The sequence below is a fragment of the Candidatus Hydrogenedentota bacterium genome (assembly GCA_013359265.1).
Classification (GTDB): Bacteria; Hydrogenedentota; Hydrogenedentia; order Hydrogenedentales; family SLHB01; genus JABWCD01.
The window spans coordinates 1-57,671 of the sequence record JABWCD010000029.1; the positions used below are offsets into that span (position 1 = coordinate 1).

General features: G+C 61.0%; 44 protein-coding genes (1 of these 44 running past the window's edge). 25 read left to right on the forward strand and 19 right to left on the reverse strand.

Annotated features, from left to right (window positions below; genetic code table 11):
- The first annotated feature begins 239 nt into the window (after window positions 1-239).
- The 5 genes from HUU46_21135 (at window position 240) to HUU46_21155 (ending at window position 7,557) form a co-directional block, all read left to right on the forward strand.
- On the forward strand, window positions 240-1,244 hold the full coding sequence (locus HUU46_21135) for an aspartate-semialdehyde dehydrogenase (GenBank protein NUM56152.1): 1,005 nt from the start codon (window positions 240-242) through the stop codon (window positions 1,242-1,244).
- A gap of 243 nt (window positions 1,245-1,487) precedes the next feature.
- Window positions 1,488-3,428: a TolC family protein gene (locus tag HUU46_21140; GenBank protein ID NUM56153.1), complete on the forward strand. Its 1,941-nt coding sequence runs from the start codon at window positions 1,488-1,490 to the stop codon at window positions 3,426-3,428.
- Window positions 3,406-5,511, forward strand: coding sequence for an HlyD family efflux transporter periplasmic adaptor subunit (locus HUU46_21145; GenBank protein NUM56154.1), 2,106 nt, complete (start codon window positions 3,406-3,408; stop codon window positions 5,509-5,511). Before HUU46_21140 ends, HUU46_21145 begins: the two co-directional genes overlap by 23 nt.
- A 56-nt stretch (window positions 5,512-5,567) precedes the next feature.
- Window positions 5,568-6,212, forward strand: a complete 645-nt coding sequence (locus HUU46_21150; GenBank protein ID NUM56155.1) for an ABC transporter ATP-binding protein — start codon at window positions 5,568-5,570, stop codon at window positions 6,210-6,212.
- Window positions 6,196-7,557 carry an ABC transporter permease gene (locus tag HUU46_21155; GenBank protein NUM56156.1) on the forward strand — a complete coding sequence of 454 codons (1,362 nt, stop codon included), beginning with the start codon at window positions 6,196-6,198 and terminating at the stop codon, window positions 7,555-7,557. Before HUU46_21150 ends, HUU46_21155 begins: the two co-directional genes overlap by 17 nt.
- 36 nt (window positions 7,558-7,593) lie before the next feature.
- On the opposite strand, the gene HUU46_21160 is transcribed toward HUU46_21155, so the two are convergent.
- The 5 genes from HUU46_21160 to HUU46_21180 form a co-directional block, all read right to left on the reverse strand.
- Entirely contained in the window at window positions 7,594-8,142 is a 549-nt protein-coding gene (locus HUU46_21160; protein NUM56157.1) for a GNAT family N-acetyltransferase, read from the reverse strand.
- Window positions 8,143-8,626: 484 nt separating this feature from the next.
- Window positions 8,627-9,211, reverse strand: a complete 585-nt coding sequence (locus HUU46_21165; protein ID NUM56158.1) for a hypothetical protein — start codon at window positions 9,209-9,211, stop codon at window positions 8,627-8,629.
- 36 nt (window positions 9,212-9,247) lie between these two features.
- Window positions 9,248-9,661, reverse strand: coding sequence for a cupin domain-containing protein (locus HUU46_21170; protein NUM56159.1), 414 nt, complete (start codon window positions 9,659-9,661; stop codon window positions 9,248-9,250).
- A gap of 71 nt (window positions 9,662-9,732) precedes the next feature.
- Entirely contained in the window at window positions 9,733-10,959 is a 1,227-nt protein-coding gene (locus tag HUU46_21175; protein NUM56160.1) for a Tm-1-like ATP-binding domain-containing protein, read from the reverse strand.
- A gap of 3 nt (window positions 10,960-10,962) precedes the next feature.
- A complete protein-coding gene (locus tag HUU46_21180) occupies window positions 10,963-11,727 on the reverse strand; it encodes a crotonase/enoyl-CoA hydratase family protein (protein NUM56161.1) in 765 nt (254 codons plus the stop codon).
- A 248-nt stretch (window positions 11,728-11,975) separates the two neighbouring features.
- Between HUU46_21180 and HUU46_21185 the strand changes: the two genes are divergently transcribed.
- Complete coding sequence (locus HUU46_21185; GenBank protein NUM56162.1) at window positions 11,976-13,529, forward strand: MFS transporter; 1,554 nt, start codon at window positions 11,976-11,978, stop codon at window positions 13,527-13,529.
- 66 nt (window positions 13,530-13,595) lie between these two features.
- Here the strand turns inward: HUU46_21185 and HUU46_21190 are convergent, their stop codons facing one another.
- The 4 genes from HUU46_21190 to HUU46_21205 all read right to left on the reverse strand — a co-directional run bounded on the left by HUU46_21190 (window position 13,596) and on the right by HUU46_21205 (window position 19,064).
- Window positions 13,596-15,578, reverse strand: coding sequence for a hypothetical protein (locus HUU46_21190; protein NUM56163.1), 1,983 nt, complete (start codon window positions 15,576-15,578; stop codon window positions 13,596-13,598).
- Window positions 15,579-15,690: 112 nt separating this feature from the next.
- The gene (locus tag HUU46_21195) at window positions 15,691-16,686 is read right to left on the reverse strand and encodes a cobalamin-independent methionine synthase II family protein (protein ID NUM56164.1); all 996 of its coding nucleotides are present in this window, start codon (window positions 16,684-16,686) and stop codon (window positions 15,691-15,693) included.
- A gap of 426 nt (window positions 16,687-17,112) precedes the next feature.
- Window positions 17,113-18,588: a hypothetical protein gene (locus HUU46_21200; protein ID NUM56165.1), complete on the reverse strand. Its 1,476-nt coding sequence runs from the start codon at window positions 18,586-18,588 to the stop codon at window positions 17,113-17,115.
- Entirely contained in the window at window positions 18,585-19,064 is a 480-nt protein-coding gene (locus HUU46_21205) for a CYTH domain-containing protein (protein ID NUM56166.1), read from the reverse strand. Before HUU46_21205 ends, HUU46_21200 begins: the two co-directional genes overlap by 4 nt.
- A gap of 284 nt (window positions 19,065-19,348) precedes the next feature.
- Between HUU46_21205 and HUU46_21210 the strand changes: the two genes are divergently transcribed.
- Window positions 19,349-19,546, forward strand: a complete 198-nt coding sequence (locus HUU46_21210; protein ID NUM56167.1) for a hypothetical protein — start codon at window positions 19,349-19,351, stop codon at window positions 19,544-19,546.
- A 60-nt stretch (window positions 19,547-19,606) separates the two neighbouring features.
- Here HUU46_21210 and HUU46_21215 read toward each other — a convergent pair whose 3' ends face one another.
- On the reverse strand, window positions 19,607-20,410 hold the full coding sequence (locus HUU46_21215) for a DUF1499 domain-containing protein (protein NUM56168.1): 804 nt from the start codon (window positions 20,408-20,410) through the stop codon (window positions 19,607-19,609).
- A gap of 21 nt (window positions 20,411-20,431) precedes the next feature.
- Complete coding sequence (locus HUU46_21220) at window positions 20,432-21,409, reverse strand: DNA-processing protein DprA (protein NUM56169.1); 978 nt, start codon at window positions 21,407-21,409, stop codon at window positions 20,432-20,434.
- A gap of 293 nt (window positions 21,410-21,702) precedes the next feature.
- Here HUU46_21220 and murQ point away from each other — a divergent pair, with 293 nt between their 5' ends.
- The 6 genes from murQ to HUU46_21250 all read left to right on the forward strand — a co-directional run bounded on the left by murQ (window position 21,703) and on the right by HUU46_21250 (window position 29,175).
- Window positions 21,703-23,568, forward strand: coding sequence for an N-acetylmuramic acid 6-phosphate etherase (gene murQ, locus HUU46_21225; protein ID NUM56170.1), 1,866 nt, complete (start codon window positions 21,703-21,705; stop codon window positions 23,566-23,568).
- A 242-nt stretch (window positions 23,569-23,810) separates the two neighbouring features.
- Window positions 23,811-25,214 (forward strand): SpoIID/LytB domain-containing protein, encoded by a 1,404-nt coding sequence (locus HUU46_21230; protein NUM56171.1) that lies wholly within the window; start codon window positions 23,811-23,813, stop codon window positions 25,212-25,214.
- A gap of 36 nt (window positions 25,215-25,250) precedes the next feature.
- A complete protein-coding gene (locus HUU46_21235) occupies window positions 25,251-26,411 on the forward strand; it encodes an anhydro-N-acetylmuramic acid kinase (GenBank protein ID NUM56172.1) in 1,161 nt (386 codons plus the stop codon).
- A 152-nt stretch (window positions 26,412-26,563) separates the two neighbouring features.
- Window positions 26,564-27,490 carry a site-specific DNA-methyltransferase gene (locus tag HUU46_21240; protein NUM56173.1) on the forward strand — a complete coding sequence of 309 codons (927 nt, stop codon included), beginning with the start codon at window positions 26,564-26,566 and terminating at the stop codon, window positions 27,488-27,490.
- Window positions 27,487-28,164, forward strand: a complete 678-nt coding sequence (locus HUU46_21245; protein ID NUM56174.1) for a hypothetical protein — start codon at window positions 27,487-27,489, stop codon at window positions 28,162-28,164. The genes HUU46_21240 and HUU46_21245 overlap by 4 nt, the downstream gene beginning before the upstream one ends.
- 48 nt (window positions 28,165-28,212) lie before the next feature.
- On the forward strand, window positions 28,213-29,175 hold the full coding sequence (locus HUU46_21250) for a GDP-mannose 4,6-dehydratase (GenBank protein NUM56175.1): 963 nt from the start codon (window positions 28,213-28,215) through the stop codon (window positions 29,173-29,175).
- Here HUU46_21250 and HUU46_21255 read toward each other — a convergent pair.
- Complete coding sequence (locus HUU46_21255; GenBank protein NUM56176.1) at window positions 29,135-29,857, reverse strand: hypothetical protein; 723 nt, start codon at window positions 29,855-29,857, stop codon at window positions 29,135-29,137. The two genes, HUU46_21250 and HUU46_21255, sit on opposite strands and share 41 nt — an antisense overlap.
- A 200-nt stretch (window positions 29,858-30,057) precedes the next feature.
- Between HUU46_21255 and HUU46_21260 the strand changes: the two genes are divergently transcribed.
- From HUU46_21260 to HUU46_21305, 10 genes are all read left to right on the forward strand, one after another.
- Window positions 30,058-31,650, forward strand: coding sequence for a hypothetical protein (locus HUU46_21260; GenBank protein NUM56177.1), 1,593 nt, complete (start codon window positions 30,058-30,060; stop codon window positions 31,648-31,650).
- A 244-nt stretch (window positions 31,651-31,894) separates the two neighbouring features.
- Window positions 31,895-34,828, forward strand: coding sequence for a VWA domain-containing protein (locus HUU46_21265; GenBank protein ID NUM56178.1), 2,934 nt, complete (start codon window positions 31,895-31,897; stop codon window positions 34,826-34,828).
- Between the two features lie 21 nt (window positions 34,829-34,849).
- Window positions 34,850-35,845, forward strand: coding sequence for an AAA family ATPase (locus HUU46_21270; protein NUM56179.1), 996 nt, complete (start codon window positions 34,850-34,852; stop codon window positions 35,843-35,845).
- 121 nt (window positions 35,846-35,966) lie between these two features.
- On the forward strand, window positions 35,967-36,353 hold the full coding sequence (locus tag HUU46_21275; GenBank protein ID NUM56180.1) for a four helix bundle protein: 387 nt from the start codon (window positions 35,967-35,969) through the stop codon (window positions 36,351-36,353).
- Window positions 36,354-36,417: 64 nt separating this feature from the next.
- Window positions 36,418-37,311: a DUF58 domain-containing protein gene (locus tag HUU46_21280; GenBank protein NUM56181.1), complete on the forward strand. Its 894-nt coding sequence runs from the start codon at window positions 36,418-36,420 to the stop codon at window positions 37,309-37,311.
- Entirely contained in the window at window positions 37,308-39,266 is a 1,959-nt protein-coding gene (locus HUU46_21285) for a BatA domain-containing protein (GenBank protein NUM56182.1), read from the forward strand. The genes HUU46_21280 and HUU46_21285 overlap by 4 nt, the downstream gene beginning before the upstream one ends.
- On the forward strand, window positions 39,263-41,845 hold the full coding sequence (locus tag HUU46_21290; GenBank protein NUM56183.1) for a hypothetical protein: 2,583 nt from the start codon (window positions 39,263-39,265) through the stop codon (window positions 41,843-41,845). Before HUU46_21285 ends, HUU46_21290 begins: the two co-directional genes overlap by 4 nt.
- Entirely contained in the window at window positions 41,839-42,762 is a 924-nt protein-coding gene (locus HUU46_21295; GenBank protein NUM56184.1) for an ABC transporter ATP-binding protein, read from the forward strand. Before HUU46_21290 ends, HUU46_21295 begins: the two co-directional genes overlap by 7 nt.
- 50 nt (window positions 42,763-42,812) lie before the next feature.
- Window positions 42,813-44,630 carry a hypothetical protein gene (locus HUU46_21300; GenBank protein NUM56185.1) on the forward strand — a complete coding sequence of 606 codons (1,818 nt, stop codon included), beginning with the start codon at window positions 42,813-42,815 and terminating at the stop codon, window positions 44,628-44,630.
- Between the two features lie 2 nt (window positions 44,631-44,632).
- Window positions 44,633-46,375: an ABC transporter permease gene (locus HUU46_21305; GenBank protein NUM56186.1), complete on the forward strand. Its 1,743-nt coding sequence runs from the start codon at window positions 44,633-44,635 to the stop codon at window positions 46,373-46,375.
- 76 nt (window positions 46,376-46,451) lie between these two features.
- On the opposite strand, the gene HUU46_21310 is transcribed toward HUU46_21305, so the two are convergent.
- Window positions 46,452-46,973, reverse strand: a complete 522-nt coding sequence (locus HUU46_21310; GenBank protein ID NUM56187.1) for a ferritin — start codon at window positions 46,971-46,973, stop codon at window positions 46,452-46,454.
- Window positions 46,974-47,139: 166 nt separating this feature from the next.
- Between HUU46_21310 and HUU46_21315 the strand changes: the two genes are divergently transcribed.
- Window positions 47,140-49,917: a hypothetical protein gene (locus HUU46_21315; protein NUM56188.1), complete on the forward strand. Its 2,778-nt coding sequence runs from the start codon at window positions 47,140-47,142 to the stop codon at window positions 49,915-49,917.
- A 27-nt stretch (window positions 49,918-49,944) separates the two neighbouring features.
- Here HUU46_21315 and HUU46_21320 read toward each other — a convergent pair whose 3' ends face one another.
- Complete coding sequence (locus tag HUU46_21320) at window positions 49,945-51,240, reverse strand: Glu/Leu/Phe/Val dehydrogenase (protein NUM56189.1); 1,296 nt, start codon at window positions 51,238-51,240, stop codon at window positions 49,945-49,947.
- Between the two features lie 113 nt (window positions 51,241-51,353).
- On the opposite strand from HUU46_21320, the gene HUU46_21325 reads away from it, so the two are divergent.
- Window positions 51,354-53,885, forward strand: coding sequence for a serine hydrolase (locus HUU46_21325; protein NUM56190.1), 2,532 nt, complete (start codon window positions 51,354-51,356; stop codon window positions 53,883-53,885).
- 44 nt (window positions 53,886-53,929) lie between these two features.
- On the opposite strand, the gene HUU46_21330 is transcribed toward HUU46_21325, so the two are convergent.
- From HUU46_21330 to HUU46_21350, 5 genes are all read right to left on the reverse strand, one after another.
- Entirely contained in the window at window positions 53,930-54,757 is an 828-nt protein-coding gene (locus tag HUU46_21330) for a hypothetical protein (protein NUM56191.1), read from the reverse strand.
- An 85-nt stretch (window positions 54,758-54,842) separates the two neighbouring features.
- The gene (locus HUU46_21335) at window positions 54,843-55,550 is read right to left on the reverse strand and encodes a lysoplasmalogenase (protein NUM56192.1); all 708 of its coding nucleotides are present in this window, start codon (window positions 55,548-55,550) and stop codon (window positions 54,843-54,845) included.
- A gap of 3 nt (window positions 55,551-55,553) precedes the next feature.
- Entirely contained in the window at window positions 55,554-56,381 is an 828-nt protein-coding gene (locus tag HUU46_21340; GenBank protein ID NUM56193.1) for a lysophospholipase, read from the reverse strand.
- Window positions 56,378-56,773: a DoxX family membrane protein gene (locus tag HUU46_21345; GenBank protein NUM56194.1), complete on the reverse strand. Its 396-nt coding sequence runs from the start codon at window positions 56,771-56,773 to the stop codon at window positions 56,378-56,380. The genes HUU46_21340 and HUU46_21345 overlap by 4 nt, the downstream gene beginning before the upstream one ends.
- Window positions 56,774-56,861: 88 nt before the next feature.
- On the reverse strand, window positions 56,862-57,671 hold the 3' portion of the coding sequence (locus tag HUU46_21350) for a hypothetical protein (protein ID NUM56195.1). The gene runs 462 nt beyond the window's last position; only the last 810 of its 1,272 coding nucleotides appear in the window; the start codon falls outside the window, past its right edge — the gene reads right to left on this strand; the stop codon is at window positions 56,862-56,864.

Genomic DNA, 57,671 nt, shown 5'->3' on the forward strand with positions numbered 1-57,671 from the left:
ATGGAAGCAAGGCGAAACGGATACGGACCCAACAAGGAAGACCGCCACGCCGGTCAAGGTTGATTTACCTTCTCATGGAAGCACGAGCACGAGCACGAGCACGAGCACGAGCACGAGCACGAGCACGAGCACGAGTTGGGCTAGGCGAAGTGCTGTGCGCATAGGGATGTGGATTTTTGGGGGCGCGGGGTGCGCCCCTACACTTTGTTGACAAACCAAACCATAGGACGATTCGAACGATGACCCCGAAGACCGTGGCAGTAGCCGGTGCGACCGGCCTCGTTGGGCGCGAGATGATGCGCGTGCTCGAGGAGCGCAATTTCCCCGTGAAGTCGATCAAGCTGTTGGCGTCGGCGCGCTCGAAGGGGACGAAGCTCACGTTCAAGGGCGAGGAACTGCCGGTCGAGGAATTGACGGAGACGTCGTTCAAAGGGGTCGAGATCGCGCTGTTCAGCGCGGGTGGCGGCACGAGCAAGAAGTTTTCGCCGTTCGCTGCGAAGGACGGCTGCGTGGTCGTCGATAATTCCAGTGCGTGGCGCATGGACGAGAAGGTGCCGCTGGTGGTACCGGAGGTGAACCCCGGCGACATCAAGTGGCACCAGGGGATCATCGCGAACCCGAACTGCTCGACGATTCAGATGGTGGTGGTGTTGAAACCTTTGCACGACGCGGCGAAGGTCGAGCGCGTTATCGTGTCGACGTACCAGGCGGTGTCCGGCGCGGGCATCAAGGCGCTGGACGAATTGATGGATCAGACGCGCGCGGTGATCGAGGGACGCAAGCCGGAAGCGAAGTTGTTCCCCCACCAGATTGCGTTCAACTGCATTCCGCAGATTCCTCAGAGTGACGCGTTCGGCGCCAATGGGTACACGTCCGAAGAAATGAAGATGGTCAACGAGACCAAGAAGATCATGGGCGATCCGAGCATCCGCGTGTGCGCGACGACGGTGCGCGTGCCGGTGTATACCGGGCACAGCGAATCGGTGAACATCGAGACGCAGAAGAAGCTGACGCCGGCGGAGGCGAGCGCAATCCTCGAGAAGGCCGAGGGCGTGGTCGTACAGGACGAGCCGTCCAAACAGGTGTACCCCCTCGCGTGCAATGCGGCGGGGCGCGGCGAGACGTTCGTGGGCCGTATCCGAGAGGACCTGTCGCACCCGAATGGATTGGCGATGTGGATTGTGTCGGACAACCTGCTCAAGGGCGCCGCGCTGAACGCGGTGCAGATCGCGGAGCGGTTGTAGGCTGCAACGATTTCCGGTTTTTGGTGTTTCACGCTTGGCCGCGGTTTGAGTCCGCGGCCAAGTGTTTTTTTGTGCCGAATCTGCTACTATAGGACTGCGTTGTGCCCCGAGTAGCGCAGCGCATGGGTTAAGCTCTTTCGGGGGAACGGCTTAACGACGCATCGATCATAGCATGATCGTCAACCCGCGGAAGCGGTCATACGTAGTATGGGTAGTAGAGGGTATGGCCGCGACGCCTTCGCCATGAAGTACGTATTCCCAACATATCGGGCACTCGCCGCGGCACTTGCCGCCCTGGCCGGACTTGGCTGCACCACCACGCAATACAAGAACCGGGCGGACAAAGAGGTTTATTCGATCATCGAGGCGAAGTCGCCGCAGGTGCCCGGCCTTCCCGGGAACTTTACCATCGATCAGGACGAAACGGACCCCCTTGAGGGGCTTGGCGCGGATTCAGCCTCACCTGAGTTCCTCGCCGACGCGGGAAAGGCGGAGGCGGGGGCGCAGGTCATTTCTCTGGAGGATGCGCTACGCATCGCGGTGACGCACAGCCGCACCTACCAGAACCAGAAGGAACTGCTTTATCTCCAGGCGCTGGCGCTCACGCTGGATCGCCACCAGTTCGCGCCGATATTTGCCGCGGGCGGTTCCGCGCAATACAACCGGACGACGCGCGACGTGCAGAAGCTGAACGGCGTGGGGGAGACGGCGCAGGCCATACCGGGGCTGATTGCTCAGGCGGGGAACAACGCGTCGTTGGCGTTGTCCGCGGCGCCCATCGCGTCGGGCATACTTCAGGAGCTTGGGCTTCCCACGAATACGCAGACGATCGCGGCGCTGGAAGCGGTTGGCGCGCTTTCGGGAACGCCGGCGCAACTGTTGAACGATTACGCGAATCTCGTGAACGAGGCATTCACCGTTTCGGGCCTGAACCAACCGGAAAACGAAATCCGCGACGAGCGCAGCGTATCGGGGGATGCGAGCCTTGGCGTGAGCCTGCTGCTGAAAGGGGGCGCGCGGATAGCCGTCGGGATTACGTCGAACTTTCTCCGGTTTCTTACCGGCGATCCGAACGTGCAGACGTCGTCTGCGTTGGTCGCCAGCATCACGCAGCCGCTGCTGCGCGGGCGCGGGCGCGACGTGAACGCGGAATTCCTGACGCAGGCCGAGCGGGACGTGCTGTATCAACTTCGATCGTTTCAGCGGTTCCGTCAGGAGTTCGCGGTCCAGGTCGCGTCGGGATATTACAACGTGCTTCAGGCGCGGGACGCCGCGCGGAACAACTATCAGGGTTATCTGGCGTTCCAGCGGTCCGTCGACCGCGAGCGGGCGTTGTTCGAGGCGGACCGTACAACGACATCCGCGTTGGGCCGCATCGAGCAGTCGCTATTGAACGCCGAGAATTCGTGGGTGGATTCGATTCGCAACTACAGGCAGGCGCTCGACCAGTACAAGATTCTGCTGGGGTTGTCGACGGACGCGAACGTTATTCTCGACGATTTGGAATTGACGGATTTGAACGAGAGAGGTCTGGTCCATCCGGCGCTGGCCTCGGAAGATGCGGTAGCGGTTGCGTTGGCGGCGCGGCTTGATCTGTACAACACGCGCGACGAGAAGGACGATTCAGAGCGGCGGATCAAGGTTGCCTCGAACGCATTGCTGCCGGACTTGGACCTCGTGGTAACGGGTTCGGCGGACAGCGTGCCTGGCGACGACACGTTCAACGAACTCGATTTCCAACGCGCGCGGTGGAGCGCGGGGTTTGACGTGGATTTGGGTCTCGACCGCAAAGCGGAGCGCAACGCGTACCGGTCCACGCTGATCGGTTATGACCGGGCGGTGCGCGAGCTGAGCCTGGCGGAGGACAGCGTGAAGCTCGACGTGCGCGCGGCGTGGCGAAACCTTGACCAGGCGAAACGGAATTACGAGAACCGGAAGCTGGCGCTCGAGCTTTCCGCGCGCCGAGTCGAGGAACAAACGCTTCGCGCGGACATCGGCCGCGCGATCGCAATCGATCAGGTGGACGCACAGAACGACTACATCAGCGCGCAGAACGAACTCACGGACGCGATCGTGCGCCACACGATTGCGCGGCTCGAATTCTGGCGCGACATGGGAATTCTCTATATAAAAGAGAACGGACAGTGGGAGGAAGTAAACGATGTCCCAGCCACACCCCAATAGGCGCCCGCGCCTGGCCCGAATGCTGCGGACGCGGTGGGCCAAGGTACTCATCGCGCTGCTGGTTGTGCTTGTCCTGTACACGCTGACGCGGGGCGGGACTGAAGAAGCCTCGACGGGCACGCTGTTTACAGCGGCGCGCGGCGATCTGAAGATCACGGTCACCGAGGGCGGGAACGTCGAGGCGCGCGAGTCGCAAACCATCAAGTCGAAGATTCGGGGCGAGACAAAAATCCTGAGCATCATTGACGACGGCTATTTGGTTACGCCCGAGGACGTGGCGAACAAGAAAGTGCTGGTCACGTTGGACAACTCCGAGCTGCTCGAGAAGATGACGCAGGAGATGATCCAGTACGAAAGCGCGCGCGCGGACTATGCCGAATCGAACGCGCAGTACGAGATCACGGTCAAGCAGAACGAAAGCGATATCAAGAAGGCGGAGCTTGACGCGAAGTTTGCGCTGATGGACCTGCAACGCTACCTCAGCGCGGACATTGCCAACGAGATTCTCAAGCAGCGCGGACTCAGCAGCGACGTGGCGAAAATCAGCGACGACTTGCGCAAGGCCGTCGAGGCGAGTTTCGTGATCAACGAGCCGGTCAGCGTGGAGCCGAAGGAAGTACCCGAAATCTCGAACGAGGAACTGCCGGCAGCGCCGTCGCCCGCGAACGAAGAGCGCCGTGAAGGCGGACGCCGCCGTCGAGCGGAAGGCGAGGGCGGCCAGCGCGACGAACGCTCCACAACTCGGAATGCGCAGGCGGCCTCGGAGCAAAGCGGCGATGCGAAGGCCGAAAAAAAGGAAACGGCCGAAGTGAAAACGGAGGCCAAGTCTGCCGCCGCGACGAACGCCGACACCGAATCCAGCACGGAGGGCGGCGATTTGCCGGCCGAACTGGAAATCGCCGCGACGCAAACGGCCAAGGCGGCCATGGCGTCGATCGCGATCTCCGAACGGCGTCCGGACATCGATTTCACGAAGTTCGCGAAACCGGACGCGTTGGGCGACGGGGAGGCGCAGCAAAAACTGCGCAAGCTCGAGAGCGACCGGCTTCTGGCCGAAGGCGACTTATTATTGTCGGAAACGAAACTGACGGGAACGCGCAAACTTGCCGAGAAGAATTTCGTGACGAAGCAGGAACTCGACAACGATGAGATGAGCGTCAAGAAGCAGACCGTGAACCGCGATTCGGCGGAGACGGCGCGGGACCTGTTCGTGAAGTACGAATTCCCGAAGGAAGCGGAGAAGCTGCTTTCCGCATACGAGGAGGCTATTCGTGCGATGGAGCGCACGATGAAGCAGGCCGTGGCCAAGCAGGCGCAGTCCGAGGCGCGCAAGAAATCGAGCGAGGCCAGCTTCGCACTGCGTACGGAACGGAAGAAGGAGCTTGAGGACCAGCTTGCGGCGTGCACCGTGGTCGCAGAACGCCCGGGCCTCGTGGTGTACGGCGGCAGTGACGAACCCTGGCGCAACCGCGAGCCGATCGAAGAAGGCGCGACGGTGTACGAGCGGCAGGAGATTATCACGATTCCGGACATGACGCAGATGGCCGTGCGCGTGAAAGTGCACGAGTCGAACATCGACAAAATCAAGGTTGGGCAGAAGGCGAAGATCAAGCTCGAATCGTTCCGGGACGAGGAATTGGTCGGCGAGGTCGTGAAGATTTCGGTAATCCCCGATTCAAGTTCGCGTTGGATGAACCCGGACATGAAGCTGTATCCGGCGACCGTGGCAATCAGCGGGACCTATGAACGGCTCAAGCCGAGCATGACCGCGGACGTGGAAATTATGGTCGATGAACTCAAGAACGTCGTGTACGTGCCGATCAACGCGGTGCACCCGAAGGGAAGCAAACGGGTGGTCTACGTTGCGGACGCGCTGGGCCGGGAGGTAGAGCGCGAAGTCGAGACGGGCCAGTTCAACAACGCGTTCATCGAGATTAAGAACGGCATCGAGGAAGGCGATCGCGTGTACCTGCGCGCGCCCACGTCGCAGGTAGAAAGATCGGATAGCGGCGAAGAAGACGAGGAAGAAGAGCGGCAGGAAGCGCCACAACCCAGCGAGGGCGGCGCGCCATCCGCCGCGTAACGGACCGAATCGTGGGCGACATCATCGCACAGATCGTCGACGTCCGTAAGCGGTATATGATGGGCCTGGTGGAGGTCGAGGCGCTGCGCGGCGTATCGCTTGATTTTCGTCAGGGCGAATACATCACGATCATGGGGCCGTCGGGCTGCGGGAAGTCGACGCTGCTCAATCTGCTTGGCTGTCTCGATCGGCCCAGCAACGGACAGTACATCCTCGGCGGGGAGGACGTTTCGACGCTCGACGACGACGCGCTGTCGTCCATTCGCGGGATGCGGATCGGGTTCGTGTTTCAATCGTACAACCTGATTCAGCAACTCAACGTACTCGAAAACATTGAAGTGCCGCTGTATTACCAGGGGCGGCCGGACGACGAGAGCCGCGCGATTGCCACCGAACTGGCCACGCGGGTCGGCTTGGGCGATCGGCTCGAGCACCGGCCATACGAGTTGTCCGGCGGGCAACAGCAGCGCGTGGCAGTAGCGCGCGCGCTCGCGAACGATCCGCTGATCATCCTCGCGGACGAACCGACGGGCAACCTCGATTCGACGTCGGGCTCCGATATCCTCAATGTGTTCGACGACCTGCACAAACAGGGCAAGACCCTGATCATGGTCACGCACTCCGATGAAGTGTCGGCCCGCGCGCAGCGGGTAATTCGGCTGCGGGACGGCGTGGTGGAACGCGATGAACGCCGCAACTAACTCGTGGATTCGCGCGCTGCTCGGCGTGACGACGGCGCAGCGCCTGGTGCGTACGACGCAGTTGGGCGTGAAGAGCTTGTGGCTGCGCAAGCTGCGATCGCTGCTTACGGTGCTCGGCATCGTGTTCGGCGTGTGCTCGGTGATTGCGATGTTGGCGATTGGCGAAGGCCTGAGCTTCGAAGCGCAGGAGCAAATTCGGCGGTTGGGCAGCAACAATATTATCGTGCGCAGCGTAAAACCGCCCGAGGAGCGGCGCACGACCACGGAGCGCACGTATGTTGTCGAGTACGGGCTGACATACGACGATATCGACCGCATCAAGATGACGATACCGAGCGTGGAGATTCTCGTGCCGAGCCGGAACATCCGGAAGGACGTGTGGAACGGCGTGCAACGCGTGGACTGCGATATCGTCGGCACGGTGCCGTGGTACCAGGAGATGCGGAACCACCACATCGCGCGCGGGCGCTTCTTCACGGACGAGGAAATCGACGACAGCATCAACGTGTGCGTATTGGGCGATGGCCTGCCTGACGCGCTTTTCCCGATAGACGATCCGATGGGGCGCACGGTCCGCATCGATGGCGACTACTACACCGTGATCGGCGTAATGGAACCGAAAGCGCGCCAAGCGGCGGGGACTACGGGCGGGTTAGGCGAATTACCCAACCAGGATGCAGCAAAGGCGAACAGCGGTTCCGGCGCGCCGTTCGAGATGTACATCCCGCTGAGCGCGGCGAAGGACCGCTTCGGCGAAACGCTGGTGCAGCGATCGAGCGGGTCGTTTTCGGCGGAGCGCGTTGAACTGCACGAGGCGACCGTCAAGGTGAAGAATATCGAGGACGTGGTCGAAACGTGGCACATCATCGCGGAACTGATGGAACGCAACCACAAGAAGAAGGACTACGACATTATTGTGCCGCTCGATTTGTTGCGGCAGGCGGAACGTACGAAGCGTATTTTTAATATCGTGCTCGGCGCCATCGCGGCGATATCGCTGCTCGTGGGTGGCATCGGGATCATGAACATCATGCTCGCAACGGTCACCGAACGCACGCGCGAAATCGGCATCCGCCGCGCGCTCGGCGCGAAGAAGCGCGATATTGTGATGCAGTTCCTGGTGGAGACGGTCCTGCTCTCGGCGATTGGCGGGGTGATCGGCGTCGCGCTGGGGCTGGCGATTCCGTTCGTGATTACGTACTTCGCGGAACTGAAGACGATCGTGACGTTCTGGTCGCCGTTCGTCGCCTTTACGATCTCCGCGCTCGTCGGCGTCGTCTTCGGCATCTACCCCGCCATGCGCGCCGCGAACATGGACCCCGTCGAGGCCCTGCGGCACGAGTAGCGCGCCGCAGGCGGAAACGGCGGCACTGAATCTTGGCTATAGATGCAGCGCCATGACCTGGAACGCGGAAACGCGTTTGGACGGAACCGGTTCAAAGTTCAGCGCGTGCAGGACGCGCATCATCGCGACGTTGGATTTCGGCGGGCGGCAGCACAGCGCTGTTCCGCCCATGGCGCGCGCGATTTCCAGTATGGCGAGAAATGCCGCGGTACCGACGCCTTTGCCTTGATGCGCGGGAAAGACCGCCCCGAATGGCATGAAGATGCCGCCCGCCGGGAACTCGTCTCCACCGCGCCCGAAGCCGATCCGCAAGGCGCGCGCCAGCAGCCGAAGGAGTCCCGTGGCGCCGATGCGGCAGTCGAGGCGAAGCACATCCGGAACGGCGTCGACCAGTGGGCCGAGTCCGTCCACCGGCACCATGCAGACGCCGCCTGCTGGGACGCCGTCCATGCTGCCGATGTGGAAATGCTTCCACGAGTACAGGGTCGTCTCCGCGCGGCACAGGTGGGAGAGCGCGTCGCGGGTGGATAGGTTGTCGCGCAAGCCGCCGAAGCAGCGATCAAGGGCCTCACCGGCGGCCAGCATGCAGATTTCCACGCAGAGCGGCACGTCCTCGGGGCCGGCCGACCTGTGACTGAAGCCCTGCACGGGAATCGTGCCGGAGGTTACTTACCCGGATTTCCGGTGCCGAAGATTTCGCTGACGAGGTTCCGGACAATGCTCGCGATGCCGAGTAAAGTGCGGATTTTCCCCCAGAAGGTATCCGTAGGCAAAGCCATAGAGTTAACCTCCTCCCACACGTTTCCGTGTGAATTCTCGAAGAACGGGTATCCAACAGCCCTGCACGGATCAAACTAACACGAGTGCGTGACGGCGTCAATGGTTTTTTCGGCAGGGCAATCGCGCCACGTCCTGCGGTGAATCACGAAAAAGCGTCAAGTCATCGGCGCTTATCTTTGGCTCAATGCAATTTGCCTGAGATTTATTTGCGGTTTCTCCAGTTGTACCGCTGTGCAGCCCGAAACCGGTTGTCTCCGTCACAATCCAACGATGGTAAGCTTTTCCAGTATTACCAATAGTAGGCGACTTGGTACGCGAACCCTTCGGACTCACTGAAGAATATCGTGGCGCTGGCGCCACTTTGCCAGAAAGGGCCATCGTATGCGACCAGATCGGACGGAACTTGCCAACCCAATTCGCGGGCTCGTTCGACCCACCATTCCGGTCCCAATTCGCGGTGTTCGTTCTTTGACGCGCGGGGCTTGATCGACTGTTTACCGCGCGTTGCCCACTGCTGGTCAAGCCACGCCTCGACTTGAGGCTTGCTGATAACAAACTTTGCCACGTGTCTGTTAATTTGCTGGTCAACCGTAATATCGGTCGCGGTTTCCGGAAGGAATATTCTTGCGAAGTCGCATCGGACGTCGTGATAGTCTTGGTGCACGAAGACACCCAATTGATAGGGGTCGGTAAACTTCTGCACGACGATGCAGCACGGAATGAATACAACAATCGCGATGAAGGCGCCGAAGGCGAATACTCTCGTCCCCTTGCGGCGCTTCCGTTGAGCAACGATTGTTGCCGTCAAGACAATGCCTGCAAGTATTGCGAGCGTAATCTTCGCGGGCAACATGCTTGGCCAAAAGATGAACATTGGCTGCTTGCTTCCTGGCTAGGCCATGTGTCGCAACTACCTTTGCGGCGGTTCGATGCTTACACCTTCCATCTGGCGCAGTAGCGCTTCGGGGCCGGGGGGCGAGTAGATGGCGATAAGTTTCATGGGGCCGTCGCCGGTGTTGACGGTGGAGTGGTAGATGTCCGGGGGGATGTGGACGAGGACGCCGGGGGTGACTTCCTGTTCGACCGGTTTGCCGTCGACTTCGACCATCTGGATGCCTTTACCTTCGATGACGTAGAGGATTTCTTCAACGCCGGGGTGGTTGTGGCGGACGTGGCCCATGCCGGGGTTGAGCACGACGAGGCCGGCGCTAAAGCGATCGGTGCCGGTGACGCGCGGTTCGGAGAGCCAGGAGAGGCGGCCCCAGTCGAAGACCTGGGTTTCCACGTCGGCGGGTTCGATGAAGGTGCGGACGGTGTTGGGCATGGTGAGGATTCCTTCTTCGGCGATACAAAGGACCAAACGGACCTAAACGACCTAAACGAGCGAATTAGAGTCTACGGCTTCTGCCCGATCAGTTGAAGCAACAGTTCAACGGACTTATTCGAAAACGCGGCGTCATTGATATTTGCGTCGATTTCGATTACCGGAATTTCGGAGCGGACATTCTTACGAATCGCGTCGAAGCAGGCGGCGTCGGCAGCGCGATCGCAGAAGGGTTGGTTGTCGCCGTCAAGGATGGAGACGCCGCGCAGAGGCAGCAGGAAGGCGACCGGGCCTTTTGCAGCGTTGGCTTTTTCGGCGAAGACACGGCCGATGGCGGCGTTTTCTTCGGCATTCGTGCGCATCAGCGTGACGGACGGGTTCCATTCGTAGAAGCGGCGGTGATCGTCGCGGTACTTTTGCGGCACCGTACCCATTGGGCCGAAGTTCACCATGTCGACGCAGCCGGGGACGATTAGGTGCGGGATGCCAACTTCACCGGGCGCGCTGAGGCGGTCCGGACCTGCGCTGAACACGCCGCCGCACAGTTCGTCGGCCCATTCGGTTGTCGTGATATCGAGCACGGCCTCGACGAGACCGTCGCGCACGAGCGATTCCATCGTGCGGCCACCGGTACCGATCGCGTGGAAGACGAGGACTTCGTAGCCCTTTTCGCTGAGCGCGGCGCTGCACGCGTTCACGCATTCGGTCGTGTTGCCGAACATGCTCGCAGCGATAATCGGTTTGCTGTCCTTCGCGGGCGGTGGCCAGACCTCGGTCATGCCGCAGATGGCGCCCGCGGCGCGCGAGATAATCACGCGGGAAATTCGGTTCAAGCCGGCGACGTCGACTATGGACGGGAACAATACGATGTCCGACGTGCCGACGTAGGCAGACACGTCGGCGCCCGCGGCGGTGGAGATGCAGACTTTTGGGACGCCGATTGGCAGCGCGCGCATGGCGGCGGTAATCACTGACGTCCCGCCGGTACCGCCCATGCCGATGACGCCGTCGAACTTTTTCGCGTCGAAATATTGTCGCAAAATGACCGGCGCACCCGCGGCCATAACTTTCATCGCCTCGCCGCGATCGTTTTTCTTCCGCAACGTATCGATGTCGCTGCCGCCCGCCTGCGCGACAAGGCCTGCCTCGATGTCCACGGGGAACTTGTCCGTCGTGCCGAGCACGCCGACGTTCATCGTCAACACGGGGAAACCACGCCCGAGCACGCGCTGCCGCAGGAAGGCGAATTCCTCGCCCTTTGTGTCGAACGCGCCGATGATGAGGATGGTCTTGCTCATGCGTTAGCCCGAAAACGATCCGTGCCGTCCTGCGCCGGACGCGAACTTCTGCGCGCCGGCGAGCGAATCGGCTTCCAGAGAGCGCAGCCCGTGGCGAAATTCGTTTGCCAAGGCTTGGGGCAATGTGAGATCGAATTGCTGATACGCGGAGAGGCGGTCGCCGCGCATGCACACCTGTGGGAACTGCGCGAGGTCGTGCGCGAGCGTTTCGGCGGCGTCTCGCGCGTGACCCGCGGGCGCGACGCGGTTGACGAGGCCCATTACCAACGCTTCCTGCGCGGACACGCCGCGTCCGGTGAGGATGAGATCGAGCGCATGACCAAGGCCGACGAGGCGCGGCAGGCGCACGGTGCCGCCGTCGATGAGCGGCACGCCCCAACGGCGGCAGTATACGCCGAGCACGGCGGTCTCGCTGGCGACGCGCAGGTCGCACCATAGCGCGAGTTCGAGCCCGCCGGCGACGGCGTGGCCTTCGATTGCCGCGATGACGGGCTTAGAGAGCAGCGTGCGCGAGGGGCCCATCGGGCCGTCCCCGTCTTCGCTCAGATTATTTGGATTGCCCGCGGCGATTGCCTTCAAGTCCGCTCCCGCGCAGAACTGGCCGTGATCGCCGTAGAGCACGCCGACAGAGGCGCCGGGATCGGAGTCGAACGCGGCGAACGCGTCCGACAGCGCCTGTGCGGTTTCCCGGTCGACAGCGTTGCGGCGTTCGGGCCGCGAGAGGATAACCGTGGTGACCGGGCCATTTTTCTCGATGGTGACGGACATGGCGTGATACCTACCGTTAATGCCAAAGACTATAGCACGCGCAGATCGGCGAATGTTTGTTTGGGCAAGACAGTTCAAGAATTGCTACACTACGGCAAGTTTGTGCGCGCTGAAGCCACATCCCCCTGAATCCCCCTTCAAAGGGGGACTTAAGAAGTCAATGCGACGTCATTCGCTTCGTATTAAGTCCCCCTTTGAAGGGGGATTCAGGGGGATGTGAATTGAAGGGGGATTCAGGGGGATGTGAATTGAAGGTACTTTCGCATCCGAACGCAATCCGCGCTGATGCAGGACGCTCACCACTCGACATGACGTACTTTCATCCAAAAGAATCGCTATCCGAAGACGACATCCGGCTCGGCATGCGCATGATGCTGTATGACGCGGCGTTTGTGACGGTGTTGGCGATCCTGACGACGGGGGCGTTCCTTGTGGGGTTTGCGCTGGCGCTCGGCGCGTCAAACGCAGTCGTGGGCGTAATCGCCGCGGCGGGCCCGCTCGCGCAGATTCTGCAACTGCCGTCTATCGTGCTCATCGAACGATACCGCAAGCGCAAACTGCTGACGCTGTACGCGGCGGCGGTAAGCCGGATGACGTGGTTTTTCATCGCGCTGGCGCCGTGGGTTGTGCCGCGCGAATATTGGATTCCGTCGTTCCTCGTGTTGCTGTTCGTGCATTTCGCGACGGGTAACTTGACGAACTGCGCGTGGAATTCGTGGGTGCGCGACTTGGTGCCGACGCCCGTGTTCGGGACGTTCTTCGCCAAGCGGATGGCACTGGCCACGTTCATTGGCGCGGTGCTCAGCGTTGCCGGCGCGATCGCGGTTGACATGGGCAAACAGCATTACGGGTCGCCGATTGGCGCGTACACGGGGATATTCGTGATCGCGGCGGTGTCCGCGGTGGTAAGCCTTTTCTTCATCGCACGGATGCCCGAGCCGGAAATGCCGGTGCAGTCCGGCGCGACCGTGCGCGAAATACTGAGGCAGCCACTGCGGGATGCGACATTCCGCTCGGTGCTGATCTTTCTTGCGTGGTGGAACTTCGCGGTGAATTTCGCAGCGCCGTTCTTCGCGGTGTATATGATCCGCAAACTCGAGATGAGCATGGTGTGGGTGATCGGGCTGTCGGTGTTAAGTCAGATGGTGAATGTGCTCTTCTTTCGCGTGTGGGGACGTCTCGCGGACCGGTATTCGAACAAGTCGGTGTTGACGGTTTCGGGCCCGCTGTTCATCGTGACGTTTCTGGTGTGGCCGTTTACGACGATGCCCGACGCGTACTTCCTGACGATTCCGTTGCTCATCGCGATACACGTGCTCGCCGGGATTTCGACGGCGGGGGTGACGCTGTGCACGAGCAATCTCGCGTTCAAAGCGGCGCCGTACGGCAAGGCGACGGCGTATCTCGCCGTGAACGCGCTAATTTCCGGTGTGATGGCGACGATCGCGCCGGTTGCGGCGGGGCTGGTCGGCGATTACTGCGAGCGGTTCGAGTTGCAAATCATGCTGCGCGGAATCGATACCGTGACGGGTGCGGCGCGGTTCGACGTGCCAACCGTCGATTTGCAGGGCCTCGACTACGTGTTCCTGCTCGCGGCGGTGTTTGGCGCGATAGCGATCCATCGCCTGCTTGCTGTGCGGGAAGAGGGCGAAGTCGAGGAAGCGGTCGTGCGGCAGGAGTTGATGCTGCAAATGCGGCGCATGGCGCGGCAGGTGTCTACCGTCGCGGGTATGCGCCAGGTGATCAATTTTCCGTTCGGCACGCTGAAGCAATGGAGGCAGCGGAGGCGAGAGACGGAGTAGCTTCAGAGTCGATAATAGGGGCTATGACAGCACCGTGAACAATGGGACAAATAGGACGTATGGGTCCTATTCGGACTTAGCGAATGACTTCAGATCGCTCAAATCGTACGTCCGCAATGCGCCGTGGACGCTCGTGATGAATTGGCCCTGACCTTCCGGCGTGCGGACCGCAGTGTCCCACGATTCGGGCGCATTGACTAATTCAAGGGACCGAATGGTCTTGTCCGAATCGAGCGCGACAGCGTGCAGCGCGGCGGGGCCGGTCGTCCCAACGGCAATGAGATCGACCAGACTGTCGTCGCTTTCGGGCAGGCCGCGCAGGAAACGCGCGCACGTTTGGATGTTTTCCGCCCACATGGTCAGGATCGGCCGGTCAAGTTGGTAGGCAAGCATGACGGCTTTGTAGCTTGGCCCGAAGAACTTCTCCCATTCGTCGCCGTGCGACCAGCTTGATTTGGTTTCGCCCGTGTCGGGCAAATCGATCGCGAGTACGAGCGCGCCTTGCCTCGCGAGCGCTTCGCATTGCGGCGCAACCGATGCCTTTCCCTCCTGCGCAACGTAGAGCACCGCCTTCACCGGCGCGCCGTCCGGGACGTACAGGATCGCGGGAATTACGAGGCCGGGCTCGGGAATCAATTCGTAGCTTTCGACCGCGTAACCCTGCTGCCGCGCTGTCGCGACGGTCTTGGATTGGGGCGCTGCGAGGACAGAGAGCGGGCGAATACCGGTAATCTCACGCACCTTCGCCAGCAAGGACTCTTCCGATTCGGTCGCGCGCGCGGCTATGCGTTGCTCGGCGAGCTGATCGGCGAGGTCGCTGTTGATGTCCCACACGGAACGCGCGCCGGCGATTTTGAGCACCTGGCCTTCGGTGGTTACCTGCGCTTCGTCGTCGGCGAGTATCGTCACGTCCGGTTCGGTGACAGTGTCGTCGACGCTGAGGAGCCATCGCTTCATCCAGCGGACCATCGCCTGGCGCAGTAGCGGCGTGTAGCCGTGTTCCTCGTCGGCCTCGGCGATTTCGAGGCGTTCGGGATAGCCGAGCCGCGTGTAGAACCGTTTCGTCACGCGGTACGTGTCCCACACGCCGTTGATCGGGAAGAAATCGCGCGTGGCGCAGAGCACCATCGTGGGTTTCGGCGCGCGCGCCATGAGGTAGTCGCCGTGGTCCATGCCGAACGCGAGTTGGCCTGCGATGCACTGCTCGCCGTCGTGCGGGCCGTCCTTGAGGATGAGGTCTTTTAGTGACGTGATGTAACAGCTCGGCGCGGCGCAGTAGACGCGGTCGTCGAGCGCGGAGATGTACGTTGTCAAGGTGCCGCCGCCGGAGTTGCCGGTGCAGCCAATTTTGTCCTTGATGATGTCGTCGCGGCTTTGCAGATAGTCGATGCCGCGGATACCGTCCCAGATGCGGAACGCGGCGACGTTTGTGCCGAGCGGAATGCACGAGACGGTGACGAGCGTGTGCTCGATGGTCGAGTTGTATTTCTGCTTGCCGTTTTCGTCGAGCAACTGCGAACGTTCGGCTTGCCCGATCGGGTCGTAGCAGAGGACGGCGATTCCGTTTGCGGCGAGGAACGCGCACGCGCGCTGATACGCCTCGCCCGCTTTGCCGTTCGGGTCGTGTCCGCAGGGGAAAAGCACGGCGGGGTAGGGCGGTTTCGATTTCGGGAGGTACATCAGCGCGGTGACGTAGAACTGCGGCCGGCTTTCGTAAATGACTTTTTCAATCGTGTACGCGCCGCGATCGAGCGTGTCGACGATGCGCGGGTTGAGCGGCGTTTTCTCCGGCCACCCGCCCAACTGCTGCACGAAGAAATCGCGGATGCGCTGCTGGTGCGCTGCACAATCCTCCGGCGTTTTGATCTTCTCGTACGCCTCCGCACGGCGGTCGAACGCTTCGACGGTCTTTGCGCGGAGATAGGTTTCCATCATTTGGGCGGGTTTGTCGGGTTCGGATAGGACGTTTGTTTGGGCGTAGCCGGGCATCACCACAATGGCCCCGAAGCAGCAGAGACAGATAGCACGCGTTTGCGGTGAGACTAACATGATGAGGTTCCTCAGCTTTATTGCCCGGACGAATTCGAAGGATCGATTACGATTACGAGCACGATTACGAGCACGAGCACGAAGAGAATGCTGTAATTCCCGAGCCGACTTGTCACGTCCGCCCCTCAAACAAGTCGCGGCCCTGCACCAGCGCTCGGATTTTGCGGTCGGCGACGGAGCGCTTGAGCATCCAGAAGCCGCAGTCGGGATTGATATACGCGATGCGGTCTTCGCCGAGGGCTTCGGTTGCGTCTTCGATGCGCTGGGCGATCTGGTCGGGCGTTTCGACGACGTTTGATTTGATGTCCACGACGCCAAGGCCGATCTTTACTTTTGGGTTTATCCGCTTGAGGTGGGGAAGTTCCCACGAGTGCTGGTGCACGACCTCGAGCAGGACGTGGTCCGCGTGGAGTGCGCCGAGGAAATCGATGAGGTTCTGCCAGTCGCCGCTCTGCACGGACTGGCCGCCGTAGTTGCCGAAGCAGAGATGGACGGCGGGCGTCGTTTTGACTGCGTCGAGCACGCGGTTGATGCAGTGCACGGCCCACGATGCGTCTTCGGGGTGGCCGGGGATGTTCGCTTCGTCGAGTTGCACGACCTCGGGATAAATCTCCGAGACTTGCGAGGCGAGTACGTCGGCGATTGCGTTGCACAGCGCCTCGCGATCGCCGTAATGGTTGTCGAGCAGCGTCTTGCCCAGCATGTGCGGGCCGGTGACGGTGAACTTCATCGCGGACTTTGTGAGCGCGCGGGCGCGTTCGTAATCGAGCGCGAGGTTCAGCGTGCCCTCGCCAATGGGGCCATCCACGACGCCCGCGGGCTTCGCGCGAAACGCCATTTGCCGGTCGCTGTGAAACTTTGCGATGTCCGATCGCGACACGTTCGAGCGGACGTTTGCGAGCGGGCGCACGAAGTAATCGATCATGCCGTTGGTGTCGGGATGATTGACGTCGTATCGATAGAGCTCGCCGTCGGCGATCACGTCGATGCCGGCATCTTCCTGAATTTTGAAGACGACGCGGGTGGCATCGATGACGGCCTGCTCGCTCGGGTTCGCCTGGAGCCAGTCGGGGACGGGATAACTTCCTACTACGGTAGTTTTGATCATGTCTGCCCTCTTTCGACGTTGATGCGAATACTGCGCGCGGCGATCTTCTGCCTTAAATTCTAACCCCAATTCGAATGGCACTTCTGGTGCCTGGCACTTCTTGCCAACTTCAAGCATTCCCGTGACTCTTCATGGCGCCCGAGTGCCCGGTAGCATTCAGCCATGCTCTCGTAGAGTTGCGCGGGTATGCAAGCATGCGCAGGAAGTTTGCTTCTAACGTACTCAAAGTGTTGCAACGCGCGTTCATACCGTTTGGCTTTTGTATCCCGGAAGCCGTGCGTGAGGGACCTTCCAACCAAAATCGTTCTGAGGAAATCTATCGGATGCTTTAATAGAAAAAGCATTGACCTTATACCGACAGTTGCCCATTGCTCCTTATTTAGGCGAGCGGATTCACGTTTTTCACTCTTAGCTGACAACTCGCTTTCACTCCTGCACGTCCAACGATTCGTACTCCCAATCGTGCAGCGGGACCATGTCCGCGTAGTCGACGACGTTGCCCAATCCGAAGCCGGGTTGTTGCAGCGAGCGCAGATCGAGCGAACCGTTGCGGATGCGGACGCGCGCGCTCTTGCCGAACCGCTCATACAAGGTACCGTGCACCTTGAAACAGTCTTCAAGTTCGAGATGCGACACATGATCGAGCGTTCCGCAGTAATGGTGGCCGTTGCGTTCGGCGTGTTCGATGCCGAGGACGCTGAGCGCGCAGAGGTCCTGCTGCAACGGCACGAGCGGCTGGTTGCAGAGGTCTTCGGCCGAGAGGGTGTATCGCGCAGCGTCCTGCCTGTTGAGGTAGTCGATGTACATGCGGTTCATCAGCCCCTGGAAGACGCCCTTGCAGTTCTTCACACTGACGCCGCGGTAACCCAGGGCCGCGGCCTGCTTAAACGCGTCGACGTGGTCGTCCGATTCGTCGATAATGACGGGCGGCAGTTCAGTAGCGGCGTCGAGACCCGATGCGCCGGTGTCCGACAACGCGGCGCTTCTTTCGATGGGTTGTTCCAACAACAGCACGCGCGACAGGAAATTCCCCAGTTCCGGCGTGTCGAGCAGCGCGGCATACCATGCGCGCAGTTCGGCAACGTTGTGAAACTGCTCGTTGCCGTCGAGTGTGAGTTGGTATGCGCCCGGAAGCATTTTCTCCAGGAGCGCCGCCAACGCGACGAGGTGGGGCTTGTCGATATCGAGGTTCGCGCAGACCTTCACCTTGAAGTATCGAACGCCCGCGGATTTGATCCACGCCTCGACACTTTGCGGAATGCCGTCGTTTAACCGATCCGCTGGGGCGACGTCCGTGTCGGTAATCGGATCGCCAAGACCGACGGTGTGCCGCACGGCGATGGCGTTTGCGGGTTGATCGGGAATTGCATCCTCGATACGCGCGCCGGCGAGTTCGTCGTGCACCAGGCCCGGGTCGATGCCGAGCAAGTTGCGTTTCACGAGCGTGTGGTAACTGCACTCGGCCGCCTTGCCCGCGGCGTCGATGAGGGCGCGCTCGATGATTGACGATCCAAAGGACCCGGTGAGCGCGTTCAGCCCGACAATCTGCGTTGCGTCATGCACGAGCCCGTAGGCTTCGCGCCAAATGTCGAACGGTGTGCGGCACGCATTGGCGACGGCGAGGTAGCCCTGCACTCCCGTTTTCGCGGCGAGGACGAGGTCGCTGACGTTGCGATGAAAGTCTTTATCCGGCGCCTTGTCGAACCACTTCGGCGGGAGCATGTCTGCGCTGGTGCCGGTGATGGCGATGCCGTCCTCGTCACGGGCCACGAGTTTGACGTGCAGGAGCGGCGCGGCCGTGAGGCATGCCCTGCCATAACGAAACGGCAGGCGCATGCGCACATTGCGCATGAAAAACGAGACGGACTCGACGGCGAGTTTGACCGTACCGCTGTCACTCATCGTTCATCCTCGGCCCATTGCGAATAGGGGTGTTGACACAGCGACGTATTCAGGTAGCGCGGATCGCCGGAAACCTCCGTCCCCAACCACGGCGGGCGCTCGTATGGCTCGTCTTCCGAGTCCAGTTCGATTTCCGCGACGACAAGCCCGGCGTTGGCCCCCTCGAACACGTCGACCTCCCAAGTCTTGCCACCATACTCCACGCAATGGCGTGTCTTTTCAATCGCGGTCCCATGACATGACGTGGTGAGCAGCGCGTGCGCGTCGGCCAGCGGTATCTCGTACTCGAACTCGTGGCGGGTGATAGAGACGGTTGCGGTCTTGATATTGAGCGTGGCAACACCGTCCATGATTCGGACCCGGACGGCTACCGGCGGTCCGTAGGCGAGATACCCTTGGACGCACCGCTGACCGGCGCCGGTTTGCAGCCATGTATCGTTTGGTACGAGGAACTTACGCTCGATTTCGGTGCCCAAGGCTTAGCCCTTACCACTATATATTGACAATTTTCGACGAATACTACAAAATATTGTGCGTGAAAGAACTTCCTGTCAACGATTTCCGAAACCAGACCGTTTTTCGGACAGTCTGACTTTTCAACTACCCAACATGTTTTCCGAGGCCCAAACCACACCAGTTCTCCCCATGCCTGGGCGGGGTATCCCGTTTCGGGGGGAGTTCTGCTATACTAACGAAATTCGGGGATCCATTCGCTATGACGCATAGAAAGCATCTGCGGTATGGTTCGCGGCGGTACACCATGACACCGGAAGAATCGGCCACCTGGGATCGGGTGGATGATCACGAGCGGCGCAAGCTGATCGGGATCCTGGAAGATCGGCTCGCTGCCGATACGCCAGACGACTCCGGGTGCCAGCTGTTTTTTTACCATTCCAATGGGACGTTGCTCGCGAAGAGTGTCGTGCATCAGTCCCTGTTCCGGCCGAGCACAAGCTAGGCTGGCTTCCTAACCGTTTTCTCACGCGGGCGACATTCGACGCGCGGCGGTGGGTCGTGTCTACACGGGCCGGGTCTTCACGTACACGCCTTTTACGACCGATGACGCGCTGCCGAAAGTGGCGCGCATGTATTCGAGCGCGGCGCCAATACGTTTGGCGTTGGCGCCGAGGTCGCCCTTGCCGTCGCGCGATTTCGATCGCATGTCGAACATTGCCTGTCCGTCGCGCTCGATAATGCGCATCACAAAGTCGTCGCGAAACCGGAACAGGCGGGTGACGGCATACCCTTCGATAATGCCGTGATCGGCGTTCGACCGTATTACAGCCCAGTCGCGCTGCGCGTTCGCGTATTCGAGCGCGGCGTCAAATACCTTCTTGCGCGTGGACGGATCGGCGTCCACCACGCGAAACGTGGTTATGTTCGGGTAGTTGTCGCGAATCTTCGGTCCGAAGTCCACAGGAAACGTCATATCGCGGCCCGCGTTATCGGGGAGTTCGGCGACTGCGACAAATTGCGGCGGGTTTTCCACGTCGGTCGAGACGTCGTTGATGCGCGGCGCGCCGGCTCCAGGTGCGGCGGAACCTATCGCGACAAGCATGGGCAGGGCCGCGAGCCCGACGACGATCCGAGGCGGACGTTTTGTTACGGCACGAACAAGAATCAGGATGAGTGTATGTACGAGGCTGACGAGTCCGCCCAAGGCGAAGATGAGGAAACCTCGGAACGGTGCGATCACTTCGAAGTGCGCGAGCGCTGCGCCCGCGATAAGTAGCCCCAACGGAAGCAGCACGGCCCAGGCGAAAAAGATGGCCCGATTCCCGCTGTCAGATTCGGCCGGCTCGTGTTTCCAGGGTTCCGCCATGCGTGTGCTCCGATTGGTTACCTAAGTTGCTTTTAGACTATCACGTGCGCATGTGTCGAACTCCGCCTGCTGCGACTTCACGCCGGGTGCGGCGCGCCAAGCCTCGAGCAGCGCGTGGGAATCGAGCGACGATCCATTCGAGAGCAGAGGGCTGGCGCGATATTGCGTGAGCGATTGGTACGGAGCGCCGCGTTTGGATTCGCAGTAATGGAAGAGGGGTTTGCTCTGCTCGTGTGTGTGCGCCGCCGTGCGCATGCTGCCGCCCATGTGCCGGGGTTCAATGACGCAGACGAGTTTCGACAGCGCGGCGATGGTGGCGTTGCGAGTGACGGCTGCGTGGGTTTGCCAGGCCATTTCCGGATCGAACTGGCTGATGAGGACGCACTGGTTCGATTCGATGGCGTCGCGCACGTACGCGGGAAACGAGTACCTGCGAATGCCTTGCGGTAGAACAATGACGGTCGATCCGTTCGCGTCGAGAGCGGCACGGTGCGCTGCGGTGTCGATGCCGTCCGCGCCACCGCTGACGACGCAGATGCCTTCGCGCGCGAACAGGCGCGCGCAATCCGCGGCGATGCCCTCGCCGGTGTGCGAGGGCGTTCGCGTGCCGACGATTCCCGCGCTGTAGGCACGGAGAAGGTCGAAGTTGCCCGCACACCAGATGAGTGCGGGCGCGGTTTCGCCGAGATGCAGGGAAAGTAGTTCGGGATAGTTCTCGTCCGTAAACGCGGAACACCGGACGCCGTGGTGCAGGATGCGGGCGGCGTGGCGTTTCGCGAGTGCGAGGGAGTCGGCGTTAACTTGGCGCGCCGCGAGGAGCACCGCGTCGAACGCGTTCGCCGGGAGTTGGAGAAGGAGATCGCGCGGGTCGGTCGCGATCGCTTCGGACACGGTAATGCCGAGAAACTGCGCCATGGACAGAGCGCGGCGTCCTGTGGCGTTGCCTGCACCTTCAACGCGCATGAGCGCGAGCAGCGCCGCGATGTCTCGTGGTTCCATTCCGTTCTCTCCGAGCGGGCATGCTACCATGCGCACGAAGAATCGGACGAATGGGACGCATTTCGAGTATCGAGTACGATGACGACGCACGAGCACAAGCGCGGCATTGCGCGGAATGGAGTGGGGGGCGGTAGCAGAATCCCAGTCGGACGGCGCCGCGGCTCGTGCTGTTGGCGGAGCCGGTCGCTCTGGAACGCTCCCGGTGGGTGCAATTGCGTGGCGCCAATTGAGAGCCAAAGCGGCTGCGTTGGTACCGCACTCCGTATTGGTGTGCCACAAATCCCGAGATCGAAATGACAGAACGATTGGTCATCGCGATTGATGGCGGCGGTACCGGCACGCGCGTCGGGCTGTACAAGGAAACAGGGGAGCAAGTATCCGAAACCACGGGCGCGGCGGTGAATCCGTTTCAGGTTGCGCCAAGCGCCGCCGCGGATCATGTGGCATCGCTAGCGTCGTTGCTGATGCGGGATCGGCCGAACGCTCAAGCGGTCGTTTATGCCGGAATCTCCGGCGCGCGCGAACAAAACCTCAGGGAAATTTTTGCGCAGTCTCTCTGCGTGAACGTTCCTCGCGTCGAACGCGCCGTAGTTACGACGGACGTGCACGCACATCTGTTGGCAAACCTGGACCGTCGGGCGGGCGCGCTGGCGATAAGCGGAACGGGAAGTAGCGTGGCCGTGCTCGATGCGACGCGACAAGTATCTCTCTTCGGGGGACGCGGGCCAATCCTCGGCGATGACGGGAGCGCATACCATGTTGCTGTAACGGCGCTGCGCCGCGGGCTGTTCGCAAAAGACGAGAGCGGCGAGGCGCCTGCGTTGTTGAAAGCGCTCCGCAGAAGCGCGGAACTAAAAAGCGCCGAAGGCTTTGTCGGTTGGGGGAAGCTTCAGATTGCAAAGCTCGCGGAAGTTGTCCTGCAACGTGCCGATGACGGCGACTCGTTCGCACTCGAGTGCGTACGCGATTGTGCGATGTCGCTTGCGAATCTCGTGCGCGCCGCGGTAAGGCGTACGCAGCTTGGCCCAACTGCGCCCATCTTCGTCATGGGCGGAATGTTTGAGCACAGTTTCTTGTATTGGGATGAGTTTCGCCAGCAGTTACGGAAGCTCGGCGTCGAGAACGAAGTGAAGATTGCGCCGTTGATCGGACACCGCGCCATATTTGAACTTAGCCGCCATGCGCACTTGCCGGAGTCGGTGCCGCAAGCCGAGAGCACGCCGCTGTCGCGTATGTCAACTGAACCGGACCGCTTACCTTCGCACGAGGACGACAGCACCCCGCTAGACTGGCTGAACACGCCTTGGATTGTCGAGCGCATGCGACGCGCGGACAGCGCGGCGGCGCTCGCGACGCACGCGTGCCAAACGGAACTGGCATTGCTCATCAATCGGATCGTCAAAGCGTTTCGCTACGGCGGCCGACTCGTCTACATCGGTGCGGGGACGAGTGGGCGGATTGGGGTGTTGGATGCGTCGGAGTGCCCTCCTACGTTCGGGGTGCCGCCGGGGCAGGTAATTGGGATTATCGCGGGCGGCGACCGTGCGTTGCGGGAGAGCGTCGAGGGCGCGGAGGACGACGAGAGTTTGGGCCGCGCGGACATCGACGCGATCGATCCGCCGATCGGGAAGGATGACGTTGTCGTCGGAATAGCGGCGTCTGGGACGACGCCGTATACGTTGGCGGCTATCGCAGCGGCCAAGGCGCGCGGCGCGGCGACGGCCCTGGTGTACTGCAATCCGGATGCGAAGATTGGCGAAAGCGTCGATCACGTGTTGCTGTTGCCGACGGGGCCGGAGGTGTTGCCCGGGTCGACGAGATTGAAGGCGGGGACGGCGACAAAAATGGTGTTGAACACCATTACCACGGGCGCGATGGCGTTGTCGGGACGCGTGTTCGAGGGATACATGATTGGCGTGCAACCGACAAACACGAAGTTGCGCAAGCGCGCGGCACACATCATTTCCGTTTTGACCGGGATTGATAACGAGAAAGCTGCGCAACGGCTGCGGGACGCCGGCGATAGTGTTGCGGCAGCCGTGTTAATGGAACGGTTAAAGATTTCCGCGGAGGAGGCGCACGCGTTGCTCGAGAGCGCGCGCGGTGACGTGCGCGCGGCAATTGCGTTGCACAGTAGCATGAAAGAAACGAGAGATTGAGGCGGTCGAGTGCAGTTTGCATTGCGGTGGCTGCGATTGTCGCCGCTGCATCGTGTGTTGGGCCACGACCGCCCGCTGCGCCTCCGCGAGCGCCGAAGCCTGCGCCCATTACATCGCCGAGCCCGATCCCAAGCCCGCATCCCCCGCCTGAACCGGAACCAGCCCCGGAAACACCGCACAGTACAGGCGTGTCGCCGGGCAATCCATTGGTCAGGGTACGGCTGTTTCATGGGACTCCGGCGGTGACCATCGAGGCCTCGGGCGACACGCAGATCGAGTCCGGCGGGAAACGGTTGCCGCTTGCACCGGGTGCATGGCAGTTCCTGCGTGGGCAGGTACAGCCGCCAAGTCAGCGGTATTACGTGTTCTCGAAGACGTTTCGTCCCGGCGACGAGCCGGCGATGGAGCTTTACCTCGCGGAGTGGAAGGCAAAAGGTTACGAAGCGGAGCCGGTGTTGCGCGGGGACCGATACGAGACGAACGACGGGCGTGTGCTTGATGGATGCCAGTATTGGGTGTCACTCGCGCGCGCGGCGACGCATACCGACGCCCAACAGATCGTGAAGCGGCTGGAAACGCTGGGCACGTGGGCGTGGGTGCGCGTAGAGACAATCGCGCCGGGCAGCGGAACGGTCTCGCTGCGGTCCGGCGGGCAACAGGTGGCATCAATAGCATTGCCGCTCACGCTGCGCAGCGCGAATCCGGTGTCCGTCAAAACGGGTTCGCGCGAAGGAATATTCGCGGGCGCAATCGAATTGTGGGTCGAGCCGGATGCGACGCTTGGGGTGTACGAAACCCTGCCGATGGAGGACTACCTCGCGGGTGTGCTGCCAGCAGAGATGCCATCCACGTGGCCGATGGAGGCGCTCGAAGCGCAGGCAGTGACTGCGCGCAGCGACGTACTCGAGCACCTTGGTTTCAAACACACGTTGGAGGGTTTCCACTTTACGAACAGCGAAGGCGACCGCGTGTACGCCGGGCACGGCGGGCGCCTTGCGTCGACCGATGCGGCGGTCGCGAATACGCGCGGCCAAGTGATCGTGGCGAACGGGCGCATCGTGCCGGCCGTATTTAGCGCCGACTGCGGGGGCTGGACGGAGAACAACGAGACGGTCTGGTCGTCGCCCCCGAACGCGGCGCTTCGGGGGGTATCGGACCTGTTGGACGCGCCGGACCCTCCTGGCTCGCCGAGCAACATTGTCGATTGGCTGGGGACAAGGCCCCCCGCAAACTGCGCTGCGGACGAGAAGGAGTTCCGCTGGACCCGGCGGGTCGGCGCGGAACAGCTCAACGGGCTGGTCAACCGGCAGTATCGGGTGGGTCGAATCTTAAGCATTCGGGCGGGGGAACGGGGCGTCAGCGGGCGGCTGAAATCGGTCACCGTAAAGGGCACGGCAGGGTCGGTAACCATTCGCAAGGAACTTCCTATCCGGCAAGCATTTGGCGATTTACCCAGCTCCATGTTAATAATTAAGGAGGAACGGGGACCGTCAGGCCCGGTTGCATGGATATTCACGGGCGGCGGCCGGGGCCATGGCGTGGGGTTGTGCCAGCACGGTGCGCGCGGAATGGCGCTCAAAGGATTTGGGCACGACGCGATTGTGGCGCATTATTTCAGCGGTTCGACGTTGGCGACAGTACGCTAACGGAAATCCGCGAACCTGCGGCGGAAGACGACGATCATGCTGTTCGAGGGAATCAAGAAAAAGCCGACGCGCTATGTGATTGGCCTGGCCTGCGGCAATTCGTGCCGCGGGGTGGATGCCGCGCTGGTGCGCATCAAAGGCACGGGCAAGGATCTCGCCATCAAGCTGATCCGCTTCAAGCACTTCCCATACTCGCAGGGGCTGCGCACGCGCCTCATCGTTGCGCGCAAGGACGCGCGCGAGATTTGTCTTCTCAATTTCGAGTTGGGCGAATTCCTCGCCGAAGCGACTACGGACATGCAACGCTTCGCGCACGCGGAAATGTGCGAAGTGGATTTCGTCGCGTCATCGGGCTTCTCCGTCGCGCACAACCCGCCGCGCGGATACGACCACGCCGTGGGGACGATGCAGGTAGGCGAGGCCGCAGTGATTGCGGAGCGCACGAACCTGCCCGTCGTGTCGGACTTTCGCGCGCGCGATATCGCCGGCGGGGGACAGGGCGGGCCGATCTCCGCGTACCCGGACTGGGCGCTGTTTCGCCGCGAGGACCGGACCATCGCGCGTGTGCACCTCGGCGGAATCACGAGCATTTCCGTATTAACGCCAAAATTGGAGGACGTCATCGCGTTCGATGCCGGCCCGGGGACGGTTGCGATCGACGGCGCCGTGCGGCTGCTCTCCGGCGGCAACATGGAGATCGACGACAAGGGCGCGGCGGCCGCGAAGGGTGTGGTAATCGACGAGTTCTTGGAGTACCTGTTGGACCATCCGTACTTTGCGAAGGTGCCGCCGAAGTGCACGAGCCGCGACGAATTTGGGCCGGAAGTGTATCTGCGTGACGCGCTCGCCGGCCGCAAGGAGCATTCGTTCGAGGACCTGATGGCGACGGTGACGTCCGCGGTGAGCTACTGCATCGTCCGCGCGTTCAATCGCTTTGTGAAACCACAGTATCAAGTTTCGAGACTGATCCTCAGCGGCGGCGGCAGTGTGAACCAAGCGCTGCTCACGCGCATCAAGAATGGGCTTTCCGATCTGACCATCCGCATGAGCGACGAATACGGCCTGCCACACGACGCGGTGGACGCCATCGGCGCGGCGATCCTCGGCAACGAGACCTTTTGCGGCACGCCGTGCAACGTGCCGCACGCAACCGGGGCGAAGGGGCCGATCGTGCTGGGGCGGATCACGCCTGCGTAGAAATCCAGCCCGCCCCGGCTATCGCACACTCTCATACATTGATTTTGGCGGTGGCGATTTGCCAATGCGACGGGGTATCCTTGGATGGTACAACTCGGATGAAATAAGTGAAGCAACGTGCCCCGCGAAACAGAACGCTTGTTTGTTCCGATATGGAAGCGGAATCGTTTGCGCATCGGCTTCTCCATGTAACGGCCCCCGTCGATTTGGGTACGGTCACGGGCTGCGTCATCAACCAGGATGTTTTTGAAGCGGCGCCACTCCTGCCGCGCGGTACAGTGGATTTGCTCATACTGGATCCGCCGTACAATCTGACTAAGGACTTCAATGGGGAACCGTTCAAGGAACGAGACGGACGCGAGTATCAAGAGTGGTTCGGGCGCGTCGTCGATTCGCTTGGGCCAGTGCTACGGCCGCGCGCCTCGATCTATGTGTGCGCGGATTGGAAAACGTCCGGGCTGATTCAGCCGGTCCTCGAACGCTATTTCACGGTCAGAAACCGGATTACGTGGGAGCGCGACAAGGGGCGCGGCGCCAAGTCGAATTGGAAGAACAACACCGAAGACATCTGGTTTTGCACGCGCGGGGACGAGTACACGTTTAATGTCGATGCCGTGAAAGTGAAGCGGAAGGTCATCGCCCCCTACCGGAGGGAAGACGGCGCTCCCAAAGATTGGGACGAGGGGGCAGGAGGCAATTACCGGCTCACGCACCCCTCGAATATTTGGACCGATATCACCATCCCATTTTGGTCGATGCCGGAAAACACGGACCATCCGACCCAAAAGCCGGAGAAGCTCATCGCGAAACTCGTGCTGGCGAGTTCCAATCCCGGCAATCTGGTGCTCGACCCGTTCCTGGGGAGCGGCACTACCGCGGTCGTGGCCAAGAAACTTGGCCGGAGCTTTATCGGCATCGAACGGGACCGGGACTATTGCTGCTGGGCGCTCAAGCGGTTGGACGCCGCCGAACATGACCGGTCGATCCAGGGCTATTCCGACGGGGTATTTTGGGAGCGCAACTCGGGTCCGCCCCCGCCCGAAGGCGCCGCGCACGCGCAGCAGGAGCTGTTTGGGTGAGGTCGAAGTTCTTCTACGACGGGCACTATCGGGACATCTCCGCGCGAATCAAGGACTATATCAATGGCGCGCCCGACTTTCTTTCCGCGCACACATCGGGAAGTACGCGCGCGGTGGGGGATGCAATCGAACGAATCATCTCGGACAGGTTCGACGCGCTGCTCGGCGAATGGTGCAGGGATTACTCGGCGCGTTTCGCGCGGCGGGCTATGGCCGACGTCGCTTTTACGGACAAAGACGGGTTCTATTGTGTCGTTGACGTGAAAACGCACCGTGAAGACACGAAATTCAACATGCCCAATCTAACGTCCGTCGAGCGCTTGGCGCGGTTCTACGAGGACGACACGAATGTATTCACTCTGTTAATGGTGAAGTACCGGATCGATCGCGCCACAGTGATCGTTTCTGAAGTTCTCTTTGTCCCCATAGAATTCCTCGATTGGGATTGCCTGACCCTCGGGAACCTCGGGTGGGGCCAAATTCAGATTGCGAATTCGAACCGTATCCACCTGAACCACGCGTACTCCCGCAGGGCGTGGATGCTGTCCCTATGCGATGCGCTATTAGAGTTCTACCCAAAGGAGATCGCAAAAGTTAACGAACGAATCGGGCACTTCCATACGATAAAGTCGTACTGGGAGGAGAAGGCCGACGTGTGGTCCCCGGAGTCATGACAAGGCCCCTTTCAGGCCCATCCCGTCGGTGTGGCCGGACTGCATAATATGAAACGCATTCTCGTTACCGGCGCTGCCGGGTTTATCGGATCGCACACGTGCGACGCGCTGTTGGCGCGGGGGGATTATGTCGCGGGGATCGATTGTTTCGATTCCTTCTACGATCCCGCGATCAAGCGGCGGAACATTGCCGGGGCGCTGACATCCGATCGGTTCCGGTTGCACGAGATCGATATCTGCGACGAAGCGGCGTTGATGCGGGCGTTCGATGCCGAGCGGCCTGACGTCGTGGTGCACCTTGCTGCGCGCGCGGGCGTGAGGCCATCGCTCGAAGACCCGAACCTGTATAACCGCGTGAATGTCATCGGGTCGCAGCACATTCTCGACGCATGCCGAAAGTACATGCCGTCGCACCTGGTGTTTGCGTCGAGTTCGTCGGTATACGGCGGGATTAAGGAAACGCCGTTCCGCGAGACGATGGCGTGCGACCGCCCCGTCAGTCCCTACGCGGCGACAAAGCGAATGAACGAGTTGATGGCGCACGTGTACCACCGCGTGTACGGGCTCCGCGTGACGCTGCTGCGTTTCTTTACGGTGTACGGCCCGCGCCAGCGGCCGGAGATGGCGATCCACAAATTCGCGAAACTGATCGACGAAGGCAAACCCGTGCCGATGTTCGGCGACGGATCGGCACTGCGGGACTACACGTATATCGACGACATCATGGATGGTGTGCTCAAGGCCATCGACACGCCTTTCGACTACGAAATCTTCAATCTCGGCGAGAGCCACACAACAAGCCTGAAGGATCTGATTGGTCTGCTCGGCGAGTTGATGGGCAAGGACGTGAAAATCGAACCGCTGCCGTTCCCGCCGTCCGATATGGAGACGACCTACGCCGACGTCTCGAAGGCCCGCGAGATGTTGGGATACGCGCCGACGACGAGTATGCGGGAGGGGCTTGCGCGATTCATCGGTTGGTATCGGGACCAGATTCGTCCATCTGACTGAGCGATCGCATCATGCCGCGCTCGAGTGGCCATACGTTCCCGCGCGCGTAGGGATAATACATCGCACGGCCGTCGAGGAATATCACGTGTTGACCCTTCCCGCTGTGGACCTCGGGGCGCTCGATAAACACCGGAATGCGAGACGGATCTCGATACCAGTTATTCCACGCGCCGCCCGGGGGCAGGTCCTTCAACGACTGGACGCGGAGCAACGCGTTCCGGCCATCTGACCGGGACTTCGCGAGTGGAATCACGTCCTCAAGAGGTTCTCCCTTGGCCATCTTGGCCGAGTAATAGCTGGCGAGGGTCCTTCCGTCGGCCTCGTCCTCCAGCATGTACCCCAAGTACAGGAAGCGCGAATCATCGACTTTTCCGTCCGGATAGATCGCATTAACGAGGTCGTTGGCCGCGGTCATCTTGTTTTGTGACTCTATTTTATAGTCAACAGTCAGCATTCCAGACTCCGACGACAGCCTCAGCGGTGAAGTGGCCGCGGCATAGTCAAGGAATCGGGCGACGGCCGGGGCAACGAATTCGCGACAGTGGCAGGTGCCGCGGACGTGAACGGCATCCGCGCGTTGAACGGACAGCACGATAGCAACTACGACCACCGTTGCAGCGCCGATTCCCATGCTCAGCGGCACGACGGAGCGCGACCGCCGGACTTGCTCGGTATTGCTCATGAGACCAATTCCTCTCTTCACGGGGCGAAATCGTACTCAGAGGCAGTCGCCCAAGTCGAGTTAGCGTGATCGAACCGCGAACCATTCGGCATACATAGTGTCAGATTGGTTGGCACGCGCGGCGGTCTACGCGTTTATTCGTATTGCCGTTCTTCGGGATGTGGGCTATACTCGTAGTCGCCAACAGGAGATTGCCGTTCATGGACCCATTGATGGCTGCGCTGCGACGGCTTCGGTTACGACTGTTCATCACACAGTGGACGCGAGCGGTAGTTATTTCGCTCATTGCGAGTACCGCGCTCGCGTGCGGGTGGCTGTTGGTGGCGCGGCTGTTCCCGACGGTCGGACCGGTGGAACCGGTGTCCCTCGTGCTTGTCGTCTTGGGGCTCCTTGCCGCGACGACATTTTCCGTGTGGAAGCGTCCGAGCGTACTGAAGGCGGCGCTCGAAGCGGACAAACGCCTGGGCCTCCACGAACGTATCACCAGTTCGCTGCAGTTGGAGGGCGTCGAGGGTGCGATGGTCGATGCCGTGCACGCCGACGCGCGCGCGCAGTTGGCGCGGCTTAATTACACGGGCGAATTCCCCTTTACGACGCCGCGCGCAATCCGTTGGCTTGCGTTCCCGGTTGTGCTGTTCCTGGTGGGCTACGTACTGCTGCCCGAGTTTGATTTGTTCGGGCAGCGCAAGCGCGAAGCCGAGGCGAAGGCCAAGGAAACGGCGATGCGCGTCGAGGCGCAACGGCTCGAGGAAATTGTAAAGCTGTTGAAAGAACTCGGGCTGGAGGACAACGCGGACCTTGCCGCGTTAACTGGCGAAATCGAACGCATTGCCGAGCAATTGAAGTCCGGAGAGCTGTCGGAGAAGCAGGCGTTTGCAAAGCTCACGAATCTCACCGACCGTTTGGCGGAACAGCGCGAGAAACTCGGGGAGAAGGCTGCGCTGCCGAATCTGGCGAATGAGATCTCGAAGCTCGAGTTCAGCAAGGACCTCGCCGAGAATGTGCAGAAAGGCGAGTTTGGCGAGGCGCAGCAGAAAGCGCAGGAACTCGCGGAAAAGGCGCTTTCCGAAAATGCGACGCCGGAGGAGAAAGAGAAAATCGCTACCGAACTCGCCAACCTCGCGAACATGCTCGGCGAGATGGACCCGGAATTGGCGAAGGCCCTTTCAGAGCTGTCCGCTGCGTTGAAGATGGATGACATCGAGGCCGCGAAGAAGGCGATGGAAGGCGTCAAGCTCTCGCTTGAAGACCTGAAGAAACTGGTGGAGCAGCTCGAAAAACTGAGCAAATGCGAAGGTAAGCTCGGCGAGTGCAAGAACAAAATGTATTGCAGCGCCTGCAAAGGCATGTGCAAAGGCGACTGCGACAAATATCTCATGGGGCTCGGCAAGGTTCCGGGCCTTGGCCAAGGCGGAGCCAATGGATGGGGCGCCGGTCAGGGCGGGCTGTACGCGGGCTGGGGCCAGGGCAATCGCGAGGGCGAGGCGCCCGGTTTTGAAGCCTCGGCCGACCCAACGATGGTGCCCGGCGAAGTGACCAAGGGCAAAATCCTCGCGACAATCATGCAGCGCGCGGCGCCGGACGGCGACGAGAGCGCAACCATAGATTACTCGTCCCAGGCAATCGTACAGATCCAACAGCAGAGCGAAGAGGCGCTAACGAAGGAAGAAATCCCGCCGGGCGCAAAGGAATTCGTGCGGCAGTATTTCGGGTCGCTGGAGCCGGAGAACCGGCGCCAGGTCAGCGCACCCGGACCTGACCCCGCCACAGCGGAAACTCCGGTGGCGCCGTAAAGGATTCATCGCTCGTCCCGTCCCGGCCGTAACGGTGCCTGAGAGTTGCTCTTGGTGCGAGAGGCTTACGATTGCAAGACGTTCGATTTCAGTACCGGCCCTGCTACGCTCCCGCGCGCCGCACGGTTAGGTTCATTGGACCGATCGGCCGCGCCGAGACTTTCCATTTTCGCAGCAAACCTACGACTCCCGTAGATCGTGCACAGCCAATCTTCTCCGCACACCCTGTCACGGAGCGGCATTCGTGAGCAACTGGTGGGACCATCTGCCGCTGTTGAACACGTTTGGGATGCGTTTTGCGTATCCATGGGCACTGCTGCTTCTCGCGCTGGTTCCGTACACGATATATCTGGGCCGGCGCGTGCGTACGCTTTCGCAATCGCGCAAGTGGATTTCGATCGCGTTGCGATGTCTCGTGCTGTTGTGCCTCATTGCCGCGCTGGCCGGCGCGGAACTCATTCGATTCAATGACAAACTAGCAGTGTTCTTTCTGCTTGACCAGTCCGACAGCGTGCCCGCGGCGCGACGGGCCGAAGCGGAACGGGCCGTGCAGACGCTTTGCGACGCATATATGACGTCAAAAGACGAGGCGGGCGTGATCGTGTTCGGCGAGTACCCGAGCATCGAACTTGCGGTGGGCCCCAAGCCGGCGCTCGAATCGGTCCAGTCGGAAGTTGGCGGGGAACAGACCGACCTGGCCGCTGCGTTGCGGCTCGCCATTGCCGCGTCACCGCAAGGGTATATGCGCCGCATTGTCGCATTCACAGACGGCAACGAGACGCACGGTTCCGTGATGGAGGAGATCAAACTTGCCAACGCGATTGGGGCGTCGGTGGATTTCGTGCCGCTCGATATCGGAGGACAGAGCGAGGTTCGCATCGCCGAAGTGTCCGCGCCAAACCGTGTGAACGCGAGCGAGCCGTTCAAAGTGCAGGTGACGGTGCACGCCGACCAGGACTGCGAGGCGACGCTGCGACTGTATCAAAAGGTCAAGGACGGGACGGTGATGCTGCCGCCCGCGCAGGTGCACCTGCAAAAGGGAGAGAACGCGTTTCTCTTGCCGCAGGAACTTGTGACGCCGGGATTCTATGAATATGAGGCCGTCGTCGAATCGGCGAGTGACACGGTTACGGCGAATAACGAAGGCCGCGCGTTCACAGTGATATATGGCCAGCCGAAGGTGCTGTACCTAGAGGCCGATCCCGAGCACAGCGCGCGATTGGGCGAAGCGCTGGCCGCGGAAGGGCTGCAAGTCGATCGCGCGGATTTCGGATCGATGCCGACGACGCTCGCGCAAATGCAGAACTACGACGCATTGGTCCTGTCTAACGTGAGCGCGACCGATCTGTCCAGCGATCAATTGAAATCGTTCGAGGTGATGGTTCGCGATATGGGAATTGGGCTGGTGATGGTCGGCGGGCCGGACACATTTGGCGCGGGGGGATATTTTGAGACGCCGGTGGAGCGCGCGCTTCCCGTGAGCATGGATCTGAAGCAGCGCAGAGTGATGCCGCAGGGCGCGCTCGTGCTGGTGCTTGACAAGTCGGGCAGTATGTCCGGCGAAAAGGTGCAATTGGCGAAGGCCGCGGCGATTGCGTCCGTGAAGCTGCTGAGTGAACAGGATTACGTGGGCGTCGTTGCATTCGACAGCGAACCGTATTGGGTCGTGGACGTGCAGGAAGCGCGAAACCGGTCGGCGATTATCCGAGCAATCGAAGGGATTGGGCCGGGCGGCGGAACGGACATATATCCCGCGCTGGTGCAGGGCTACGACGCGCTGTTGCGGGCGACGGCCTCGTTAAGGCACATCGTGTTGCTGACGGATGGACAGTCGCAAGGCGGAGACTATCCGGCCGTGTTGCAGGCGATGAACGAGGCGTCGATCACGGTCTCGACCGTTGCGATTGGCGACGGGGCGGACGTGCAATTGCTCCAGGCGATTGCGGGTTCCGGCAACGGCCGCTTCTACTACACGCAAAACCCCTACGACGTCCCGCAGATTCTCACCAAGGAGGCGGCGGTCGTGAAGAAGGGAATGCTGATCGAGAAGCAGTTCACACCGCAGGTGCAGTACGATTCGGAAATCTTGCGCGGCCTTTCGTCGGACGCGATGCCGGACCTGCTGGGCTACGTGGCGACCACGCCGAAGGACAATGCGATCGTTTCGCTGGTGTCGCACGAGGGCGATCCGGTGTTGGCGCAGTGGCGGTATGGCCTGGGCAAGTCAGTGGCATATACATCGGACGTGACGACGCGCTGGGCGCCACGCTGGCTCGAGTGGGACGGATTCGGCCGGTTTTGGTCGCAGGCGGTCCGGTGGTCCATGCGCGAGACCTCGCCGTCGAACTTTCGCGTCGAGACGTCGATCAAAGACGGCAAAGGATACCTGAAGATTGACGCGGTAAACGATCAGGGACAATACGTCAACTTTCTGAAGCCGAAAGGCGTGGTGACGGGACCGCCGCCGGACTTTGCGCGACAAGACATTGCGATCGCGCAGACAGCGCCGGGAATCTACGAAGGCACGTTTCCGCTCGGCAATCGTGGCGTGTACATGATCAACATGACGTACACGCGCGAAGACGGTTCGCAGGGGATGATCCCCGCGGGCCTCGCCTTGAACTACTCGAAAGAATACGAACACAACACGACGAACCTGCCGTTGCTCGAACGGCTTGCGGCAGTTGGCGGCGGGCGCGTCGCCAAACCGACCGATAACCCGTTCGAGCACAACCTTCCGAAGCAGCGGTCGATCATGCCGATCTGGCCGTACCTCGCCGCTGCGGGCGCATGCCTGTTTCCCGTCGAGATATTTGTGCGACGTGTCGTATTCAACGTTGCGTCCGTTTTCGCATGGGCAATTGCGCTGTTGCGCCGGCTGCCCGGATTGGCCCGAGTGATTCCGCAACCCACACAAAAACGGACGCAACTCACCGGCGCCTACGGCACAATGACCGCGCCCTCGACGAGTTTTGTGTACGTTGCGTCGGGAACTTTTTCCCTGGAAGGACAAGAGGCTGTCGCCGCGATGCATACGCCGGTAAACGCCCCCGTCGCGGACGGCGGCGGAGTTACGGTGACGGCGGACGAGATGAAGGCGAAGGGCCGCTCGGATTACACGCGACAATTGTTGGAAGCCAAGGACCGCGCGCTGGACAAACGAAAACGAAAGCGATAGCGCGCGAAAAGGAGAAGAATCATGGACGTAGTGAAAGCCGCCGAGGATTTTCGACAGGACTTTCAACGCCTGCACGACGAGATCGCAAAGGTGATTGTCGGCGGAGAGACGATAATCGACGGCGTGCTCACGTGCCTGTTCGCGGGCGGGCACTGCCTGCTCGAGGGCGTGCCGGGACTTGGAAAGACGCTGCTCGTACGGACGTTGAGCGAGGCGTTGAGCCTGAATTTTTCGCGCATTCAATTCACGCCCGACCTGATGCCCGCGGACATCATCGGCACGAATATCATCGCGGAAGACGATGCGGGACACCGCGAATTCCGTTTTCGCCCTGGGCCGATTTTCGCGAACATCGTTCTCGCGGACGAAATCAACCGTGCGACGCCGAAGACGCAGTCCGCACTGCTCGAAGCGATGCAGGAGCATACGGTGACCGTGGCACGGCACATTCACAAACTCGAAGAGCCATTCTTCGTGATGGCGACACAGAACCCGATCGAAATGGAAGGGACCTACACGTTGCCCGAGGCGCAACTCGATCGGTTCTTCTATAAGCTGCTCGTCGATTATCCCGGCGAACAGGACCTGATGAAGATACTCGACCGCACGACGGTGCGCGACGTGGCCCACGGCACTTCCGTGATGGACGCCGCATCCATCGCCAACTGGCAGGGACTCGTGCGCGACGTGGCCGCCGCGCCGCAGATAGTGAACTACGCCGTGCGGCTGGTGCTTGCCACGCAGCCGGCAAAGCAACATTCGACCGAATTGGTGAACAAGTACGTGCGGTTCGGCTCCAGCCCGCGCGGCGCCCAGGCGCTCATGCTCGGCGGAAAAGTCAGTGCACTGCGCTCCGGACGGTATAACGTCGGGTTTGACGATATCCGCGTCGCGGCGTTGCCCGCGCTGAGGCATCGGATCATCCTGAACTTCGAAGCAGAAGCGGATGGAGTGACCTCTGATCAGATCGTCGCCGACCTGTTGACGAAGACGGATACCGCGGCGAAAGTGGCGTGAGCGGGTTTCGGGTTTCGGGTACCGGGTTCCGCGGGCACGCAAACGAAGAGTTTTCGCCCACGCAATGGTATCCACGGGGAGACCCCCGGGACTTGCGGGGATACTTACACAGGAGGCAATAATGGCCAGAGCCTTGACTACGTATCGTGACTTAGATGTCTGGAAGAGGTCGATTGATCTGGTTGTCAGTGTATATGGTGTAACGAAAAGCTTTCCGGACACGGAAAGGTACGCTCTAACGTCGCAGACGCAGCGCGCTGCCGTATCTATACCGGCCAATGTTGCCGAAGGATACGGTCGATCGCACCGGCGCGAATATCTTCAACATATTTCCATCGCGCGAGGTTCGTTGGCGGAACTCGAGACCCACCTCATTATCGCGGTCAAGTTGGGATACATTTCTCGCGAACAAATCAAGGCAACGTGGAACTTGGCGCAGGACGTTGGAAAAATGCTCATTAAGCTGCATTCATCGTTAACTTCGCCAGTTTCAAAGGCAGCATCATGACAGCCCACACTCCAGGTTACATTTCTGCGGAACCCGGAACCCGGAACCCGGAACCCGACTTGCCATGACGCCGGCAACCTCAGCCACTCTCCTCTCCGCAGAATTCCTCCAGCGCCTGGAGCGGCTTGCCTTGCTGGCGAGGAAATCGCAGCTCGGCATGGCGAAGGGAGAACGCAAGAGCAAACGCAAAGGAAGCAGTGTCGAGTTCGCGGACTATCGAGATTACGTGCAAGGCGACGATCTGCGCCATGTTGACTGGAATATCTTCGGGCGGTTGGAGTCGCTATACCTGAAACTCTTCCAGGAGCAAGAAGACTTAACCGTTCACTTACTGATTGACGCAAGCCGATCGATGGGGTTTGGCACTCCGTCGAAGATTGACTTGGCGACAAAACTGGCCGCGGCCGTTGGGTACATCGGGTTGGTTGGGTATGACCGGGTGTCCGCCGAGTCGTTTGCGGACGGAATGACGCACCGGCTCGCGCCGTGCCGCGGGCGCGCGCACGCGGGAAAGCTGCTGACGTTTCTTAGCGAGGTGCGCGCGGACGGCAAAACGGCATTGGAAGACTCGACAAAATCATATGTCCTGCGTAACCGCGCAAAAGGCGTCGCGGTGCTGTTCTCGGACTTTCTCGACCGGAAAGGCTACGAGGGTTGCCTTCGCCGGTTGCTGCAGTCGGGATCGGATTGTTATGCGGTCCATGTGTTGTCACGCGAAGAAATCGATCCGCCGATCGCCGGCGACCTGAAGCTGCTCGACAGCGAATACGCGATGCACGTGGAGGTCAGCGCGAGTCCGTCGTTGCTTAAACGCTACAAGAGAAACCTCGAAGGTTTTTGCGAAAGTATTCGGAAGTATTGTCTCGCGCGTGGCATCGGGTACATTTTTGCGCCGAGCGACGAATCGCTCGAACGGCTCACGCTCGATGCCCTGCGCCGCGGGGGGATGTTCAAATGACGCCCTGGGATCAGTTCTGGCGAAATGCCAGCAATGGGCTGAGTAGCGCATTTCTTGCACCGCCGTACTTGTGGTTCCTCGGGCTTGTACCCGTCATCGTCATTCTTTATCTACTGAAGCTACGGCGGACGCAGGTCGTGATCGCAAGCACCCTGCTCTGGGCGAAAACCATTGAGGACCTCACCGCGAACGCGCCTTTCCAACGGTTGCGCAGGAACCTGCTGCTGTTGTTGCAGATTATCGTTGTCTTGTTCGTCGCGCTCGCGCTCGCGCGTCCATTTTTCAAGTTGCCGGGGACGGCCGGACAAAACCTGTGCCTTTTGATCGATCGGTCCGCAAGTATGCAGACGCGAGAAGGAAGTGAATTGCGCATGGACGTGGCGAAAACGAAAGCCCTTGACCTCGTCGCGGCGATGCAGCGTGGGGATCGGATGATGGTGGTAACGTTCGCGGAGACTGCCGACGTACTGAGTGAACTCACCGATGACCGGGCCAAACTGCGCGCGGCAATCGCGTCGATCGAGCCGGTGGACACGCGCACGCGGCTGCGTGACGCCATGTTTGTCGCCCATTCGCTGCGGTTGACCACGCCGGACCTGCATGCAGTGATTATCAGCGACGGAAACGTCGCCGATATCGACGAGATCGGACCGCGCTTCTTCGCGTCCGGCAGGCAAGCAACGGACGAATCCGCGGCATCCGCGTCGGGAGGGTACGGATTGAGCTTTCTGCAAGTGGGCGAGCGCGCGGAGAACGTTGGCATCATGGCAATGAGCGTGCGCGAGCCTGTTCCGGGCGAGTCGGGCGAACACCAGGCGCTGGTATCGCTGCACAACGCGGGCACGCAGACGTCGGCGGTAACGGTGACACTATCGTTCAACGATCAGCCGCTGGCGGTTGAAGGCGTCGAGGTAGGGCCCGGAGAAGACCGCGAACTGGTTTTCGCGCACAACGCATTGGGCGAAGGAATTCTCGAAGCGGAACTTGACAGCGACGACGCGCTGGCAGCGGACGACCACGCGTGGTTGTCGCTGCGGCCCGCGGCGAAGTTGCGCGTGCTGCTTGTCGCCGATCCCGGCGCGACGGGAACGTACTTCCTGCAACGTGTACTCACGCCAGACCCCCGCGTGGAGTTGAATACCATTGCGCCCGCAAACTTTGCCGCCACGACGGACTACGACCTCACGATCTTCTACGATGCCGCGCCGGCGCAACTTCCGGCCGGGACGCTTGTATTCATCAAGGCGCTGCCGCCCGTTGATGGTCTCGTGAGTGAAGGGACGATAGACGGCCCGCCGGTGATTGCGACCGACGCCGAGCACCCGCTGATGCGCTTTGCGCTGAACCCTGCGAATGTCGGCATTCGAAGTGCGGTGAAGGCCGCGTTGCCGCAGGGCGCGCGCGCGATTGTCTCAACGACAGGCAGTGCGCTTATCGCGGATGTATCGCGCGGGGGCCAGCAAATCGTGTGGATCGCGTTCGACCACGCGGACTCCGATTGGCCGCTCAATCTGTCGTTTCCGTTGTTTTTCCAGAACGTGCTCGCCTGGGTACCGCGCTCGGCGTTGGCTTCCGAGAATTCCATTGACGCGGGGCTGCCGCTGACCCTCATCGCGAAGCCGGAAGTGACCACCGCAACGATCACAGGGCCGGATGGCCGGACGGAGTCCGTGCCCCTCGATCCGTTGCGCCCGGTGTTTTACAGTAATACGCAGCATGCCGGCGTGTACACCGTGCAACTGGGGGACGTACAGGAGCGGTTCGCCGTCAATCTGCTCGACGCAAACGAAAGCGCAGTCGGGCCGTCAGCCACCTTGGCGATTGGCAGCAGTGAACTTGCGGCTGAACGCGGCAACGTGCGGCGAAACCGCGAAGTATGGCGCGCGCTGATCGCGATCGCGCTGGGCGTCCTCGCGCTCGAGTGGTGGGTATTCAGCAGGAGGGCATGGATGTGATCGCTCGTTTGGCACTGCTGCGGTCTCTCTTGGCGTTTGCTCGAAATCGAATGCCGGCCTGCGCGTTATTCGTCTGCGTATCGATTGCGATGCCCTGCTTCGGCCAACCGGAGACCCCGATCGCGGCGGAGGGCGAACTCCAGATCGATATTCTGCCGCGGTTTGTTTCCAAATTTCGCGAGCGCGCATGGGTGCCCGTCGACGTAATCGTTACCAACAACAAGCAGGATATCTCCGGCGTACTCGAGGTCACCTTGCTCGAACTGGACGAGCCGCGGAGCCCAATCTATCGCGTGCCCGTCGAATCGCCGAAGGGTTCTCGCAAAAGGTTTCGCGCGTACTGCAATTTCGGCGCCGCCTCGTCCATGAACGTCATGCTGTACAGCGGACGGCGGCGCGCGCTGCCTGATCCCTTGAAACTGAATCTGTCGCCCATCGACGGAAACGACGTGCTCGCGCTCGTGCTCGATGACGAGCCCGCGGATTATGGGTTCCTGTACAACGCGGTGCAGCGGGTCAGTCCGGGACTGGGATTTCATCGCGAGGGAATGGGTACGAGCGAATTGCGCCAGCTTCCCGAGTATCCGCAGTGCTACGATCCCTACACGATGATCATCTTGGGACGCATCAATCCGAACGAGGTGCCGCCGCGTCAGCAGGAACTTGTACGGCGCTACATTGAACACGGGGGTGTTGTCGTACTGTGTGTGGGCGAAAACGCCGCGCGGCTGCGCGGCACCTGGGTCGAGGAACTCGCCGGCGTCCGGATTGGGGACGTTGTTCCGGGCAACGAGTTGGCATTTGCCCGAAGCGTTTTCAATGGGGAACGCATGCAGGGTGCGCGCGAGGGGAAAAGCATCGTGTATTCGGCCATCACGCCGTCGGACGAATGCTATGTCCAGGACCTCGGAGGCGACGCCGGCACAGCGGTGTTGGCGACGGCGCGATCGATCGGGTCGGGGCACGTCGTCACCATCGCGGTGGACGCGGCGGGCAAGGCGCTCCACGAGACAAACGGCTTCATCGAATTATGGAGTAGTCTCATCGATCTGCGGGAGGAGGCGTCCGAACCTCACTACGATGCGGCGTCGTGGCAAGCGGCGAACACTTTGCCGACGGCCGCCGGAATTCGCGTGTATCCGCGTTCGTCCGTGATGATATACCTCGGCCTGTACTTCGCGATCGGCATCGTTGGCAATTGGATATTCTGGAGCCTGCTGAGGCGCCGCGAGATGGCGTGGGTGACGTTGGTGTTTGTCTCGTTCGCGTTTACCGCGTATGCGCTCGTTTACGGGACGGCGGGCCGCGCGAAGGCCACCGAAATATCGCAGATCGAAGTGTTGCGCGTGCCGCTCGAAAGCCCGACGGCCAAGCTGCGATCCACCGTTGGTATTGTCGCCGCGCGGTCGTCACGTTACACGCTGACGTTCACTCACGCATATCCGCTCGTGCAAGACATTGAAGCGCGCAGCATGATCATGGGAACGCCGCAACGCAGTTCGATTATGGGGCGCGTCAACGCCTTCCAATTCGTGCAGGGGCCCGACTCGATCGTAAATAACTTTTCCGTCGGCGCGAGCGAGATGCGGATAGTTCAGGTCGAATCCGAGATAGCATCACCCGGCACGATCGATGGCGCGCTCGTGTGGGACGCGAATGGTATCCACGGCGACCTGGTCAACAACACCGGCCTGACCGTGCGCAACCCCTTCCTGCTGGTGAACGGCACGCGGTCGCCCCTGCGCGTGGACGGCAACCGGTGGAACGCGGCCTTCTCGAACGAGGAAATTGGGTCGCGCGACGCGCTGTTGAGCGCGGCGGACCGGAACTTGCTCATGAGCTACGGGTACTACGGCGGCAACCTCCTGGACACCAATCGATTGCGCGAAGCGTACATGGAGGATTTGTTCGCATCGGAGCGCAACAGCGCGTTTCCCGACGAGCGCGTCGGGCCTTATGTGTGCGGGTGGATCGATCAAAAGCCGTACCGCAGCTTGGATATCGGCGAACCGGCGAACGAGCGCATCTATGCAACATTGCTCGTCGCCGACGTGACCATCGCCACTGGCGAAGGCGCCGCACCACGCCGTGTGGAACTCGAGGCGGACGTGCCGTTCGCACAGCGCAAGGGGCAGTTCGATCCGAGTTTCAACTATGGCGGGGATTCGTTGCGTTATTCGATCTCGGGCGGCGAGCCGATTGCCATTCAGATCGAAATCCCGCGGCAGTGCCTTGCCCATGCCGACAGCGTTCTCGAAGTGGACGTGTACTCGGGCATGGTGGGGGGCGAGCAGGCCGACGTCGTCTATTATCCGAAAGGTACGGACGAGTCGTGGGCCGCGGAGCATCGTGGCGAAACGGTAAACGCCGGAAAAGACGGGCAAAACGTGCGCGTCACAACGTATACGATCGACGACTGGGCGTCGCGCATGAATCCGCAGACCCTGCAGATCGACGGCGAGGTCGCCATCCCCGGGATCGATCCGAAATCACAATACGCGCGCGTGGACGTGCGCGCGCGCCTTCTTGTGCCCCAAACCGAAGCCTACGGCGGAGTATGGAAGAAATGGCAATCGTAGAGACCCGTTCGCTGACCAAACGATACAACACGTTTACCGCGCTGAAGGAATTGAATCTGACGCTCGAAGTAGGCGACATCTTCGGCTTCATCGGCCCGAACGGCGCGGGGAAGACAACAACGATTCGCATCCTCTCGACACTGCTCGCGCCCACATCGGGTGCAGCGTTTATCGACGGGATCGACGTGACCAAACAACCGTATGAGATTAAGAGGATTCTCGGGTACATGCCCGACTCGTTCGGCGTGTACGACGGGATGCGCTTGCGGGAGTACCTCGATTTTTTCGGCGCGGCGTACAAAATTCCAAGCAAGAAGCGGAAGACGATTATCGACGACGTGCTGGCGTTGACGGACCTCACATCAAAGGCGTTCGATTTTGTCAGTGCGTTTTCGCGCGGCATGAAGCAGCGGTGCTGCCTGGCAAAGACGCTGCTGCACGATCCGAAGGTGCTCCTGCTCGACGAACCCGCGAGCGGGCTCGATCCGCGCGCGCGCATCGAAATGCGCGAACTACTGAAGACGTTGCAGGGAATGGGCAAGACCATTTTAATTTCGTCGCATATCCTCTCCGAACTCGGCGACATGTGCAACAAAATCGGGATCATCGAGCATGGAACGCTGTTGGCGTGCGGCGATTTCCGCGAGATTCTGAACTCGCTCCAACAGGAGCGCGAGGTGCGCATCGAGGTGATTGCGGGGGAGGACGACGCGATGCGCATCCTCGAAGCGACGCCCGGGGTAAGCAATCTCGAGCGCTCCGGCAGTGAATTCAACTTCGTGTCGCAACTCGACCGCATCGCGCTCGCAAACCTGAACACGTCGCTCGTGTCCGCGGGCGTGAAAGTACTGTCGTTCAGCCAGGACGAAGGCACGCTCGAGGACGTGTTCCTGCACGTTACGAAGGGAGGGTTGTAAACCGGCATGGGCACGTGTCGCAATTCCAAAAATGCCGGGCGGGCGTTCGATTGAACGACCTTCTGCCCATGGGCGCGGTGGTGAATCGCGAGTTGGTCCGGCTGTTGCGCAGACCGCGCGCGCTCGGGCTGGTGGGGTTTGTCGTAGTGGCCGCAGTGACCACGGTCCTGTCGCTATACCCCGACGCCGACATGAGCCCGGCTGCGCTACGGGAAGCGTCGCAGCATATATTCGCCGCGGTGACCGGCGTGCTGTTTGTTTCGGCGGTGTTGTTGCTGCCGCCAGTCGCCGCCTCGTCGCTGGTACTCGAACGCGAGCAGGACACCTACGCGTTGTTGTGGCTTACGCTGCTCGGGCCGTGGGGGATTGTGATCTCGAAGGCGTTGAACGCGGTCGGGTATTACCTGCTTATGGCGTGCGCGGTGTTGCCGGTGATGTGCATATCCGCATTTCTGATAGGCGTTGACGTGCCGCTGGTAGTATTCGCGTTTCTGACCGTCATCGCGACGGCCGTATCGAGCGCGAGCATCGGGGTAGTCTGCTCGGCAGTCGGGCAATCGACGACAGGCGCCATCTTTGCCAGTTACGCCGTGATCTTTCTTGTACTCGTCGGATACATGCTGCCGTTGTATATCGTTCGATTCGTCTTGAGTCTCCTCGTCCCTTCCACGTACGAATGGCTCTTACTAAACGTCACGGATTTCCTCTTCTTCGCGTCGCCGGTCTCGTCCCTGGGGACCATCATTTCCGATCCCGCGTCCGTAGCCGGGAAATTCTCCGCGCCAATCACAGCGCTCGTCGCGCAAGTCGCGGTTGCTTTCGGCGCAACTGCATACGCCGCGCGCATCCTGGCGAGGCCAAGCGAAAAACGGATGTACCTAAATCCAATCGGCGTGGGGCGGGAGGGAAATCAAGCGCGTCCTCTACAGCGAGAAAACGCGCAGCAGCGTTCTTCTCCGTACGCGCTACGCGACGTTCCTCCGCCGCTTCCCCGCGCGGCCGTACCACAGCCGCGCGTGGTCGACATCGAGTATCTGTACGAAGCGCCGCTTCCTCTTTGGCCGCCGGTGCGCGATGAAGTCAACCCGATGTTTGCGCGCGAGTTGATCCAGCTTCGGCTTGACACGCGCGTTACCGGTCCGCGCGCGGCGATACTCTTCCTCGTTGGCGCAGTTATCTTTGGCACGTCGTTTCTTATCGCCGTGGGCACGATGAGCGGTGGAGAAACGCTTCGGCTCACGCAAATATGGGTGAATCTGGGCCTGTTTGGCGCGGTCGTGCTTGCACCGGTGGCGACGTCCGCGCGCTGGGCGCGCGAACGCGAGAACGAGACGTTTGATATGCTGCGCATGACGACGCTTACGCCACGCGAGATTGTGTCGGGCAAAGCGCTGGCGGCGATTCGCGCTTCGTACCAGTTTGCCGTGTCGCTCTTCGTGGTGTCTTTTCCGGCGGCGTTCGGGCTGCTCGGCGGGCTCGACTCGATCGTGCTGTTCGTTGCGGGACTTCCGACCGTTGCGGTGACGCTGCTCGAGTGCGTTGCGTTCTGCCTGCTCGCGGGGATGGGGGGCGAGCGGACCCCTGCGACAATGGTCGCCGGCATTACGTGGCTGACGCTGCTTCACGCATTGCCCGTACTTGCCTCGCTTGTGATATTCAACAATAAAGTGCCGATTTACTGGAGTTGTTTCGCCGCGGTCGTGTCTCCGGCGATCGCATTTAACCTGCTCCCTCTGGCGAGTCCGGGCGCCGTGTTCGTCATGGTGATCATGTGGCTAGTGAGTTGCGGGCTCCACGCGGCGAATGCGTACGTATTGTTGCGCTGGGCGGCGGCACGGTACGCGCAGTTCTACGCGCAGGCAACGTGACGATGCGGCGCGCGCTGATTCCGTTTTGGGGACTCGTGAAGCGCGAGCTGATTCGGGACTTGCGGCGGCCCAGGCCGATGCTTTTGCTGGCGGGCGTGTTGGTGGTCGCGGCGCTGGTGGTTTCGTCGAACTATCCGAGCGCGGTCGCATCGCCGATGCAGATGTCGCTCCAGTCGATGACTATTTTCGGCGGGTTGTCCATGACGCTGCTATGCGCGGCCCTTGTTCTCCTGCCGGGGTATGCGGCGACGTCTATCGTCGTCGAGCGCGAGAGCGACACATTCGACCTCCTGGCGCTGACCCTGACTCGCCCGACGGCCATTGTGCTCGGCAAGCTCGTGAGTTCGCTGGGCTACTTCGTCTTGATCGTGTTGGCAATGCTGCCTTTTATCAGCACGACCATGTTTCTCGTGGGAATCGACACGCGGTTTGTGGCGCTGGCGGCGGTGTACCTCGCGATCATCGCCCTGACGTGTTGCAGCTCGGGGATCATGGCAAGTGCGTTGGTGCGCAACACGCCGCGCGCGGTAACCCTCAGCTACATGTGCGCGTTCATCGCGTTGGGCGGGTATATGATTCCGTTCGGGCTTATGTTTGCGCTGATCGAGATATTTGAAATTGTTGCGCTGCGTCCTATTGCCGAAACTGTAATAGTGTTTCTCCTTTCCCTGTCGCCGCTGGGTGCTTTCCAATACGTTGCAGTGAGCGTTACCGGCGGCGTGTCCTCCGGCTACCTGGCGGTGAACGCGGCCCTTGGACAGGCCTTCTTCTCCGCGCTGGCGCTGCTTGTCGCACGGCGAATGATTGTGCGGAAGCACGAAGAGCGCAGCTTCACGTCGATCGCCACCCTGCCCGGCTCTCTTCTCGAATCACGGCCAGCGTTCCGAGACAATCGGGCACTGCCGCCGTGGCCGCCGGTGCGCGACGGGAGAAATCCGCTGCTCGCGCGCGAAGTGTTGCAGGTGCGCCTCACGCAACGCATGACGCCGCTGCGGTTCCTGCTCATTGTGGTTGCCGTGGTGCCGGTCATGCTCATCATTGGATACACGACGTCGGAGCCGACTGTCCGCGTACGCCAACAGGATTCGCACATCGTGGTGTACACGTGGATGATCGGGCTGTCAATCCTCATGGCGTTTGTCGCGCCGGGTTCGGCGGCCGCATCGTGGAGCCGCGAGTACGAGCGCGACACGATGGACCTTTTGCGCATGACCCTGCTGACGCCCCGGCAGTATGTCTGGGGAAAAGTGTTGGCCGCGCTCCGCGCGTGCGTGTATCCCCTGCTGCTTGCGGCGTTCGCGTCGCTGCCGCTGATTCAGTATCCGTTCATGTCCGCGCTGGCCGCAGCGTACTTCGCGGCAGGCATCGTGACGATTGCGGTGACGACGTTCGAGTGCGTATCCATCGCCACGTTCACGGGCTTGCTCAGCAGGCGGACAACCGCCTGCGTCCTCTACGGGATGGTGGGGAGCATGGGGGCGATGTGCGCGCCGTTCCTCGTGAACGCGGCCATCACGATCGCTACGTTTTTCCACCCGGACAATTGGATGCTGCGGCCGTGGTGGAACCTCTCGCCGATCACGGCGTACGGGTTCCAATTTCAGCAGGAAGGCGTTGTCCGCGGGGCGGACACGTCAGGCGCCATTGTTTGGGCCTTGTGTATGATCGCGCAGACCGGGTTCTCCTTCCTGGTGACCGGCGCGTCCGTGCGGCTTCTGGCGCGACGCCACCTCCAGGATCGGTGATCCTGCACAGCGAAAAACGGACCGGGCTTCGCGCCGGTGAACGCGAAGCCCGGAGGATTCGTCGAAAGACCGGCCCCTACGCCGCGCCGCCCGCGTCGGGCTCGGGCGTAAATGTGCGTGTGGCAAGTTCGCGGTCCATCAGGAAGAGGCCCTCGGGCGAATTGCCGACGAGCCGCAGGCGCTTCACGATGTCGTCAGCGACTTTTTCTTCCTCGACCTGTTCGGTCACGAACCATTGCAGGAATGTGCTGGTGGCGTGGTGCGATTCCGCGAGCGCAAGGTCCATTAGTTTGTAGATGGCCTTCGTAACGTTCTGCTCGTGCCCGAGTGCGTCCTCGAACACAGCAAGCGGCGACTTGTAATCCACCGGCGGCTTCGCAATGGCGTCGAGTTCCACCCGCCCCCCCACGTCGTGGATGTAGGTGTAGAACTTCAGCGAGTGCCCCATCTCTTCGCGGGCCTGAATGCGCATCCAGTTCGCGAACCCGTTCAGGTTCTTGTGCTCGAAGTACGCTGCCATCGCCGCATACAGGTAAGCGGAGAACAATTCCGCGTTCAGGTGTTTGTTCAACGCTTTTTCCAGCTTGCCGCTAATCATTCGTGCACCTCATCGCCGCAATACGGCGTGTGACTGCGATTCGGATCGATTCTACAGGAATGGAAGCAGCTTGCCCTTCGAGAGGAACAACAAGAACTGCTGCAGCGCGGTGTAACCCGGGCCAATGGCCGCGGCGCGCGGCTGCGATATGGTACGGACATGCTTCATGATCAAAACTCTCCTTGGGTTTCTTGCCGGATGCATCACGCTAACACAGCGCAAAGGGGCGATCAAGGCGCGGTCATTGACGCGGCAAGGCGTGGGCGATACACTGCGGCGGGCAAACGGGGAGGCGCGGAAAATGCGGCGAATCGGTATTGGGCTTGCGCTGCTGTGCGGCGCGGGATGCCTCACAACTCAGCACCCTCGCGGCATCGACACCGCACTGCGATCGGGACCGGACACGTTTCTCGTGAAGGCGGCGGTCGGCCCTCAGGACGACGGGACCTACGTGGTCCCAACGACGCAACGCATCGATCCCGCGGGGGAACAGGTGCTGTTTCCAGGCCGCCCCGTTGGGCTTGCAGTCAGCCCGGACGGATCCCTGATCGCCGTGAAGGGCAAGAACGACGTTGTCATCGTCGACGCTGCGAGCAAGTCGGTAAAACAGACGCTGAAGTTGCCGAAAGACGGCAACAGCTTTTGCGGGATTGTATGGTCGCGCGACGGCAATACGGTCTGGAATTCGGCAACGGAACAGTATCTGCGCGGTGCGTCGCGTCAGGCCGAAGGCACGTTTGCGTTCGATGTCGAAATCGATCTGCCCGGTCCGGGCGGCAAAAACTCCAGCCCCGGCGGCTTCGCGATCGATGACGAACGCGGTGTCGCGTACGTGGCGCTGAGCCGCAACAATAGCGTCGGCGTTGTGAATCTCGCGGGCCGCAAACTGGAGCGGGAGATTTCGGTCGGCATCGCGCCGTATACCGTCTTGCTGCATGGCGCCAAGGCCTATGTGTCCAACTGGGGTGGGCGGCGTCCGCGTGACGGCGAAGTGACCGGACCATCCTCGGGGTCGCGCGTGCTCGTCGATCCGAAGACAGGCGTCGCGTCGTCGGGAACGGTATCGGTGATCGATTGCACTGCGGGTGCGGTAGTTCGCGAAATCGACGTCCAATTGCATCCCTGCGAGATGGCGCTGTCGCCGAACGGTGCGCGCCTCTTCGTCGCGAATGCGAACAGCGACACCGTATCCGTCATCGATACGCGGACGGATTCGGTTGTTGATACGATCGGCGTGAAACCTCTGCGCGAACTGCCGTTCGGATGCGCGCCAAACGCGCTCGCGGTGTCGCCGGATGGCGCGACGCTGTACGTGTGCAGCGGCGGCATCAACGCGGTTGCGGTCATCGATCTTGCGGCGAAACGCGTGAAAGGGCTGGTCCCGACCGGTTGGTATCCGGGAGCAATTGCGATGCGCGACGGCGTGCTGTACATCGGCAATACCAAGGGCGTCGGCAGCCGGCAGGAGCAGGCCAATCTCGATTTGAAACGTACGCACATGGGCGCTGGGATGAGCGGGTTCAACTCGCACGACCATCGTGGTTCGCTATCGATCGTGCCCGTCCCTGATGACCAGACCCTAGAGGAGTACACCGAACGCGTCGCGGCGAACATGCGCCTGCCCAAGATTCACAACGAACTGAATCTTGCGCGCGTGAAACCCAGGACGGTAGCCGTTCCAACACGGCCCGGCGAAGTTTCGCCCATCAAGCACGTGCTCTACATCATCAAGGAGAACCGCACCTACGATCAGGTGTTTGGCGACATGCCGCAGGGCAATGGCGATCCGCGGCTGGTAATGTTCAGGCGCGAGGTGACGCCAAACCATCACGCAATCGCGGAGCAGTTCGTGTTGCTGGACAATTTCTACTGCAACGGCGTGCTCAGCGCGGATGGGCACCAGTGGACAAACGAGGGATACGTCACCGACTACATCGAGAAAAGCTTCGGCGACTTCTCGCGCAGCTATCCCTATGACGGCGACGACGCGCTCGCATATTCCGGCGCGGGGTTCATTTGGGACTACGTACTACGCGCGGGGCTCTCGCTTCGCGTGTATGGCGAATTCGTGAAAGCGAAGATCACGCCATCCAACGCAACGTGGACGGACATCTACAACGATTACAGGAACGGTACGCGCAACGTCACCATCGAGGCGACGACGGAGTTGCACACCCTGGAGCCGTACCTGTGCAAGGACTTCGTCGGGTTTCCCGGAAAGGTACAGGACGTGTACCGCGCGTCGCATTTCATTCGCGAATTAAAGGAATTCGAGGCGAAGGGGTCGCTACCGAATTTTATGATCATGCTGTTGCCCAACGATCATACCTCCGGCACGCGCGAGGGCATGCCGACGCCGCGCGCCGCCGTCGCCGACAACGATCTCGCCCTCGGGCGAATTGTCGAGGCCGTCTCGCACAGCAAATTCTGGCCGGAGACGGCGATATTCGTCGTCGAGGACGATCCGCAGGCGGGGCTCGATCACGTGGACGGGCACCGCACCGTTGCGCTGTGCATCAGCCCATATGTCAAGCGCAACGTCGTGAACAGCGCGCACTACAACCAAAGCAGCATGTTGCGTACGATGCAGCTTATTCTCGGGTTGCCGCCGATGACGCAGTTTGATCTCGCGGCGAACCCCATGACGGACTGCTTCATGGATACGCCCGATTTAACGCCGTACACCGCGTTGCCCAACAGTATCCCGCTGGACGAGATGAATCCGAAGGTCGCGACGTTGCGTGGCTCACAGCGGCACTACGCGAGACTGTCGGAGAAATTGCCGCTCGATGACATCGACCTCGCGGACGAGTCGACGTTTAACCGCATCCTCTGGCATGCGACGAAGGGCTACGACACGCCATACCCGAAGTTGGCGCGGCGCGCCCACGTTGGGGCGGAGCATTGGCCCGGGGCGGTAGCCGTTTTGGACGATGACGACTAATCCTGGTCTTGTCGCGAGTCAGCCGAATCAGTCGTGGTTTGCGAAGTAGCGTTGCGTCCCGAGCGAGGCGATGCCGGCATTCATCCGATTCAGTGCGTGCACATACGCGGCCGTGCGCATGTCGATTCGTTTGTCCGTTCGAATCCCGTCGACGGCACGGAACTCGCGCGACATGATCGCGTGCAGTCGTTCGCGCACTTCTTCGAGCGACCAGTAGTATCCACCGCGGTTCTGCACCCATTCGAAGTAGCTCACGGTCACGCCGCCGGCGTTCGCGAGGATGTCCGGTACCACCAGCGTGCCCTTCGAATTGAGGATTGCATCCGCGGCGCTGGTCGTGGGTCCGTTCGCGACTTCGACCACGATTGGGGCGCGGACGGCCACGGCGTTCTGCTGCGTAATCTGGTTCTCCAGCGCCGCCGGGATCAGAATGTCGACGTCGAGTTCGAGCAACTCCGCATTGCCGATCGTCTTCGCGGGGACCTCTTTGCACAACGCGCCGTCGCAGTACACCGCCTTCACCTCGCGCGTTTGTTCCTTGATTCGCACCAGACTGGGGACGTCGAAGCCGTTCTCGCTGTAAATCCCGCCGTGCGAATCGCTGACGGCGACAATACGGTACCCGTCGTTATGCAAGGGGAGCGCGACGTGTTGCGCCGCATTGCCAAAGCCCTGAATCGCGACGCGTACGCTACCGGGCTTCCATTGCCTCAGCGCCTCGATTTCCTTGATGCAATAATACGCGCCGCGGCCCGTCGCCTCGTCGCGGCCCAGGCTGCCGCCGAGCGGAATCGGCTTTCCGGTGATCACCGCGGGCGTGCGCTTGCGGACAATCTTCGAGTATTCGTCCATCATCCAGCCCATGATCATCGCATTGGTGTACACGTCCGGCGCGGGCACGTCCGTTTCCGGGCCGATGAAATCGGCGATCTGTTCGATGAATCCGCGGCTCAATCGTTCGAGTTCGAGGTGCGACAGTTCCTTCGGGTTGACCTGAATGCCGCCCTTCGCGCCGCCGTAAGGCAAACCCACTACCGCGCACTTGCACGTCATCCAGAACGCAAGCGCCTTCACCTCGTCCATGTTCACGCTCGGGTGATAACGAATGCCGCCCTTGGTCGGCCCGCGCGTGTCGTCGTGTTTCACACGGTATCCCTTGAACACGCGTAACGACCCGTCATCCATGCGGACGGGGATGGACACTTCCAGTGTCGCCTTCGGGTGCTTCAGCTTTTCCAGCGATTCCGGATCTATTTCGGCGTGGCGGAACGCCGCGTCCAATCGCGAGATGGCGTCCTCAAAGATACTGGTCTGAATGTCCATGCGACCCCCGGAGTTTCGCGGATATCTTACCCTCTGCCGCGCCGGAATTCCCAAAGCCGGGACAAACCGTGTACTCTGTGAGCGAATCCCCGGAATTTGTTCAGGAGGCCGCTATGCGTTCACTCATACTGCTTTTGGTTTTACCCGTTGCGGCGCTGGCCCAGATTCCCGAATCGCGCACGTACGATATTCCGAGGTTGCGTAACATTGTCATCGACGGCGACGCCAACGATTGGGGAAAGAACGGGTTTCGCGTCAACCTGATGACGGCCGTGGACGGAAGTGCGCTGGCGCCGTCGGATTTTGATCCAACTTTCCGCGTGGGCTGGGACGAACTGGGACTGCTTGTGCTCGCGACCGTCCGTGACGATTCGTTCGTCGAAAGCACCGACGAGAATGCATACCAGCAGAAGGACAGCGTCGAGTTACTGTTGTCACCGTCGCTTGGCGCGGAGGACCTTATCCACTTTGCGATTGCGCCGGGCGTGGCCACCGGCGAGCAGGGGCCGAAGTACAAAGCGTTCGACTGGCGCAAGCGCGAGCCGCGCGACGCCGTAGCGATTGACGTGGCGCGCGCCAAGATAAACGGCGGATACGCGATTGAGGTACGGCTACCGTGGAGCAATTTGGCAATTGCGCCCAAGGCCGGCGTGGAAACCGCCCTACAGGTCCACATCAACGACGCAGACGGAAACGATCCTCCGTTTCGTGCGGCATGGTTTCCGCAGACGCCCGCCGCGGGCCGCACGCTTGCCATGTACCAATTGCGCTTGGCGGGTAAGCCCAGTGCGCCGGTGCGCGCCGTGGCGCGCGCACACTACGACGATTTCGCGCGGGCAATTGTGCGCGTAGTTACCACGAACGATTGGAGCGGCGAGAACGCCGTTGTCCGCGAGAAGCGGCGGTCGCTTGCGGAAGCTCCGCTGAAGGAATCGAACGGACGTCCCCGCGCGGAATTCCGGTTCGATATGCCGCCCGCGGGCGAGACGTTTGGCGAACTGACCGTGCGCGTAGGCCGCTCCTCGGCGGCGGACGTCGCGCTGCCCGATGCGCGCGTCTGGCGCGCACAAAAACTGATGACCTACGCGCCGCGATTCAAACCGCCCGTCTTCTCCGGTGATAGTTTTCCCGCGTGCGACTACGAGAACCCGATTCTCGCGGAGCGCTATCTCGGGCCGTATCGCATTGAGACAACGTTCTACGACGCGCACTACAACAAGGTGACGTCAGCCGGTAAGCCGGGGCGTTACGGCGCGATCATCGACATCGTTCCGAACGAGGGCCGGCCGCTCCGCCGTTACGCGACGTTGTACCGTCAGCCTGCGGGCTTTCCCGTGTTCAGTTGGTGGTATCTGAAGCCGGAAGGGACCGTTGCATTGCCCAAGGAACTCGGAGTAGATCACGGCGCTTTAACCGCGCAACAAACGTCCGTAGGCACGTTCACACAGTGGCTGGTTCAGGATGCGATGACAGAGGACAAAGACGCCGCCGTAGTCCTTGCCGGACTCAGCGAAACGCCGAACGACAGCGGGCCTCGCGGGGTCTACGACGACGTGTTCGCGCTGGATCGACAGTGGTGGGTCGGATTGAAGCGCAAGATTGGCGGGACAGATACGGAGCATCCAAACACGTTCGTGTGCCCGTATCAGAAGGAAGGCGAGCCCGCGGCCACTTTGCGCAACGGCACGCCCGAAGAGGCAAAGGTCAAGCCGGAATCGATTGACAAGATCGACGCCGTATTGACGAGTTGGGTGGAAGAGAGTAGGGAACCGTTTTCCGTTTGCCTGGTGCGCAATGGCGTCGTGTTTTTCGAGCGGGCGTACGGCGAACGCAACGGCCAGCCGATGACGCTGGATACAAAGAGCTGGATGGCGTCAATCTCGAAGTTTCTGTCTGGCGTGTCGATGATGACGCTGGTCGATCAGGGACTGGTTGACCTCGATGCGCCGCTCGACCGGTACCTGCCGCAGTTGCGGGGAATCGGCGTGAAAGCGCCGTTGACCGTGCGCCACTGCTTCGCGCATACGAACGGATTGCAGCTCGGCATCGTCCCGCCGCGAATGTTCAACGATCACTATGGCGACGAGATGAACGATTACGAGGAAGTCGTCGCGGGATACTATCCGTACCTCGAAGTGGGCACGCGCCACGGCTACAACGGGTGCGGCTATGCGATCGCGGGAAAGGTCATCGAACAAATCACGGGCGAGGCGCTGCCACAATTCTTTCTAAAGCACATGTGGGGCCCGCTCGGGTGCGCGAACACGGACGAGTTCGACATGAGCGCGCGCACGATGAGCACGCCGCGCGACATCGCGACGATCGCGCAGATGCTGTTGAACAAGGGCGCGTACGGGAACATGCGGTTCTTCAAACAAGAGACCTTCGAGAAATTCCTGCCGGTGAAGTTGGCGCCGTATGTGACGTTTCCCGCCGAAAACCTCGAGTGGGGCATTGGCGCCGTGTGGACGGGCGAGCCCGGCTTGAGCAAGCAGACCTACGGACACGGCGCCGCGTCCGCTGCGACATTGCGCATTGACCCGGATAACAAGTTAATCATTGTTATGTGCCGGAACACGGCGGGGCCGAAATTCGGCGAGTTTCATCCCCAGTTCATCAGGGCAATTGTGGACGGGTTGGAATGACCGGACGCGATCAACCGGCACAGGACATGGCGATGCGAACCAGGCTACCGGGCTCGCAGTAGCTCCTGCACAATCGTGTTCGTGTTCTCCGGCGTAACGCCGAGTTCCGGACAATATATCCCGGGCTGGAACTTGGATTGTGTGTGGATCATGTAGTGGTTGTCCGTGGAGACCGTGAACCGCACGCCGAGGTCCGCGAGCGGTTTGATGTCCTGAATGAACGCTTCGCGCACGACGGAGTCAAGCTGCATGACACTGGTGGCCTTGGCAATTTCGATGTAGATGGCGCTTCCCTTGAGGATGCGGGCGAGTTCTTCCTGTTCGCCCGGCTGGAAGAAGCGGTATTCCTGCACCGTAATGGTCTTGGGATCGCGGCCACTTGCCTGCGCGGTGCGTTGCAAGTTTTCGATGCGCATCGTAAACGGGTGGAAGAGAATCATGGGGATGGGAAATCGTTTCTGCAGTTCCTTCACTTGGCGCGCGCGCTGGATGAGCGTTTGGCCGTTGGGCGCTTCGCGCCCGTTATTCGGGGATATATGCCAACCAATCACGTCCGCCATGCGCATGGGCGCCTCTTCGATGCCGGTGTCGAGTTCGCCTTCGTAAATCTCCCAGCCTTTGAATAAGTGCAGATCGGGGCGTGCCGCGATGATCGCGTCCAACTCCGCGTTGAATGCGCGGTGCCCTTCTTCGCCCATGGGATACCAGCGCGGGAACTTTTTCTCCGCGAGCCACGCATCGTACTCCTCCGGCGTTTTGCGGTATAGCTCGAGGTGATCGAGCATGACGATGACCTTGCGCCCGTCGCGCGCGGCGATGTCAATCCATTGGTCGAGCGCGGCGGGCCGCTCGAGTCCGCAGTGAAGATGCATGTCCATTTCGTGGAGAGCGAATGATGGGGGAGTCTGTGCGGTGATGTGCGCGCAGGACGCACAGAGAAGCGCAACGAAAAGGATTTCAGTTTTGCGGGACTTCATTTTGCATTTCGGACTGTGGATTCTGAATAGAATCTACCGGAGCGGGTTGGGCGACTGACGTAATGCTGATAGCAAGTAGAAGTTGACCCCCGAAATACAGGGGAAGTCCCACAAGGGAATTAATGAAACCGGGCGACACGAAGGCCGCGCGGGCGACAAAGATGTCGGAGAGATAGAACAGAACGGCCCCCGCGAGCACCCAACGTCCGCCGCGCTGCGCGAGGCAGCCCGCGGCAAGGGCCACCATGATCGAGATGACGCACGTGTACGCGATGACCGGCGCCTTCATGCCGGGGTCTTTCACCCCCGGCAAAATCCACTGTGAGAGAAAGTAACCGGGCACGAGCAGCACAACGGCGGCGATGGCCGCCACGGGGATGTTCGCCTTGCGCATCGCGAACGAAACGCTATAGCACACGTGCCCAATGAAAAAGCTGATGAGCCCCGCGAGGAAGTACTGCGAATCGATGAGAAACACATCGCCAAACCACGAGAAGACAAGCCCCACGAACAAAGCGGCGCCGGCGCGCGAGCGAAACGCGCCTGCGGCGATTGCGGTGGCGAGAAAGCCGGTGGATGCGGTCATCTTCAGAACGCCCGCGAGATAAGGCACGTCGATGTCCGCCGCGCGCACGATGAGATGGAAAGTTGTCGCAAGAATCGTCGTTACAATGCCAACTACAAACATGGCTTACCGATGCGCCTCCAACCACGTTACGACCTGAGTGAACCAGCGGTCCTTGTCGGAATCGTTGTACAGTTCGTGGTACGCCCGATCGAAGATACACAGCGTTTTATCCGCGGACTTTACCGCGGCATGCAGATCGCGGCTGCCCCGGCAATCGGTGAGGCGATCTTTGGTGCCGTGCATGATGAGCACGGGCAAATCGATCTCGGTCGCGCGGGCGCGGAGTTCGGCTATGCCCTTCGAGATTTCCGCGCCACTGCGGGCGTGCACCGCGCCGCCGTAACGCAATGGATCGTCGCGCAACGCCTGCACGGCCTTCGGATCGCGCGAGCAGGCATTGACATCGACTTTCTGAACGGGCAGCCACGGCGTGAGCGCGCTGAGCACGGACGCCAGACTTTGAAGCGCCTTGGGGACATTATCGGGGATCTTTAGCAGGCCGCTGCTGAAGACGAGCCCGCGCGCGGGCGGCTTGTGGCGAATCGCGTACAGGCCGAGCGCGAGACAGCCGAGGCTGTGTCCCAGCAGAATGAGCGGCGCGCCCGCGGTTTGCGATGCGATGTGCGCGAGAAACGCGCGCGTGTCGTTAACCCAATTATCGAACGACACGATGTACCCGCGTTTGCCGGGAGACCGGCCGTGGCCGCGCTGGTCGAACGCGAAGACGCCAAAACTGTGTTTGTTAAGGTGTTGCGCGACTTCCTCGAACGACCCGCTGTGATGGCCGAAACCGTGTACGATGACAACGTTCGATTTCGGCGGCTGCGCCGACGCCCAGTGCCTGCCATCCAGTTCGACGCCATCCGCTGCGCGGAACGTAAATTCGTTCATGCAATCGACTCCTTCGGCACAGACTTCTCCGGGCGCGTGAACCACCACGCCCACGCAATTAAGGGGAACTGAAGTACCAGGCGGAGCCACAGTCCCCACAGCGGAACACCGGCGTACCGGTCCGCCTGCAAAATCATGTGAATATGCACCGTAAAGAAAACGACGAGCATCGCGACAATGCCCCATGCGCCCAGCCGAACAGTCGGTCCGTACAACAACATGGCGCCCGCAACAATTTCCGTTATCCCGCTCAGCAGGACCAGTTCATAATGCATCGGGAGATAATCGGGCATGATATTTGTGTAAAAAGCCGGACTTATGAAGTGGTTCACGCCGGCAAGTACAAACAGCACTCCCAGCAGATACCGCATCACCCGTTTGACGATGGACATGGGTGTCGACCCTTACGACCCTGAGTACTCCGGGAAGACTGTACTACGAGGAACTTGCCGGTCGCGAATCGGCCGCGTTTCCGATGGGTCACTTCGTGGCAGTTAATCCAATCAGTGCGGCCAAGTCGAGTGCCGCGGGATTTGGCTGATAGTCGAGGTAAAACGCCAGCAACGATTCTTTGGCTTCGGGGTTGGTCAGCGCCGGGATGATCCAACCGTCAGGGCTCGAAACGTAGCTCGGCGCAAAGTTGGTGTCGCCAGTGACGGAGCCGAGAAGCACTCCCATCGTTTCGGGCGTTGCGCTGAGCCGGGCGATGCCGTTGCGCACGGTAACGCCGAGCATCTTTACGTCGTCCTGCGTAAACACTTCGTTGTCCTGTGCGAGCATGAGCGGAAACGAGATGGTTAGTTGCGCATGCGAGCTATCTTCGCCTTTGATTTCCTTTGGATCGACGGGATTCTCCGGCAGTCCTTCGGGCAGCCAATAGGGCCAGTAATACGCGCCGTCGGGTCCGATGGCCAGCCGGCGCTTGATATAGCGGCCCATGCGCAATGCGCGATCTTTGTACTGTTCGTCGCCGGTCAGTTTCCACGCGGTCCAGATTGCGCGGCCGAGCGCGCTGAGCCGGTTGCCCGGCTTGACCTTGCCGTCCAGGTTGTCCTCCTGGTTCATCATGATGTAATGGCCCTCGTCGTCCGCGGGGCCGTTGCGCCATTGGCGGTCGTGCCATGCGAGGGCCTCGAGCGCCTCCTTCTTGATGGTGGCGTAGCGATCGGAATCGGACGCGAGCACTTCGGGTCTTTCTTTCACCAGCACGAGGAAATCGAGCATCGGATACACGAGCATGCCGGTATGTACGCCGAAGACGGCCCGGCCGCGCTTGGCATACTTGTCGCT

Coding starts and splice junctions, on each gene's coding strand:
- HUU46_21135 (NUM56152.1), top strand. CDS start 240: ATGACCCCGAAGACCGTGGCAGTAGCCGGTGCGACCGGCCTCGTTGGG.
- HUU46_21140 (NUM56153.1), top strand. CDS start 1,488: ATGAAGTACGTATTCCCAACATATCGGGCACTCGCCGCGGCACTTGCC.
- HUU46_21145 (NUM56154.1), top strand. CDS start 3,406: ATGTCCCAGCCACACCCCAATAGGCGCCCGCGCCTGGCCCGAATGCTG.
- HUU46_21150 (NUM56155.1), top strand. CDS start 5,568: ATGATGGGCCTGGTGGAGGTCGAGGCGCTGCGCGGCGTATCGCTTGAT.
- HUU46_21155 (NUM56156.1), top strand. CDS start 6,196: ATGAACGCCGCAACTAACTCGTGGATTCGCGCGCTGCTCGGCGTGACG.
- HUU46_21160 (NUM56157.1), bottom strand. CDS start 8,142: ATGCTGGCCGCCGGTGAGGCCCTTGATCGCTGCTTCGGCGGCTTGCGC.
- HUU46_21165 (NUM56158.1), bottom strand. CDS start 9,211: ATGTTCATCTTTTGGCCAAGCATGTTGCCCGCGAAGATTACGCTCGCA.
- HUU46_21170 (NUM56159.1), bottom strand. CDS start 9,661: ATGCCCAACACCGTCCGCACCTTCATCGAACCCGCCGACGTGGAAACC.
- HUU46_21175 (NUM56160.1), bottom strand. CDS start 10,959: ATGAGCAAGACCATCCTCATCATCGGCGCGTTCGACACAAAGGGCGAG.
- HUU46_21180 (NUM56161.1), bottom strand. CDS start 11,727: ATGTCCGTCACCATCGAGAAAAATGGCCCGGTCACCACGGTTATCCTC.
- HUU46_21190 (NUM56163.1), bottom strand. CDS start 15,578: ATGTTAGTCTCACCGCAAACGCGTGCTATCTGTCTCTGCTGCTTCGGG.
- HUU46_21195 (NUM56164.1), bottom strand. CDS start 16,686: ATGATCAAAACTACCGTAGTAGGAAGTTATCCCGTCCCCGACTGGCTC.
- HUU46_21200 (NUM56165.1), bottom strand. CDS start 18,588: ATGAGTGACAGCGGTACGGTCAAACTCGCCGTCGAGTCCGTCTCGTTT.
- HUU46_21210 (NUM56167.1), top strand. CDS start 19,349: ATGACACCGGAAGAATCGGCCACCTGGGATCGGGTGGATGATCACGAG.
- HUU46_21215 (NUM56168.1), bottom strand. CDS start 20,410: ATGGCGGAACCCTGGAAACACGAGCCGGCCGAATCTGACAGCGGGAAT.
- HUU46_21220 (NUM56169.1), bottom strand. CDS start 21,409: ATGGAACCACGAGACATCGCGGCGCTGCTCGCGCTCATGCGCGTTGAA.
- murQ (NUM56170.1), top strand. CDS start 21,703: ATGACAGAACGATTGGTCATCGCGATTGATGGCGGCGGTACCGGCACG.
- HUU46_21235 (NUM56172.1), top strand. CDS start 25,251: ATGCTGTTCGAGGGAATCAAGAAAAAGCCGACGCGCTATGTGATTGGC.
- HUU46_21240 (NUM56173.1), top strand. CDS start 26,564: ATGGAAGCGGAATCGTTTGCGCATCGGCTTCTCCATGTAACGGCCCCC.
- HUU46_21250 (NUM56175.1), top strand. CDS start 28,213: ATGAAACGCATTCTCGTTACCGGCGCTGCCGGGTTTATCGGATCGCAC.
- HUU46_21255 (NUM56176.1), bottom strand. CDS start 29,857: ATGAGCAATACCGAGCAAGTCCGGCGGTCGCGCTCCGTCGTGCCGCTG.
- HUU46_21260 (NUM56177.1), top strand. CDS start 30,058: ATGGACCCATTGATGGCTGCGCTGCGACGGCTTCGGTTACGACTGTTC.
- HUU46_21270 (NUM56179.1), top strand. CDS start 34,850: ATGGACGTAGTGAAAGCCGCCGAGGATTTTCGACAGGACTTTCAACGC.
- HUU46_21275 (NUM56180.1), top strand. CDS start 35,967: ATGGCCAGAGCCTTGACTACGTATCGTGACTTAGATGTCTGGAAGAGG.
- HUU46_21280 (NUM56181.1), top strand. CDS start 36,418: ATGACGCCGGCAACCTCAGCCACTCTCCTCTCCGCAGAATTCCTCCAG.
- HUU46_21285 (NUM56182.1), top strand. CDS start 37,308: ATGACGCCCTGGGATCAGTTCTGGCGAAATGCCAGCAATGGGCTGAGT.
- HUU46_21305 (NUM56186.1), top strand. CDS start 44,633: ATGCGGCGCGCGCTGATTCCGTTTTGGGGACTCGTGAAGCGCGAGCTG.
- HUU46_21310 (NUM56187.1), bottom strand. CDS start 46,973: ATGATTAGCGGCAAGCTGGAAAAAGCGTTGAACAAACACCTGAACGCG.
- HUU46_21315 (NUM56188.1), top strand. CDS start 47,140: ATGATCAAAACTCTCCTTGGGTTTCTTGCCGGATGCATCACGCTAACA.
- HUU46_21320 (NUM56189.1), bottom strand. CDS start 51,240: ATGGACATTCAGACCAGTATCTTTGAGGACGCCATCTCGCGATTGGAC.
- HUU46_21325 (NUM56190.1), top strand. CDS start 51,354: ATGCGTTCACTCATACTGCTTTTGGTTTTACCCGTTGCGGCGCTGGCC.
- HUU46_21330 (NUM56191.1), bottom strand. CDS start 54,757: ATGCATCTTCACTGCGGACTCGAGCGGCCCGCCGCGCTCGACCAATGG.
- HUU46_21335 (NUM56192.1), bottom strand. CDS start 55,550: ATGTTTGTAGTTGGCATTGTAACGACGATTCTTGCGACAACTTTCCAT.
- HUU46_21340 (NUM56193.1), bottom strand. CDS start 56,381: ATGAACGAATTTACGTTCCGCGCAGCGGATGGCGTCGAACTGGATGGC.
- HUU46_21345 (NUM56194.1), bottom strand. CDS start 56,773: ATGTCCATCGTCAAACGGGTGATGCGGTATCTGCTGGGAGTGCTGTTT.